This is a genomic window from Corallococcus macrosporus (assembly GCF_017302985.1).
Lineage (GTDB): Bacteria > Myxococcota > Myxococcia > Myxococcales > Myxococcaceae > Corallococcus > Corallococcus macrosporus_A.
This window is the reverse complement of record NZ_JAFIMU010000015.1, coordinates 57,255-114,206: the sequence shown is the minus strand read 5'-3', so window position 1 is coordinate 114,206 and position 56,952 is coordinate 57,255. Positions and strand designations below refer to the sequence as shown.

General features: G+C 70.0%; 47 protein-coding genes (2 of these 47 running past the window's edge). 20 read left to right on the top strand and 27 right to left on the bottom strand.

Features of this window, described 5'->3' with window-relative positions; all coding sequences use genetic code 11:
- The 3 genes in view from JYK02_RS36170 to JYK02_RS36160 are tightly spaced (at most 18 nt apart) and all read left to right on the top strand, a layout consistent with a single transcriptional unit that may run on beyond the window.
- Positions 1–1,296, top strand: partial view of a tetratricopeptide repeat protein gene (locus JYK02_RS36170; RefSeq protein ID WP_207057521.1) — the 3' portion only. It extends 21 nt beyond the left edge of the window; 1,296 of the gene's 1,317 nt are visible here — the last part of the coding sequence; the start codon falls outside the window, past its left edge; the stop codon is at positions 1,294–1,296.
- An 18-nt stretch (positions 1,297–1,314) separates the two neighbouring features.
- The gene (dnaK, locus tag JYK02_RS36165) at positions 1,315–3,162 is read left to right on the top strand and encodes a molecular chaperone DnaK (RefSeq protein WP_207057520.1); all 1,848 of its coding nucleotides are present in this window, start codon (positions 1,315–1,317) and stop codon (positions 3,160–3,162) included.
- Between the two features lie 3 nt (positions 3,163–3,165).
- Positions 3,166–3,948: a tetratricopeptide repeat protein gene (locus JYK02_RS36160; protein ID WP_207057519.1), complete on the top strand. Its 783-nt coding sequence runs from the start codon at positions 3,166–3,168 to the stop codon at positions 3,946–3,948.
- Positions 3,949–3,966: 18 nt separating this feature from the next.
- Here JYK02_RS36160 and JYK02_RS36155 read toward each other — a convergent pair whose 3' ends face one another.
- The 6 genes from JYK02_RS36155 to JYK02_RS36130 all read right to left on the bottom strand — a co-directional run bounded on the left by JYK02_RS36155 (position 3,967) and on the right by JYK02_RS36130 (position 12,625).
- A complete protein-coding gene (locus JYK02_RS36155) occupies positions 3,967–4,449 on the bottom strand; it encodes an FAS1-like dehydratase domain-containing protein (protein ID WP_207057518.1) in 483 nt (160 codons plus the stop codon).
- Positions 4,450–4,451: 2 nt separating this feature from the next.
- Positions 4,452–4,847, bottom strand: a complete 396-nt coding sequence (locus tag JYK02_RS36150; RefSeq protein ID WP_171413492.1) for a MaoC family dehydratase — start codon at positions 4,845–4,847, stop codon at positions 4,452–4,454.
- 99 nt (positions 4,848–4,946) lie between these two features.
- The gene (locus tag JYK02_RS36145; RefSeq protein WP_207057517.1) at positions 4,947–9,809 is read right to left on the bottom strand and encodes a myxosortase-dependent M36 family metallopeptidase; all 4,863 of its coding nucleotides are present in this window, start codon (positions 9,807–9,809) and stop codon (positions 4,947–4,949) included.
- A 543-nt stretch (positions 9,810–10,352) separates the two neighbouring features.
- On the bottom strand, positions 10,353–11,519 hold the full coding sequence (locus JYK02_RS36140) for an SDR family oxidoreductase (RefSeq protein WP_207057516.1): 1,167 nt from the start codon (positions 11,517–11,519) through the stop codon (positions 10,353–10,355).
- Between the two features lie 23 nt (positions 11,520–11,542).
- Positions 11,543–12,139: a dephospho-CoA kinase gene (gene coaE, locus JYK02_RS36135; protein ID WP_207057515.1), complete on the bottom strand. Its 597-nt coding sequence runs from the start codon at positions 12,137–12,139 to the stop codon at positions 11,543–11,545.
- Between the two features lie 3 nt (positions 12,140–12,142).
- Positions 12,143–12,625, bottom strand: coding sequence for a hypothetical protein (locus JYK02_RS36130; RefSeq protein WP_207057514.1), 483 nt, complete (start codon positions 12,623–12,625; stop codon positions 12,143–12,145).
- A 135-nt stretch (positions 12,626–12,760) separates the two neighbouring features.
- On the opposite strand from JYK02_RS36130, the gene JYK02_RS36125 reads away from it, so the two are divergent.
- The 5 genes from JYK02_RS36125 to JYK02_RS36105 all read left to right on the top strand — a co-directional run bounded on the left by JYK02_RS36125 (position 12,761) and on the right by JYK02_RS36105 (position 18,251).
- Positions 12,761–13,276, top strand: coding sequence for a multiheme c-type cytochrome (locus JYK02_RS36125; RefSeq protein ID WP_207057513.1), 516 nt, complete (start codon positions 12,761–12,763; stop codon positions 13,274–13,276).
- An 11-nt stretch (positions 13,277–13,287) separates the two neighbouring features.
- Positions 13,288–13,908 (top strand): ribosome biogenesis GTP-binding protein YihA/YsxC, encoded by a 621-nt coding sequence (yihA, locus tag JYK02_RS36120; protein WP_207057512.1) that lies wholly within the window; start codon positions 13,288–13,290, stop codon positions 13,906–13,908.
- Positions 13,909–13,947: 39 nt separating this feature from the next.
- Positions 13,948–15,609, top strand: coding sequence for a DUF6178 family protein (locus JYK02_RS36115; protein WP_207057511.1), 1,662 nt, complete (start codon positions 13,948–13,950; stop codon positions 15,607–15,609).
- Positions 15,610–15,823: 214 nt separating this feature from the next.
- Positions 15,824–17,107: an O-antigen ligase family protein gene (locus JYK02_RS36110; protein ID WP_207057510.1), complete on the top strand. Its 1,284-nt coding sequence runs from the start codon at positions 15,824–15,826 to the stop codon at positions 17,105–17,107.
- Positions 17,097–18,251, top strand: coding sequence for a glycosyltransferase (locus JYK02_RS36105; protein ID WP_207057509.1), 1,155 nt, complete (start codon positions 17,097–17,099; stop codon positions 18,249–18,251). The genes JYK02_RS36110 and JYK02_RS36105 overlap by 11 nt, the downstream gene beginning before the upstream one ends.
- Positions 18,252–18,814: 563 nt before the next feature.
- On the opposite strand, the gene JYK02_RS36100 is transcribed toward JYK02_RS36105, so the two are convergent.
- A complete protein-coding gene (locus JYK02_RS36100) occupies positions 18,815–19,720 on the bottom strand; it encodes a LysR family transcriptional regulator (RefSeq protein WP_207057508.1) in 906 nt (301 codons plus the stop codon).
- A gap of 71 nt (positions 19,721–19,791) precedes the next feature.
- On the opposite strand from JYK02_RS36100, the gene JYK02_RS36095 reads away from it, so the two are divergent.
- The gene (locus JYK02_RS36095; RefSeq protein WP_207057507.1) at positions 19,792–20,616 is read left to right on the top strand and encodes an SDR family oxidoreductase; all 825 of its coding nucleotides are present in this window, start codon (positions 19,792–19,794) and stop codon (positions 20,614–20,616) included.
- Between the two features lie 41 nt (positions 20,617–20,657).
- Here the strand turns inward: JYK02_RS36095 and JYK02_RS36090 are convergent, their stop codons facing one another.
- The 4 genes from JYK02_RS36090 to JYK02_RS36075 all read right to left on the bottom strand — a co-directional run bounded on the left by JYK02_RS36090 (position 20,658) and on the right by JYK02_RS36075 (position 26,605).
- The gene (locus tag JYK02_RS36090; RefSeq protein WP_207057506.1) at positions 20,658–21,620 is read right to left on the bottom strand and encodes an ornithine cyclodeaminase family protein; all 963 of its coding nucleotides are present in this window, start codon (positions 21,618–21,620) and stop codon (positions 20,658–20,660) included.
- Positions 21,621–21,731: 111 nt separating this feature from the next.
- Complete coding sequence (locus tag JYK02_RS36085; RefSeq protein ID WP_207057505.1) at positions 21,732–22,748, bottom strand: alcohol dehydrogenase; 1,017 nt, start codon at positions 22,746–22,748, stop codon at positions 21,732–21,734.
- 111 nt (positions 22,749–22,859) lie between these two features.
- Positions 22,860–24,257, bottom strand: coding sequence for a DUF1552 domain-containing protein (locus tag JYK02_RS36080; RefSeq protein ID WP_207057504.1), 1,398 nt, complete (start codon positions 24,255–24,257; stop codon positions 22,860–22,862).
- A gap of 5 nt (positions 24,258–24,262) precedes the next feature.
- Positions 24,263–26,605, bottom strand: coding sequence for a DUF1588 domain-containing protein (locus tag JYK02_RS36075; RefSeq protein WP_207057503.1), 2,343 nt, complete (start codon positions 26,603–26,605; stop codon positions 24,263–24,265).
- A gap of 95 nt (positions 26,606–26,700) precedes the next feature.
- Between JYK02_RS36075 and JYK02_RS36070 the strand changes: the two genes are divergently transcribed.
- Positions 26,701–29,613: a serine/threonine-protein kinase gene (locus tag JYK02_RS36070; RefSeq protein ID WP_207057502.1), complete on the top strand. Its 2,913-nt coding sequence runs from the start codon at positions 26,701–26,703 to the stop codon at positions 29,611–29,613.
- A gap of 12 nt (positions 29,614–29,625) precedes the next feature.
- Positions 29,626–29,760: a hypothetical protein gene (locus JYK02_RS40640; RefSeq protein ID WP_277991507.1), complete on the top strand. Its 135-nt coding sequence runs from the start codon at positions 29,626–29,628 to the stop codon at positions 29,758–29,760.
- Here JYK02_RS40640 and JYK02_RS36065 read toward each other — a convergent pair.
- The 7 genes from JYK02_RS36065 to JYK02_RS36035 form a co-directional block, all read right to left on the bottom strand.
- Complete coding sequence (locus tag JYK02_RS36065) at positions 29,738–30,898, bottom strand: serine/threonine protein kinase (RefSeq protein WP_207057501.1); 1,161 nt, start codon at positions 30,896–30,898, stop codon at positions 29,738–29,740. The two genes, JYK02_RS40640 and JYK02_RS36065, sit on opposite strands and share 23 nt — an antisense overlap.
- Positions 30,899–30,951: 53 nt before the next feature.
- Positions 30,952–31,455: a hypothetical protein gene (locus JYK02_RS36060; protein ID WP_207057500.1), complete on the bottom strand. Its 504-nt coding sequence runs from the start codon at positions 31,453–31,455 to the stop codon at positions 30,952–30,954.
- A 236-nt stretch (positions 31,456–31,691) separates the two neighbouring features.
- The gene (locus JYK02_RS36055; protein ID WP_207057499.1) at positions 31,692–33,305 is read right to left on the bottom strand and encodes a hypothetical protein; all 1,614 of its coding nucleotides are present in this window, start codon (positions 33,303–33,305) and stop codon (positions 31,692–31,694) included.
- Between the two features lie 107 nt (positions 33,306–33,412).
- The gene (locus JYK02_RS36050) at positions 33,413–34,510 is read right to left on the bottom strand and encodes a quinone-dependent dihydroorotate dehydrogenase (RefSeq protein ID WP_207057498.1); all 1,098 of its coding nucleotides are present in this window, start codon (positions 34,508–34,510) and stop codon (positions 33,413–33,415) included.
- Between the two features lie 3 nt (positions 34,511–34,513).
- Positions 34,514–35,506: an adenosine deaminase gene (add, locus tag JYK02_RS36045; RefSeq protein WP_207057497.1), complete on the bottom strand. Its 993-nt coding sequence runs from the start codon at positions 35,504–35,506 to the stop codon at positions 34,514–34,516.
- Between the two features lie 36 nt (positions 35,507–35,542).
- Positions 35,543–36,250 (bottom strand): Smr/MutS family protein, encoded by a 708-nt coding sequence (locus tag JYK02_RS36040; protein WP_207057496.1) that lies wholly within the window; start codon positions 36,248–36,250, stop codon positions 35,543–35,545.
- A 24-nt stretch (positions 36,251–36,274) separates the two neighbouring features.
- A complete protein-coding gene (locus tag JYK02_RS36035) occupies positions 36,275–37,072 on the bottom strand; it encodes a TerB family tellurite resistance protein (protein ID WP_347402660.1) in 798 nt (265 codons plus the stop codon).
- Positions 37,073–37,162: 90 nt separating this feature from the next.
- On the opposite strand from JYK02_RS36035, the gene folD reads away from it, so the two are divergent.
- Positions 37,163–38,014, top strand: a complete 852-nt coding sequence (folD, locus tag JYK02_RS36030; RefSeq protein ID WP_207057494.1) for a bifunctional methylenetetrahydrofolate dehydrogenase/methenyltetrahydrofolate cyclohydrolase FolD — start codon at positions 37,163–37,165, stop codon at positions 38,012–38,014.
- Positions 38,015–38,071: 57 nt separating this feature from the next.
- Here folD and JYK02_RS36025 read toward each other — a convergent pair whose 3' ends face one another.
- Positions 38,072–38,542 (bottom strand): hypothetical protein, encoded by a 471-nt coding sequence (locus JYK02_RS36025; protein ID WP_207057493.1) that lies wholly within the window; start codon positions 38,540–38,542, stop codon positions 38,072–38,074.
- 87 nt (positions 38,543–38,629) lie between these two features.
- Between JYK02_RS36025 and JYK02_RS36020 the strand changes: the two genes are divergently transcribed.
- Positions 38,630–39,937, top strand: coding sequence for a hypothetical protein (locus JYK02_RS36020; protein ID WP_207057492.1), 1,308 nt, complete (start codon positions 38,630–38,632; stop codon positions 39,935–39,937).
- Positions 39,938–40,122: 185 nt separating this feature from the next.
- The gene (locus tag JYK02_RS36015) at positions 40,123–41,055 is read left to right on the top strand and encodes a hypothetical protein (protein ID WP_207057491.1); all 933 of its coding nucleotides are present in this window, start codon (positions 40,123–40,125) and stop codon (positions 41,053–41,055) included.
- Positions 41,056–41,154: 99 nt separating this feature from the next.
- Here the strand turns inward: JYK02_RS36015 and JYK02_RS40955 are convergent, their stop codons facing one another.
- Together JYK02_RS40955 and JYK02_RS40950 are read right to left on the bottom strand one after the other, a co-directional pair.
- Positions 41,155–41,421: a hypothetical protein gene (locus tag JYK02_RS40955; RefSeq protein ID WP_431603522.1), complete on the bottom strand. Its 267-nt coding sequence runs from the start codon at positions 41,419–41,421 to the stop codon at positions 41,155–41,157.
- Between the two features lie 20 nt (positions 41,422–41,441).
- The gene (locus JYK02_RS40950) at positions 41,442–41,714 is read right to left on the bottom strand and encodes a transposase (RefSeq protein WP_207057489.1); all 273 of its coding nucleotides are present in this window, start codon (positions 41,712–41,714) and stop codon (positions 41,442–41,444) included.
- A gap of 184 nt (positions 41,715–41,898) precedes the next feature.
- On the opposite strand from JYK02_RS40950, the gene JYK02_RS36000 reads away from it, so the two are divergent.
- A complete protein-coding gene (locus JYK02_RS36000) occupies positions 41,899–43,434 on the top strand; it encodes an OmpA family protein (protein WP_207057487.1) in 1,536 nt (511 codons plus the stop codon).
- 62 nt (positions 43,435–43,496) lie between these two features.
- Positions 43,497–44,432, top strand: a complete 936-nt coding sequence (locus JYK02_RS35995; protein WP_207057486.1) for an ADP-ribosylglycohydrolase family protein — start codon at positions 43,497–43,499, stop codon at positions 44,430–44,432.
- Between the two features lie 5 nt (positions 44,433–44,437).
- On the opposite strand, the gene JYK02_RS35990 is transcribed toward JYK02_RS35995, so the two are convergent.
- The 3 genes from JYK02_RS35990 to metF are packed head-to-tail and all read right to left on the bottom strand — an operon-like array spanning position 44,438 to position 46,781.
- Positions 44,438–45,493 carry a hypothetical protein gene (locus tag JYK02_RS35990; RefSeq protein ID WP_207057485.1) on the bottom strand — a complete coding sequence of 352 codons (1,056 nt, stop codon included), beginning with the start codon at positions 45,491–45,493 and terminating at the stop codon, positions 44,438–44,440.
- Positions 45,490–45,912, bottom strand: coding sequence for a hypothetical protein (locus JYK02_RS35985; protein ID WP_207057484.1), 423 nt, complete (start codon positions 45,910–45,912; stop codon positions 45,490–45,492). Before JYK02_RS35985 ends, JYK02_RS35990 begins: the two co-directional genes overlap by 4 nt.
- Positions 45,909–46,781 carry a methylenetetrahydrofolate reductase [NAD(P)H] gene (gene metF, locus JYK02_RS35980; RefSeq protein ID WP_207057483.1) on the bottom strand — a complete coding sequence of 291 codons (873 nt, stop codon included), beginning with the start codon at positions 46,779–46,781 and terminating at the stop codon, positions 45,909–45,911. The genes JYK02_RS35985 and metF overlap by 4 nt, the downstream gene beginning before the upstream one ends.
- Before the next feature lie 106 nt (positions 46,782–46,887).
- On the opposite strand from metF, the gene gcvT reads away from it, so the two are divergent.
- The 3 genes from gcvT (at position 46,888) to gcvP (ending at position 51,413) form a co-directional block, all read left to right on the top strand.
- Positions 46,888–47,973 carry a glycine cleavage system aminomethyltransferase GcvT gene (gene gcvT / locus JYK02_RS35975; protein ID WP_207057482.1) on the top strand — a complete coding sequence of 362 codons (1,086 nt, stop codon included), beginning with the start codon at positions 46,888–46,890 and terminating at the stop codon, positions 47,971–47,973.
- 38 nt (positions 47,974–48,011) lie between these two features.
- On the top strand, positions 48,012–48,395 hold the full coding sequence (gene gcvH, locus JYK02_RS35970) for a glycine cleavage system protein GcvH (RefSeq protein ID WP_207057481.1): 384 nt from the start codon (positions 48,012–48,014) through the stop codon (positions 48,393–48,395).
- A gap of 114 nt (positions 48,396–48,509) precedes the next feature.
- Positions 48,510–51,413, top strand: coding sequence for an aminomethyl-transferring glycine dehydrogenase (gene gcvP, locus JYK02_RS35965; protein WP_207057480.1), 2,904 nt, complete (start codon positions 48,510–48,512; stop codon positions 51,411–51,413).
- A gap of 68 nt (positions 51,414–51,481) precedes the next feature.
- Here the strand turns inward: gcvP and JYK02_RS35960 are convergent, their stop codons facing one another.
- The 3 genes from JYK02_RS35960 to JYK02_RS35950 form a co-directional block, all read right to left on the bottom strand.
- Positions 51,482–52,381, bottom strand: a complete 900-nt coding sequence (locus JYK02_RS35960) for a cation diffusion facilitator family transporter (protein ID WP_207057478.1) — start codon at positions 52,379–52,381, stop codon at positions 51,482–51,484.
- 51 nt (positions 52,382–52,432) lie between these two features.
- Positions 52,433–53,677, bottom strand: coding sequence for a TonB family protein (locus JYK02_RS35955; RefSeq protein WP_207057477.1), 1,245 nt, complete (start codon positions 53,675–53,677; stop codon positions 52,433–52,435).
- A gap of 119 nt (positions 53,678–53,796) precedes the next feature.
- A complete protein-coding gene (locus JYK02_RS35950) occupies positions 53,797–55,665 on the bottom strand; it encodes a SpoIID/LytB domain-containing protein (protein ID WP_242589588.1) in 1,869 nt (622 codons plus the stop codon).
- Here JYK02_RS35950 and JYK02_RS35945 point away from each other — a divergent pair.
- On the top strand, positions 55,664–56,952 hold the 5' portion of the coding sequence (locus JYK02_RS35945; RefSeq protein ID WP_207057475.1) for a right-handed parallel beta-helix repeat-containing protein. It continues 394 nt past the right edge of the window; 1,289 of the gene's 1,683 nt are visible here — the first part of the coding sequence; the start codon lies at positions 55,664–55,666; its stop codon lies off the right edge, out of view. The two genes, JYK02_RS35950 and JYK02_RS35945, sit on opposite strands and share 2 nt — an antisense overlap.

Here is a 56,952-nt window from a genome sequence, read left to right as displayed (position 1 = left end):
GTCGGCCTGGGGGGCAGGACCGACCACATCGCGACGGTGCCCCAACTGGACCCGGCCCGACTCCAGCTCAGCCCGGAGGAGGGCTCGGTGCTGGCACTGGTGGGCCGCGTCGAGCGCATCGACGCCGTCCTGTCCCGCTCCTCTCTTGGCGAGGCCCGCACCATCGCCGTGCTGCTGTCGCTGCGCGCCAAGGGGGCCATCGTGCCCGCCCGGGTGGTGCAGCGCGCCCCTCCCGCCGCCCCCACGGTGGACGCCGCCATGGCGGAGGAGGTGGACCTGGATCCCGAGCAGAAGCGCGACATCATCGAGATGGAGCGCTCGCTGGACGGGATGGACCACCACGCGGTGCTGGGCGTGGCCCGGGGCGCCAGCCCCCAGGAGGTGAAGCAGGCCTATTACAACGCCTCCCGCCGCTTCCACCCGGACCGCTACTTCGGCAAGAACCTGGGCAGCTTCCGCGCCCGGCTGGAGCGCATCTTCAAGCGCCTCACGGACGCCCACAACGCCCTCAGCCGCCAGGAGCCGCCGCGCGCGCCCGCCGCGCCCCCGGCCCCGGCCGCACGCGCTCCGGCCACGCCGCCTCCTGCCGCCCCGCGCGCGCCGTCCGGCACCTTCGCGGCGGTGACTCCGCCTGCGCCTTCGGGCGCGCGTCCGCCGTCGGGGGCCTTCGCCGCGGTGCCGCCTCCGGCCGCCGCGCCCGCGGACGATCCGGAGTCCGAGGCCCGCCGCGCCGAGCGCCAGGCCCGCCTCGCGCGCCACCCGTACATGGCGCGCAGCCACAAGCTCACGGAACTCATCGCCCGGGGCAAGGCGGCCACCGCGCGCGGGGACTTCGAGCGGGCCTACCAGGACTTCAACCACGTGCTGGGCCTGGATCCGAAGAACCGCGAGGTCGCGCAGCTGCTGGTGGAGGCGCGCCGCAAGCACGACCTGCACCGCGCGCAGGCGGAGGTGACGCGCGGTCAGGAGCTGGAGATGCGCGGCGACTTCGCCGGCGCGCAGGCGGCGTACCGGCTGGCCGTGTCGCTCAACGCGGACAATCCGGAGGCGGCCTTCCAGGCGGCGCGCGTGGGGCGGGAGCTGACGCAGGATCCGCAGGAGGTGCTGAAGCTCGCGCAGCGCGCGGTGGAGCTGAAGCCGGGGCGCGCGGACTACCAGCTGCTGCTGGGCCAGCTGCTCCTGGTGGCGGGGCAGAAGAAGCAGGCCAAGCACCACTTCGAGGAGGTCGTGCGCCTGGATCCGGACAACGCCGACGCTCGCGCCGCCCTCAAGAAGCTGCGCTGGACGTTCACGTGATGAGGTGCAGGCATCCCCATGGCTGCTGAGCCCGAACCGCTGATTGGCATCGACCTGGGGACGACGAACAGCCTCGTCGCCACGGTGCAGGACGGTCAGCCCATCATCATCAAGAACCGCACCGGCCAGCCTCTCACCCCGTCCGTGGTGGCGGTGTCGAAGAACGGCAAGCGGCTGGTGGGCGGCATCGCCAAGCGGCAGGCCATCACCAACCCGCAGGAGACGGTGTCCGCGGCGAAGCGCCTCATCGGCCGCAAGTTCTCCTCGCACCCGGTGCAGGACGCGATGCGCGCGCTCACGTACCAGGTGGTGTGCGGCGCGCACGACGACGTGCGCATCCGGCTGGCGGGCCGCGACCTCGCCGTGCCGGAGGTCAGCGCCATGATTCTGGCGGAGCTGAAGGCGGACGCGGAGGCGCACTTCGGTCGGCCCGTCACCCAGGCCGTCATCACCGTGCCGGCCTACTTCAACGACGGCCAGCGCCAGGCCACCAAGGACGCGGGCCGCATCGCCGGGCTGGAAGTCCTGCGCATCATCAACGAGCCCACCGCGGCGGCGCTGGCCTACGGCTTCGGGCGCACGGTGAACGGGAAGATCGCCGTGCTGGACCTGGGCGGCGGCACCTTCGACGTGTCGGTGCTGGAGATCAACAACGGCATCTTCGACGTGGTGGCCACCGGCGGTGACACCTTCCTCGGCGGCGAGGACTGGGACCACCGCATCATCGAGTGGATGGTGTTCGGCTTCGCCAAGGAGCACGGCATCGACCTGCGCAAGGACCGCATGGCGCTGCAGCGGCTGAAGGACGCCGCGGAGAAGGCGAAGGTGGAGCTGTCGTCGGTGAAGGAGACGCAGCTGCACCTGCCCTTCATCTGCACGCCGCCGGGCGGAGGCGCCGCGCTGCACCTGCAGTCCACGCTCACGCGCGAGAAGCTGGAGGAGCTCACCGCGGACCTGGGCGAGCGCCTGGTGGGCATCACCTCGGAGGTGCTGGGCGAGGCGAAGGTGCGCCCCTCGGAGCTCAAGGAGGTCATCCTCGTGGGGGGCATGTCGCGCATGCCCCGCATCATCGAACAGGTGCGCCAGTACTTCCGCCGCGAGCCCTGCAAGGGCGTGCACGCGGAGGAGGTCGTCGCCCTGGGCGCCGCCATCCAGGCGCACGCGCTGGTGGGGCAGCAGAGCGAGCTGCTCCTGCTGGACGTCACGCCGCAGAGCATGGGCGTGGCCATCGCGGGCGGCTACGTGCGCAGGCTCATTCCGCGCAACACCACCGTGCCCACGTCCGCCACGGAGGTGTTCGCCACCTCCAAGGACTTCCAGCGCACGGTGAAGATCATGGTGCTCCAGGGCGAGCACGAGCTGGCCCACCACAACGAGCTGCTGGGCGAGTTCCTCCTCACCGGCCTGCGCGAGGCGCCGCGCGGACAGGTGGAGATTGAAGTGACGTTCGACATCAACGCGGAGGGCATCGTGTCGGTGTCCGCGCGCGACCGCGACACGGGGCTGCGCCAGTCCATCACCGTCACCGCCTCCAGCGGCCTCACCGAGGACGAGCTGCGCCGCATCATGGACGAGCAGCGCGACTGGCTGGTGGCGGCGCGCAACACGGAGGAGCTGAAGTCCAAGCGCGTGGAGCTGGACACCCTGGCGCGCGACCTGGTGGACGCGCTCTCCCGCGTGCGGCTCATGCCCGGGGCCGGAGGGCTGTCGCCGGACGTCATCGCCCGCGCGGAGGCCGCCCTGGACCATGCGCGTCAGGCGCGCGGCACGGAGGACGTGGGCGCGCTCACGCGGGCCTGCGAGGCCCTGGCCCAGAGCCTGCCGCTGTTGCGCTCGGCCGGCTTGCGCGGGACGCCGGGGAGGTAGCCCATGAACGCGATCCGGGCCAAGGCGTTGGTCGAAGCCGGGTTGCTGTTGCGGCTGAGTGGCGACATGGCCGGCGCGGAGAAGCTGTTCGCGCGGGCGCTGGAGCTGGACCCCGGCAACGTGCGCGCGCGCCGGCTGCTGGGCCGCGACGGTCCGGCGGAGCAGGGCGGCAGCGGGGACACCGGCTGGAACCTGGCGAGCCCCGATCAGGAGGTGGACTGGGGCGCCTGGGCCGGTCCCTCCACGCCGGGCCCGGTGGCCGCGCCCCTGCGCGAGTCCGTGAGCCTGCCCGAGGGCACGGGCATGCGCGGCGACGCGCTGGACCTCATCGCGGAGGCGCACCGCACGCAGGAGTTCGGGCTGCCGGACACCTTCACCCCGGCGGGGGGATTGCCGGAGGGGTCGGAGGTGGAGAGCCTGCTGCGCGGCGCGGAGGACCTGCTGGCGCTGGATGACCACTCCGGCGCGGTGGAGCTGCTGCGCCGGGCGCAGTCGCTGGCGCCGGAGAACCCGCGCGTGGAGGCGCTGCGCGACCGCAGCGAGCGCATCCTGGTGTCCATGCTGGAGGCCCGGCTGGGAGACCTGAACCGCATGCCGCGCGTGCGGTTGCAACCGGATGACATCATCTGGCTCAACCTGGACCACCGCGCGGGCTTCGTGCTGGCGCAGATTGACGGCGCGGTGAGCTTCGACGACCTCTTCGCGCTGTCGGGCATGTCGCGCCTGGACACCGCGCGCATCCTCGCGCAGCTGCTCGACGAGGGCATCATCGCCCCCGGCGAGTAGGCCGCCGCGCTTCTTGCGTCACGCGGGGCGGATGACGGCCGTCCAGACGCCGCGCACCACGGGCTCGCCCTTCGCGTTGCGCGTCTCCGTGGTGACGACGAGGAAGTCCATCCCGGCCTTGCGGTACAGCTCCGTGATGGAGCCGGTGGTGGTGAGCACGTCCCCGGGGCGCATGACGCCCAGGAACTCCAGCTCCTGCTCCCCGTGCACCAGCCGCACGCGGTCCACGCCCAGCTCCGGGTCCGCGATGGCGGCGCTGAAGGGGCGGATGGCGAACACCACCGCGAAGCTGGGGAAGGCGATGACGTCGCCGTAGGGGCCCGCCTGGGCCGCCTCCTGCGAGTAGAGCAGGGGGCTCACGTGCTCCGGCGGCTCGCCGAAGGTGCCCGCGGACGGCACGGCGCCGCCCAGGATGAGGGAGAACTCGCGCAGCTTCTCCCGGCCGATTTCGTAGGTGAAGGGGCCGTACGCACGGCCGACGAACTTGGGGTCCAGGGCCATGGCTATCCGAGCGAGGTTTCGACGACGGCGCCCCGGAGGACGGGCTCGCCGCGCTGGTTGGTGGCGGTGACTTCCGTCGTCAGCCGGCCGTCCGCGACGGCGGTGACGCGGCCCTGGAAGGTGACGGTGTCTTCAGGGAGCACCGGCCGGGAGAAGCGCACCTTCACGCGGCGCACCCGGCCCGGGTCGCCCACGAAGACGGCCACGGCCTCCACGGCCCAGCCCAGCGTGCAGAGCCCCTGGAGGATGACGCCGTTGAAGCCGGCGAGCTTCCCCACCTCCGGGTCGATGTGGATGGGGTTGTAGTCCCCGGAAGCGCCCGCGTAATACACCGGCCGCAGCCGGTCGCACTGGCGGACGTGGGTGAAGGTGTCTCCCACCTGGAACGTGCGTGCCATGAGGCGCGGAAGCCTACCGCAGGAAACGAAGAAGGGGCGGCCCCCACTCGCGTGAGGACCGCCCCCGGTCACTTCAGGGCTTCAGGACGAAGCGCCGGCTTACGCCTTGCGACGGCGCGCCAGCGCCATCGCCGCGAACAGCGCCATCAGCGGCGCCATGCCGCCCGCGGAGCCGCCCGTGGACGAGCAGCCACCGCCCTTGTTCTTCACCTTCACCGTGTAGGTCGCAGGGCCCGCGGAAGCACCGTGGGTGTCCGTGACCGTGAGGCTGAAGGTGAGGTCCGTGTCGGCCTTCACGCTCGGCGCGGTGAACTCCAGCTTGGCCGTGTTGGCGCCCGTGAGGGTCACGGACGGGCCGCCCGTCTGGGTCCACGCGTAGGTGAGGGCGTCACCGTCCGGATCCTTGGCGTTGGTGGTGATGCTCACCTTGTCGCCCTCGGTCGCGGTGCTGGTGGTGCCGGACACCGTCGGCGCGCGGTTGTCCACGCTGACCTTCACGTTGACCAGGTCGGAGGCGGACTCGCCACCGGCCGTCACGGTGAGGCGGAACGACAGCTCCTCGTCCGCGGCCACGTTGGGGGCGGTGAACTTCGCGGTGGCCGTGTCGGCACCGGACAGCGTCACCGACGTGCCGCTCACCTGGGTCCAGGCGTAGGTGATGGCGTCACCCTCGGCGTCCGAGGCGGTGCCGGACAGCGTCACCTCCGCACGGGCCGCCACTTCCTGATCCGCGCCAGCGTCCACCACCGGCGGACGGTTGACGTTCTTCACCGTCACCGCCACCGACTGCTTGGTGGAGGCCGCGCCGTCGGACACCGTGACCGTGAAGGTCAGCTGCGTGTCCTCCGTCACTTCCGGAGCCGTGAACGTGGCCTTGGCCGTGTTGGCGTTGGTCAGCGTCGCCTTCACGTCGCCGGCCGTCTGCGCCCAGGCGTAGGTCAGCGCCTGGCCGTCCGGATCCGTGGAGCCGGAAGCGTCCAGCTCCGCCGTGCCGCCCTCGTTCACCGTCTCCGTCGCGGTGGCGACGACGACCGGCGCGCGGTTGACGTTGTTCACGCCGATGTCGACCGTCTTCGGGAGGCTCGTCTTGCCCTTGGCGTCCGTCACCACCAGCTGGAATGTGAGGTACTGGGTGAAGGCGACGTCCGTCACGAAGGTCGGCGTGGCGGTGTCCGCGCCGGTCAGCGTCACCGGAGCCTGGCCGCCCACCTGCGTCCACTGGTACGTGAGCACGTCACCCGACGCGGCGTCCGGATCGAAGCTGCCCGTGCCGTTGAGGGTCACCGTGGTGCGCTGCTGCTGGCCGTTCACGGTCGTGAACTCGGACACCACCTGCGGGACGCCGGCGTTCGCCACCGGACGCTGGTTGCACTCGCCCGCGGCCGCCGGCTGATCCACCTGCGACGAGAACACCGGGGTCACGCCCTCGAGCGTGGGCTCCGCGATGTCGATGCCGTACGCACCCTGGCCCGCGTCCGCACCCACGCGGAAGCGCAGCTTGACGCGCATGATGCCCTGCTTCTGGAAGTAGTCCTTGAAGTCGAACTCCTCCACGTTGAAGCCCGGGAACCCGGCGGACGCGCGGGCGTAGGCGCGCTGCCCCTCGATGGGGTTGCCGCCGCCCGTGGAGATGGCGACCGTGTGGTACTTCGGCGCGACGGTCGGCAGCTTCGCGGTGAGCGTGTTCAGGTTCGCCCACGACACGCCGTTGGTGCTGTACTCCACCGTGGCACCGTCGAACGGGGTCGCGGCCGCCGTGTAGTCAGACTCGAAGGAGTGGCGGAAGTAGTAGGCGAAGTAGAAGCCTTCCGTGGCGCTCAGCGACAGCCAGGGGCTCGTGAGGGTCATCTCGCCCGGAGCGTTGGCGTCGTCAGCGTGCGCGATGCTGTCGGTGCCCAGCTGGATGACCTTCCAGTCACCGCCCGCGGTGTAGTTCTCCGACACCGTCCACGCGCTCAGGCCGTTCTTGAAGAACTCCGTCGTGCCGGACGTCGGCACGTCGTCGTAGTTGACGCGCGGATCGAACGACACCGTCTTCACCGCCGCCGGCAGGCTGGCCTCGTCGAAGACGATCTTCAGCTTGGCGGTGGCACCGGCCCCGGACACGGCGGTCAGGGACACCGGCACGGTGATCTTCGCCTCCGCGCCGCGCGCCAGCGCCGGCACGGACACGGTCGCGGTCGGGCTGCCCGAGAAGGCCAGCGTCGCGGTGGTGCTGCTGGTGCTGACGGTGCCCGTGAAGGCCCCGATCGCGCCGCCGCCCACGTTGCGCACGGTCAGGTGCAGCAGGCCTTCCTCGCCCACGTCGAGCACGCCGTCCTTGTCGCAGCCCGACTTGCTGTCATCCAGGCTCAGGCCGGTGACCTCGATCGTGTTGCCGGTGACCTTGCTCTCCACCACGCCGAAGTGGTCCCACGAGTTGCGGTCCGGCACCTTGGCGCCGAAGCCCGCGCCGCGCTTGGCGAAGGCCGCCACGAAGCGGCTGTAGTCGGCCGGGTCGTTGGCCGCCGCCACCGCGAGGAGGGCGTCGCGCGCCTCCAGGAAGGTGGGCGCGTTCGGCGTCGCCTTGTACGCGGCGACGATGTAGCGCTTCATCCGGTCCTGGGCCTCCGCGAACGGGTAGGCGTTGAGGAGGCTCGCGTAGGACTCCCACAGCATGGACGCCCAGATTTCACCGGCGTTGTGGACCTCGCTGTTGCTGGCGCCGGTCAGCGCGGACGTGTTCGCGTTGGCGGGCAGCGCGGTGCCGTTGGCGATGTGCCGCAGCGACAGGCCGTTCTTGGTCAGGTCCGTCGTGTAGGGCAGCCGGCGCAGGCCGTAGTAGTAGCCCTGGTTCTTGCCGCCGCTGCTGACCCAGCCCGCGTCGCCGTAGACGCCCTGGAACTGGTTGTTGCCGGCCTTGTTGCGGTCCTCCTCACGCACCTGCATCAGCATGGCGGTGAAGTCGCCCCAGCCCTCGCCCATGGAGCGGCCCTGGTTGTTCGACAGGCCGGCCGCGTTGCCGATGAGGCGGTTGGAGATGTAGTGGCCCCACTCGTGCGCGATGACCGCGTTGTCCAGCGTGCCGTCGCGGTCCTCCTTGGGGGACTTGCGCAGCGTCACGTTGACCTCGCCGTTCGCCAGCTGCGCCCGCCAGGCCGCGGCCGCTGCCTGGGTGATCATCAGCGACGGCGTCGTGACGAACGCGTCGTCCACGCCGTTGCCGCCCATGGCGATGGGGCTGCCCGTGGTGTTGTTGCCGATGATGGTGGCGAGCGCGCCCGCTGCCTCGGCGTTGCGCGACTTCACGACGAAGTTGCACGTGCCGCGGTCGATGAGGGCGATCTTCCCCTTGAAGGTGTCCGCGGGGAAGGGGTCGCAGCCGAGCTTGTTGGTGTCGTCCGCGGCAGGACTCTTGATGTCACCCGTGACGTCGTAGCTCGCGGGGCCATAGCTGGCCGAGGACGCCTCGTAGACGCCCGCGATGGCCGCCGGGGACTTCACGGACAGCTCCGGCGTGCCCGTGAAGAGGTACATCTGCATGCGCGGCGAGGCACCGTCGGACGGGGTGCTCATGTTCGCGTTGTTGCGGCCGCCGACGTCCAGGCCCTGCGCCTGGATGGGGTCTCCCTCCACGCCGCCACGGCCGTAGTTGACGGACTGGGCGTTGCCCGAGGCCTCGTCGAAGCCGGCGTCGTAGAACCAGTCGTGCAGGAAGTTGTTGACGTAGAAGAGGTTGACCACCGCCGCCTTGGCCTGCGTGGTGTTCGCGTCCGGGGCCAGGGAGGTGTCGTAGACGTACCCGAAGGTCCGCTCCGAGGTGACGGTCGGCCGGATGTCCCCCGAGTTGGGCTGGTAGCCGTCCGGCAGCTCCAGGTCCGCGTACGCGTCCACGTTGTTGCCCGTGGTCGCCGTGGCGTTGTTCGGCAGCCACGGGTCGTTGTGCGTGAACGGGATGTTCGTGATCGAGATGTCCTTCGCCGCGCGGCCCAGCGGAGCCTGCGAGCCGTCCGGGAGGCCCGTGGGGTGGGGCGTCATGTCATTGCCCTGGGGACCGTCCTCGGGAATGTACGGCGCCGCCGCGTCCGCGTAGACCTTGTACGTGAAGGGCTCGGCGGCCACGTCCACGGTCAGGTTGTTGCGGAAGAGCACCTGGCCGGTGGTCGCGGAGATGACGTAGCCGAAGTAGTCGCTGGAGCGCGCGGCCTTGGGGCCGGCGTTGACCTCCACGTACCAGGCGGGCTCCAGCCCGTCCGCCATCGTGAAGAACACCTGGCGGGCGCGGGCCGGGGAGACCAGGTCCTGCGGCAGTGCGGCCTTCGCGGCAGGGTTCAGCGCGAAGAAGGTGTGGTCCCCCTTCGTGCCGGCGTTGACGAACGACGCCGCCGGCGCGCTGGTGCCCGTCATGTCCTTGAACGCGGAGGCGACCGCGTCCGCGGCACCCAGGCTGAAGGCGCCGGTGCGGGACTTGGCGCGCGCGGCCTGCGTGAGCTCGGACGGGGCCAGGTAGCCGCTCACGGCCACCAGGCGCTGGTCCTGGCCCATGATGACCTTGACCTCGTTGCGGAAGACCGGGATGCCGTTCACCGTCTGGTGGAACGTGGCGACGACCGCGCCCTTGCCCGTGTCATGCAGCGAGCGCAGCGTGGCGCCCGCGACGTCCGTGCGCGACAGCCGGTAGCTGTCCGCCACGTTCTGCAGGTGCGCGCGCGCCGCGGCTTCCGCCGTCATGCCGGAGCGGATGACCGACTTGGACTGCGCACCGTCCTGGGCCGCCCACGCGAACGTGGGCACGCCGAGCCGCTGCTCGGTCTGCTCGATGCGGAGACCGCGCGACGCCGCCGCCGCGGAATCCACGGACAGCGGGCGGGACTCCCGCTGCTCCAGGAACGCGTCGAAGTTCGACCGCTCCTTGGCCCACGCACTGGTACCCGCGACGGGCACCAGCAGCAGGCTGGTCAACAGCTTTTCCCTGAGACGCATGCGCCTTCCTTCTTGGGGGTAATGAACTGCCGGACGAGGGGACTGCGAGACGACGACTGCGATGAGGAGAGGACCGCCGGGGGCGGCGGGCCTCGCCCTACGGATTGCGGGCCGCGGAGGAACAACAGCCCGATAGGGAACGCTTCCCAACGCCAGAGGTCGCATGCACGACGCGACGGCGGGGACCCGCGTGGAATGGCTTGACGTGAAACACGAACAGGATGGGCGCGGAGCGCTTCGACGGGCCGGACAGCGGGGCCGCGACACCCGAACCCGGGGCGGCCCACTTGAATCCACTGTCAACGGTCACCGGCAAGCGCTGCTCTCCAACCCACTCTCGCAGGCGCGGTTGTGTTCACCGCGCCAGGTTCAGTGGGAGCGCATGCTAACCAGGACACTGTTTCGTTGAAAAGAGGGGGGCCCTGCAACTCTGCGTTAGCAATCCAGTAACAATTGTCAGTCTGGAATAAGCCGTAGCAGCCGGGCGGTCGTGAGCGTGAACCGGGCGCCGCGCCGCACCTTGCGCCCGGGCGCAAACCCTGCTCAGCGCCGCGAGCGCGGCGCCGGCGCTTCGTCGTGCGAGGGCAGCGGTCCGTGGTCGAGCGGATCCTCCACCTCCGCGCCTTCCTTGCGCTGCTTGTACTGCTCACGCACGTAGGCGACGAGCTGATCCAGATACGACGACAGCGGCGGGCAGCGCACGCCGGTGCCGTCGAGCAGCTCCAGCGTGTTGTGGCAGTTGTAGATGGCCAGGTGGTTCACGTAGCTGATGGCGGCGCGCTGCGGCCGCGCCAGCTTCTCCAGCACGGGCAGCCGCAGCATCACGTCCGCGGCGCGCGCGGACAGGTTGAAGCGCGGCAGCCGCTTGTGGGCCTTCTCCGCGATGAGCTCGTACACGCGCCGCGCGCTCATGGGGTTGGGGTCCACCAGGTGGAAGGTGCGCCCCTGGGCCCGCGCGTCGCGCGACAGCCGCCACACGGCCTGCACCACGAAGTCCACCGGCACGACGTTGAGCGGCGCGACGCCGTTGCCCGGCAAGGGCAGCGGCACCACCAGCGGGGACGTGACGAGCAGGATGCCCAGGTAGTAGGGGCCCTCGAAGCGATCGATTTCGCCCGTGCGCGAGTCACCCACCACGCTGGACGGCCGGAAGATGGTGACGGGGAGGGTGGCCGCCGCGCGCTGCACCAGCCGCTCCGCCTGGAACTTCGTCTCCTCGTAGGCGTTGCGGAAGGACTGGCCCCGGTCCAGCTCGTCCTCGGCGATGACGCCCACGCGGTCGCCGGACACGTAGCAGGTGGAGAAGTAGTTGAAGCGCGAGAGGTTCTCGCAGTCGCGCGCCAGCTCCAGCAGGTTGCGCGTGCCGTCCACGTTGACGCGCCACGCGGTCTCCTTGGGCACGCCCAGCTGCGAGACGGCGGCCAGGTGGAAGATGTCCGTCACCTGTTCGCACAGGCGCTGGTACTCCTCGCCGGACAGGCCCAGGTGCATGTCCACCGCGTCACCGGTGAGCAGCTCCACGCGCGCGCCCTCCACCTTCGCGGCGAGCGCCTGCGCCTCCTTGAAGGCCTTGGGCTGCACCAGCGCGTAGATGTGCCCTGCCGGGTCCTCCCGCGCGATGTGCTCCACCAGCCGCTTGCCGATGAACCCCGGGTAGCCGGTGATGAAGTAGGTGCCAGGCTTGTTCCGCGTCGTGGACGTCTCGCTCATGCGCGGCGCAGCATAACCGCCCGTCAGCCGTGCGCGAGCATCGCCCGCCACACCGCCGCTACCTGGGGACGGGTGGACTCAGGGGTTCCGCTGTTGTCGATGACCCACGTCGCGTGCGCGCGCTTGTCGTCCAGCGCCATCTGCGCCTGGAGCCGCGCCTCCGCCTGGGCCGCGTCCAGGCCGTCGCGCGCCATCAGCCGCGCCTTCTGCACGTCGCGCGGCACCCACACCACGGCCACGCCCGCCATCGCCTGGTGCAGCCCCGTTTCAATCAGGAGCGGTACGTCGTAGACGGCGTGGGTGATGCCTTCGGCCTCCAGCGCCTGGAGCTTTTGGAGGAAGAGGGCGCGCACCTCCGGGTGCACGATGGCGTTGAGGGCGGCCCGCTCCTCGGCGTTCGCGAAGATGTGCGCGCCCAGCTTCACCCGGTCCAGGCGGCCGTCGGGGCCCACCACGCCGGGGAAGCGCTCCGCGATGCGCTGGAGGCCGGGCGTGCCGGGCTCCACCACTTCCCGGGCGAGCACGTCCGCGTCCAGCACGCGCGCGCCCAGCTCCCGCAGCATCCGGCTCACGGTGCTCTTGCCGGAGGCGATGCCGCCCGTCAGGCCGAAGACGTGCACGGGCTACTTCGCGGCCTTGGGCGTGGTGAAGACGAAGGACTGCACCGTCTTGCCGTCCTCGTTGAAGAAGATGGCCACGCCCAGCTTCACGTAGAGGAAGTAGGTGCGGAAGTCGTCCGTGAGCTTGCGCAGGTAGCAGGGCGTGGCGGGCATGGCGCCAGCCGGGCAGGCGGGGCCGTAGCTGTTCTCGATGGTGTCCTTCTCGATGACGGGCGCGGGGAACACGTCGATGCGCTCCACCAACTGGGTGGCCGGGTCCACCTTGAACTGGGCCTGGGTGGTGCCCTTGATGGCTTCCTTGGCGAAGTAGGCCAGGATCTCCTTGCCCTCCTGGCTCATGGTCCGGGACGGCTCCCCGAACTTCTTCACCACGTCCTCCTTCTTGGAGGACCCGGGCTCGATGCCCTGCCACGGCTTGGCGGAAGCAGGCAGGGAGACGGCAAGGACGGCAACGGCGAACAGGACGGCAATCACGGGGGTCCGCATCTCGACTCCTCCCTAGCGGATCAGGCAGGCGCGCCTCAAGGTCCGTTACCTCAAGCCACGCACCTGTCCACCCGGTATTCAATCACGAACGAGACGCCTTGCCCCCTCCAGGGGCCTCTGCTACGTGCTCAAGGCATGTCTTCTCGTGCCTTCCGGGTCTTTTCCGCCCTCCTGCTCGCCGTGTGGGGTGGCATCGCTGGCGCCGCGGACTTCACGGGTCCCGACAGCTGCAAGGGCTGCCACCCGGAGGCGTACGACGCGTGGATGAAGTCCAAGCACGCCCGTGCGACGGAGACGCTGGCGGAGGGGCAGAAGAAGGACGCGCGCTGCCTGTCCTGCCACGCGCCGGACCAGGCCGAGCAGCAGCTGGCGGCCGTCACCTGTGAGACGTGCCACGGCGGCGGGCAGTACTACTCGCCGTCCTACGTCATGAAGGACCCGGAGCTGGCGCGGCTGGTGGGGCTGGTGGACCCCTCCGAGAAGCAGTGCCGCACCTGCCATGACGCCTCGTCGCCGTCCCTGCGCCCGTTCGACTTCAAGGAAGCGCTGAAGGCCATCGACCACTGGTCCGCCGAGCGCGCCCGCAAGCAGACCCGCGCGGACGCCACCCCTGCACCCACGACGCCGGCTCCCGCCACGGCGAAGAAGTAAGTGACCTCCGCTTGATCAAGATCCTCGACGCCCGCTTCATCACCACCGCCGTGGAGCTCAAGGGGCTGCCCACGGACCACGGCGCGGAGGTGGCCTTCGTCGGCCGCTCCAACGTCGGCAAGTCGTCCATGATCAACGCCCTGACGAACCGGCGGAAGCTGGTGCGCGTGTCCAACACGCCGGGGCGCACCCGCACGCTCAACTTCTTCGACGTGGACCTGGACCGCGACGGCGTGCGCCACACGGTGCGCCTGGCGGACCTGCCCGGCTACGGCTTCGCCAAGGCGAGCAAGGCGGACAAGGCCCAGTGGCAGGAGATGATCACCACCTACCTCAAGAACCGGCACCGGCTGGAGGTGGTGGTGAGCATCATCGACGCGGAGGTGGGGCCCACGCCGGAGGACATGCAGACGCTGGACTACCTCCAGGAGCACAACCGCCGCATCCTCGTCGTGGCCACCAAGGTGGACCGGCTGACGAAGGCGCAGCGCAAGCCCCGGCTGCACAAGCTGGCGGACCAGCTGGAGCTGCCCCGCGAGGCGGTCATCCCGTTCTCCTCCACGGAGAAGCTGGGCGTGGAGGAGGTCTGGGGCACGCTGCTGGACACCTTCGGCAAGGCCACCCGCGTCTGAGGCTGCCGGGGCCGGGCGGGCTGTGGTAGCACCCGCGGCGTGTCCCAGAACGGCAAGACGAACGGTGGTGTTTCGCCCCTCGCGCCCCGCGAGGAGCGTCAGCGGTTGATGCGGCTGTCCCCGCGCCAGCGGGTGGCGGCGCTCTTCGACGCGGAGGACACGGCCGCGCTGGTGCGCTCGCTGCCGGCGGAGGACCTCTACGTCACCATCCAAGAGGTGGGGCTGGCGGACACGACGGAGCTCGTGCAGCTGGCCTCCCCCGCGCAGTTCCGCACCTTCGTGGACCTGGGTGGCTGGGCGAAGGACAAGCTGGAGCCGCACGCCGTCCTCACCTGGCTGCGCGCCGCCCGCGGCGACGAGCAGGAGGACTTCCTGCGCAAGGTGCACGCGGTGGACCTGGAGGTGGTGGAGACGCTCCTCAAGGAGTTCACCGTCGTCCACGACCTGGAGGAGAACCCGGACGTCAACCCGCAGGGCGTGACGCTGGAGACCCCGGAGGGCCGCTACCTGGTGGAGCTGAAGGTGGAGGGCGTGGAGATGTCCGCCATGCGCGCGCTCCTCAACGACCTCATCGCGGAGAACCCCTTCGAGGCGGTGCGCCTCTTCGAAGCGGTGCGCTGGGAGATTCCCTCCGAACTGGAGGAGACCGCGTTCCAGTTCCGCCGCGCGCGCCTGTCCGACCTGGGCTTCCCCTCGCTGGAGGAGGCCCTGTCCCTCTTCAGCCGCGTGGACGTGCCGCCGCGCCCCACGGGCACCGGGACGCCCGCGCTCACCGCCCCGGGCCACCACGTGGACTACCTGGAGGCGGCCTTCCGGGACCTGTCCGACGTGGAGCGGATGAACGCGGAGGACGAGCTGCGCGAGGTGGCCAACGCGGTGCTCGTCGCGGAGCTGGGGGACCCGGGCGACCTGGACGCCGTGCGCCGCGTGGGTGAATGGGTGCGCGACTACCTGTCGCTGGGCCTGGAGCACCTGACGGGCGCCGACCCCGCGAAGGCGCCGGAGGTGCTGCGCGACACGCCCCTGCGCCGCGTCTTCCAGGTGGGCTTCACGCTGACGCTCCAGCTCAAGTACCGCGCGGACCGCCTCTTCAAGGCGCCCTTCGTGAAGCTGGACGACGTGCCGCTGGTGCTCCCGGAGGAGGCCGCCGCGCTGGAGGCCCTGCGCCGCAAGCGTCCCCGCCGGGCCCTGCGCGTCCCCGGCGCGGAGGCCGTGCCGTTCCGCTCGCTGCGGGAGGTGGCCGCCTCGGAGGTGCTGCTCGCGCGCGCGGAAGCGCAGGTGGCGGCGCTGGGCGCGCTTTTGGGGGGCAACGAGGACGCGGCGCGCACGGTGCTGGCGCGCTTCGGCGTGTCGCTGGACGTGCTGGGCGTGGAGCGGCTGTGGGCGGCGGGCGTGTCCATGGCCGTGCTGGAGGAGCGCGTGGACGTGCGGCCCGTGCCGCTGGGGCGCACGGTGGAGCTGGGGCAGCGCCTCTTCGAGGGCACCCCGGAGTCCCCGCGCCTGAGGGCGAGCGCGGCGGAGCGCGCGGTGGCGGCGCTGGCGCCCTCGGTGCCGGAGGCGGCGCGCGAGGAGCTGCGTCGGGTGGTGAACGTCACGCTGGCGCGGCTGCTGTCGGAGCTGGGCCCGGCGTGGCTGCGCGAGGGGCGCCTGGATGTGATCGCCTCCGCGGTGCTACCGATGGAGAGCGCGCCGGTCCCGTAGCTTTTTCAGCCTTGCCCGGCCCGGCGGTCCGGGGTGATCCCGCAACCGCCCGAAGACACGGGCCTTCTTCGCTGCCATCCCCTGGCACGCGCGCTGCTTTGCCCCTTGCCCGCTAGCTGTATGCCGTTTGCGAACCGCAAACGGCCGGGATTCGACGACGGCCAGGGGCACGCGTGTGACGGGACGAGCGACCGACAGCGAAGGAGTGGGGTACATGGGACCGGGCGCGGAGGGGCAGCGTCGCGACGTACTGGCGTTCTACATGCTCGCGGGGTTCGCGGCGGTGATGTACGCGGTGCCGGGTGAGTGGATCCCCGCGCTGGAGCCGCTGCGGCTCGCGCTGCTGACGTCAGGGCTGGGCGCGGGTTTGATGGTGATGCGCCGCATTGGCAAGGCGGAGCCCATCTTCTTCGACGGCGCGCGGGGCATCGCGCTGCTGGCGTTCTCGTCGCTGGCGTTCTGCTCGGTGGCGTGGAGCGTGAACCCGGAGGTGACGCGCTTCCAGGGCGTGGAGCTGTTGAAGCTGACGGCCATCTACCTGACGCTCGTCAACGTCATCACCAGCGCGAAGCGGCTGGCGGTGGTGTGCGGCGCCATGGTGCTGGGCGCCATCGTGACGTCCATTGGCGTCATCAACTGGTACCTCGTCGGTGAGAACATGGTGGAGGGCTTCCGCTCGCGCTGGGTCGGCGTGTACGCGGACCCCAACCACATGGCCATGAACATGGTGCTGGTGGTGCCGCTCGCGGTGGCGTTCCTCGCGCGCAAGAGCACCCCGTGGCTGTTCCGCGTGCTGTGCGCGGTGTCCGCGGTGCTGGCGGTGGTGGCCATCGTGCTGTCGCACTCGCGCGGCGGCTTCATCGGTCTGTCGGTGGCGATGGCCATGTGGGCCATCCGCGAGAAGCGCCGCATGCAGGCCATCGTGCTGGGCACCGTGTTCGTGCTGGGCCTGGCGGTGTTCGCGCCCAAGAGCTTCTGGCAGCGCAATGAGACGGTGACGACGTTCCACGAGGACGCGTCCGCCATGGGCCGCGTCTACGCGTGGCAGGTGGCCAGCCGCATGAGCCTGGACAAGCCGCTGCTGGGCGTGGGCGCGGGCGGCTTCCGCTACGCCTGGTTCCAGTACGCGCCGCCGGAGGCGCACCGCGCCTACGTGGCGCACAACATCTTCCTCGACGTCATCGGGGAGCTCGGGTGGATTGGCCTCCTGTGCTTCCTGGTGTTCTCGGGCGGGGCCGTGGGCGGGGCGGTGGCCGCGTCGGCGGACTCGGAAATGGGGTGGCTCGCCAGAGCGCTCTCCGCGGCGGTGGCGGGCTACCTCATCTGTGACTTGTTCTCGGGCTACATCCTGTCCGCGCACTGCTACGTGCTCTTCGGCCTGGCCGCGAGCGCGCACCGCATCGCGCAGGCACGGGAGCGCGCCCTGGCGGTGGGGAGGCAGCCGGCGATGAGTCCCGCGCCGGTGGCCACGTGGGAGGGGTCTGGGCATGCGGCGTGAGGATGCGCGGATGGGGCAGGAGCCCCTCCGCCTGGTGCAGTTCACCCGGTCGTTCCACATTGGCGGCACCGAGGTCCAGGTGCTGGAGCTGCTGCGAGGCCTGCCCTCCAGCTACCAGTTGCAGGTGTCGGTGCTGGAGAGCGAAGGGCCGCTGATGGAGTCGGTCTGGAAGCTGGGCCACGCGCCGGAGGTGTTCTCCCTCGAGGGGTCCCTGCTGAAGGCCAACACGCTGCTGCAGATCCACCGGATGTCCCGCTGGTTCAAGGCCAACCGCGTGCAGCTGGTGCACGTGCACGACTTCTACTCCAGCATCCTCGCGGTGCCGGCCGCGAAGCTCGCGGGCGCGAAGGTCATCGTCGGCCGGCTGGACCTGTCCCACTGGCAGGGCAAGGCCCGCCGCATGCTGCACGCGCGGATGACGCGCATGGCGGACCACGTCGTCGCCAACGCGGAGGCCATCCGCCAGCTGCTCATCCAGGAAGAGGGGCTGCCCGCCTCGCGCATCTCCGTCATCCACAACGGCCTGGACCTCCAGCGCTTCGACGCGCGCGCGGCGGAGGGGCTCAAGGACGCGATTCCGGACACGGGGGGCGTGCCCACCGTGATCCACGTCGCCAACATGAACCACCCCGTGAAGCGGCAGGAGGACCTGCTCCTCGCGATTGCCATGCTGCGTCATGAGGGAACGAAGCTGAACGCCTGGCTCGTGGGAGACGGTCCGCGCCGGCCGGAGCTGGAGAAGCTGGCGCAGGAGCTGGGGGTGGCGGACGCGGTGCACTTCCTGGGGCACCGCCGCGACGTCCCGGCCCTCTACGGGCAGGCGACTTTTGGCGTCCTGTGCTCCACCGCGGAGGGCATGTCCAACGCCGTGATGGAGGGCATGGCGGCCGGGCTGCCCATGGTGGTGACGCGGGTGGGCGGCAATCCGGACCTCATCACGGACGGCGAGCGCGGCCTGGTGGTGGAGCCGGAGCGGCCCGCCCAGCTGGCCCAGGCCTTCCGCCGGCTGCTGGCCAACCCCCAGGAGGCCCGGAAGATGGGCAAGGCCGCCCGGGGCTTCGTCGCCCGGGAGCTGTCCCTGGAGAAGCTGGTGCGGCGGCATGATGCGCTGTACCGCCAGGTGGCAGGGCTGCCGCCCCTCTGAAACCCGCCCTCCAGGGCCGGGAAATGTCAGACCGATCCGGATAATGCACGCCCGTCCTCAAGCAATTGGGGGCGGGCGCGTTCGTAGGAAGGGGGAGGCGGTTCCCTCGCAGGGACCTGCGTGTGCGCAGGTTATAGATGGGAATAGCACGATTTTCGTGGAGATTGGTGAGCGGGGTGTGGTAATGGCGCCTCGGGCGTTGCCGGTGACACGGCGAGTGCCCACCCTGGTGGTGGCGGATCAGGCGGGTGCAGGAATCACCGCGGGTGCGCAGGGGTTTTGAGGGAAACGGACGTCGAGCGCGGGGCCCGGAACAAGGGACGCGGGGCGGACGGCAGGAAACATGAAGGTGGCGTGGGGCCAGGCTTTCAATCCGCTCCGCATCCGCCCGCGACTTTACGAGGCCCTGCCAGTCGGCACGCGGCCCGGGGCGCTCGCCGGTAAAACTCCAAGGTGCCGGCGAGCGCTCTCTTTTTTGCCACACAGCTACAGCTGCACACCCGGGCGTCCTGACGGGTCTCCTCTGTGCGGAGGACGCACCGGGTGGGACATCCGTAGGTGCCTCATCCGCCTGCCCGTGACTCCTTGAGCACGCTGACGAAGGCGCGCAGGGCCGGGGGCACCTGCCGGTGCCCCGGGTAGTAGAGGGCGAGCCCGGAGACCTGGGGCAGCCAGGCGCCGAGCACCACGACGAGCCTCCCTTCCTGGATGTCGCGCTGCGCGAACGGCTCTGCGACGTACGCGATGCCGTGTCCGGCGACCGCGGCCTGCACCATCAGGTCGTCGTCGTTGAGCGTGAGCGGTCCGTTCACGTCGATGGAGAGGGCCTGTCCCCGGCGCTCGAACTCCCAGCGGTAGAGCTTGCCGCTCTTGAACCGGTAGCGGATGCACTCGTGCTTCAAGAGGTCGTGAGGGGTCCGGGGGGCCGGGTGGCGCTCCAGGTACTTCGGGGACGCGACCGCGACGAACCGGGTGTCCCCTCCAAAGCTCACGGCGACCATGTCCCGGGGAATGGCCTCTCTCAGCCGGACCCCGGCGTCGAATCCCTGGGCCACGATGTCCACGAGGCGGCCCTCGATGACCAGGTCGACATGGACGTCCGGGCAGCGCGTGCGGAACACCGGGACCACGTCACGCAGCAGGACCCGGGCTCCGACGATGTTCGTGTTGATCCGCAGTGAGCCGCGCGGTGGACCGCCCCCTTCGGAGACCTCCGCGAGCGCACCCCGGAGGCCCTGAAGCAGGGGAAGCACCCGCTCCAGCAGGGCTTCGCCAGCCTCCGTGGGGGCGACACTCCGCGTGGTGCGGTTGAGCAGGCGGACCCCCATGCGCTCCTCGAGCCTGCGGACCCCATGGCTCAGGGTCGACGGCGAAACCCGGAGCTCGTCCGCCGCCTTCCGGAAGCTGCGGAGGCTGGCGACCGTCGTGAAGAAGGTCAGTTCGGCGACGTCGGGGCGGGGTTCATTCATGGCGACTCTTCACGAGCCTATGCGGAACCGTGCGCTTCTGTTCACCAATCGCGGGGGCTACCTATGGGCACATGAAAACCTGGTTCATCACGGGCGCGTCCTCGGGCATTGGCCGGATCCTCACGGAACAACTCCTCGCGCAGGGCCACCGCGTGGCCGCGACGCTCCGGCGGACGGAGGTGCTCGACGCCTTGAAGGCGAAGCATGGCGAACGGCTCTGGGTTGCCCGGCTCGACGTGACGGACGCGGCGCAGGTCGAGGCCGTCGTCGGCAGGGCGTTCACGGAGCTGGGGCGGGTTGACGTGGTGGTCAGCAACGCGGGCTACGGCGTGTTTGGCGCGGCGGAGGAGACGGAGGACGCGCAGCTGCGCCGGGTGCTGGACACAAACCTGCTCGGCTCCATCCACCTGATCCGCGCCTTCATCCCGCGCCTGCGGGAGCAGGGGGGCGGCCACATCCTCCAGGTCTCCTCGGAGGGCGGGCAGATGGCCTACCCGGCCTTCAGCGCCTATCACGCGTCGAAGTGGGGCATCGAAGGGTACGTCGAGTCCGTCGCGCAGGAGGTCGCGCCGTTCGGGATTGCCCTCACCCTGGTGGAGCCTGGACCGACGCGGACGAACTTCGGCGACAACCTGGTGAGGACCCGGGAGCTGGCCGTCTACGCACCGACACCGGTCGGAGCGGTGCGCGCGGCCCTGGCGAACGGCTCCTTCGAGATCAACGGGGATGCCGACAAGACCGCGCGGGCCATCATCGACGTGGCCGAGGAGACTCCGGCGCCACGGCGACGGACGCTCGGGAGCACGGCCTACCACTCGGTCCAGCGTGCGTTGCGGCAGCGGCTGGACGAACTGGAGTCGCAGCGCGAGGTCGCGCTGTCCACCGACTGTGACTGACAGCCTGGCCGCGCCGTGGAGGCGCGGCCAGGAGCCGTGCTTCAGGCGTCTTCGACCAGGTCGAACTTCTGGCCCACGCCCTTCGCGAGGGCGACGTCGTAGAGCGCGCGGGCCAGGGCCACGTCCTGCACGGCGAGGCCGGTGGAGTCGAAGACGGTGACCTCGTTGCCGGTGCGGCCGGGCTTGCGGCCGGCGACAACCTCTCCCAGGGTGCCGGCGAGCTGCCCGGCCTGGATGAGGCCGTCGTGCAGCGGAACGTTCACCTCGCCGGAGTGGAGGGCCTGCTCCGCGTCGTCGATGAAGACGCGCCCGTCCACGAGCAGGCGCGGATCCAGCTCCTGCTTGCCGGGGGCGTCCGCGCCCATGGCGTTGATGTGGGCGCCGGCCTGGACCCACTCGCGGCGGACCACCGGGGCGCGCGCGGGCGTGGCGGAGCAGACGATGTCCGCGCCGGAGGCCTCCTGGAGGCTCACCACGCGGCCGCCCTTCTCCTTCTGCAGAGCCTCGGCGGCCTGGGCGGACACGTCCGCCATGAGCAGCTCCAGCTCCCCGAAGAGGGCGCGGTGCGCGTCGATGAGGACTCGCGCCTGCACGCCGCAGCCGACGAGGCCCAGCGTGCGGGGCTTCTTCCGGGCCAGGTACTTGGACGCGATGCCGCCCGCGGCGCCGGTGCGCCACGCCGTCAGCAGCGTGCCGTCCAGGATGGCCAGCGGGGACGCGGTGTCGGGGTCGCTGAGGACGTAGACGGCGCGCACCGTGGGCAGGCCGTGCTTGCGCGGGTTGTGGGGATGGGCGTTGACCCACTTCACGCCGGCCGCGCCGTCGAGGAACGCGGGCATGGCGCGGAAGTCGCCTTCGTACTTCGGCAGGGACAGGTACACCTTGGGGGGCATGAGCGCGTCGCCGCGGCCATGGGCCAGGAACGCACGCTCGACGGCTTCCAGACCGAGCTCGACGGTGTAGAGGCCGCGCAGGTCCTTCGCGCTGAGGAGGAGGGTGGGCATGCGCGCCGCTATACCCAAGAACGCAATGCCACCCAAGGACTGTCACTGCCCAAGTGCCCGCCGCAGGCACTTCGCTCGGCGGGCAGGCATGTCTGTGATTGAAGGCGCGCTTCAGCGCATCTTCAGCACCACGCGGAAGCGGGCATGGTTGCTCATCATCCGCTCGAAGGCCTCCGCCGCGCGCTCCAGGGGAAAGACCTCGTTGCGCGAGCGCACGCCGGCCAGCGCGCTGAAGTCCATGGTGTCCTGGGAGTCCTGCGGGATGCCGCTGGGCCAGCCCTGGACCCGCTGCCGCTTCGAGATGAGCTGGAGGCTGGTGACGGGGATGGGCTCCGCGCCCGCGCCCAACAGGAGCAGGACGCCGTCACGGCCCAGGCCGCCGATGAGCTCTCCCGCGAGGCTGCTGCTCGACGCGGTCATCATGACGACGCGCGCGCCGCCCATGGCCTGGAGCGCCTTGGCCGCGGGGCCCTTCTCCGTGTCGATGTACTCGTGCGCGCCCAGCTCCATCGCGAGCTGCCGCTTGTCCCCGCCGCGCGAGATGGCCACGGTGCGGTAGCCCAGCTTGCGCGCGAACTGGATGGCCAGGTGCCCCAGGCCGCCGATGCCCTGGACCGCGACCAGATCCCCCGGCTTCGCGCCCATGTTCCGCAGCGAGTTGAAGGTCGTCACGCCCGCGCACAGCAGCGGGGCGGCGTCCTCGGAGCTCATGCCCTCCGGGACGCGGGCGAGCGCCTCCTGGGGCGCCAGCATGAACTCCGCGTAGCCGCCGTCGTAGCTGATGCCGCAGATCTGCTGGAAGTCGCAGGTGACGAAGTCGCCCACGCGGCACGCGGGGCACTGTCCGCAGTGGCCGCCATGCCAACCCACCCCGACGTGCTGGCCCGCCTTCCACGCCGTCACCCCGGGCCCCACCTTGTCGATGCGGCCCACCACCTCGTGGCCAGGAACCCGGGGGTACTTCACGGGCATCCAGCCCTCCTTGGTGATGGCATCGCTATGACAGACGCCGCAGGCGTCCACGGCGATGAGCACCTGCCCCGGGCCGGGCTCGGGGACGTCCCGCTCGACGGTCTCGAGCGGTCCCCGGGCCTGCTTCACCTGCACTGCCTTCATCTTCCTGGCCATCGCGCTTCCTCGTGGGTGTGAAGGAACGCGGGTGAATATGGGCAGGCCTCCGGGTGAGGCTTGCGGGGCCCGGCCGGCTGGAGGGCAGGCGGGCAGTTGACCGCAGCCGTGTCAGCCGTACAGCTCGCTCAGCGGTCCCGGCGCGATGCGCGTGCTGCCCTCCTGCCCGAAGGTGTTGAAGTCCGCGTCTCCGAACGCGTGGCCGAGCGTGTTGAAGAGGTTGGAGACCTGCCGGTTCCGGGCCGCGTCGTACTTCGGGTACACGACCGTGCGCCCGTCGGTCTTCAGGCCCAGCGCGTTGCCGCCCACCACCAGCTTCGGCCACTCCCGCGAGGTGGAGTGGTGCTGCTCGCCGTTGTCGGACATGAAGACGATCGCGGTGTGATCCAGCATCGAGCCGCTCGCGCCAACCTCGGGCGTGGCGGCCAGCGTCCTCGCCAGCTTCGCCACCAGTTGCACGTGGCGGCGGGTGACCTCGGCGACCTTCTCCCAGTTCTGCCCCGCATCCAGGCCGTGCTGCAGGTTGTGTCGCGCGACGTCGCTCACGTCCGGGCCATAGGCCACGTCGAAGCCCGAGGTGCCCGTCGCCAGCACGACCGTGTTCGTCAGCCCGCCCAGGAGGGACGCCGTGGCGATCTGGAACTGCGCCTCGAACCACTTCAGCGAGTCGGGCGGTGAGCCCGCCGAGGTGAGCAGCGGGTTGTCCTTCGGCGCTGGCGGCAGGTAGGGCCGCACGCGGTCCGCCATGCCCGTGAGCTGATCCTCCCGCGTGCGCAGGGACTCGAGCGAGGAGACGTAGCGCTCCAGCTTCAGCCGCTCGTTGGAGTTGCCGCTGAACTCCGCCAGCGCCTTGCGCGAGTCGGCCAGCGCGAAGTCGAAGAGCATCTTGCGATCGCGCCCATTCGTCGAGCCGCCGAGCAGCGAGCCGAAGGTGCTGTCGAACGCGAGCGACGGGTTGACGATGATGCCCGCGGGCTTGCGGGGGCCGAGCGCGCAGGTTTCGTACACGATGGATACGCGCGCGGAGCTGGTGCCCAGGCGAAGCACGTCGAACGGTGCACCCCGGCGCAGGCGCGGTGCGATGACCGAGTCGAAGGTCGCGCCCGCGCCGTTCACCGCGCAGCTCAGCCCGCCCGTCCCGCTGGAGTGCCCGCCGCCCGCGATGAGGTTGGAGAGCCCCAGCAGCACGGCGGAGCGGTTCACCAGGTCGATGTTGCCGGTGGACGCCGCCAGCGGCCCGAGGCTGATCGCGCTGGCGAGGTTGTCGCCCTGACGCACCAGCGGCGTGTCCTTGTACGCGTCCCAGAAGATGCGCTCGGAGCTGTTGGCGGCGCCACCCAGCGCCGCGCGGGTGCCCGCGCTCAGGAGCGCGCGGGGGTAGACGCCATTGCACTCGAGGACCAGCACCAGGCGCGCTGGCAACTTGGACGACTGGGCGTAGACGTCGCGGAAGTAGGGCGCGAAGAGGCCGGCGGCCATGCCCTTCAGGACGGTTCGTCGCGAGAACATGGCAGTCACTCTCCAGCCTGCGGCACGCGCCGCGTCTTCCAGGTGTCGCTGGTCATCAGCGTGGTCAGCATCTTGGAGAACGAGCCCTTGTTCTGATCATAGGCCTGCTCCATCCGCGTCAGCGTGCAGGCGTCGGTCAGGTTCTCCGGGCGGCCCATGAAGTAGCGGAACGCCTGTCGCACGAAGCAGCGCTTCACGTGCCCCGAGGCCGCCAGCCGCTCGCTCAGCTCCACCGCGTCGCGCACCGGGCCGTCCAGCGCGGGGTCCGGCATCGACGTGAGCGTCGAGCTGCCGTCCGGCGTGGTCCAGCCTCCGCTGGGCGAGTGATCCTGCGCGCGCAGGAAGCCCGCGTGGTTGTAGATCTCGAAGGGCAGGCCGAGCGGTTCCATCAGACGGTGACAGCCCTGACACTGCGCTCCGGCGGTGGCCTCCTGCAGGCGGCGGCGCGCGTTCTTGTCGGCGGCGTGAGCGCCGACCTGGGCCGCCACCTGCACGCTGCTGAGCGGCGGGACGAAGCCGCACAGCAGCTTCTCGCGCACCCACTTGCCGCGGTGGACGATGGACGGATCGTCCTCGAAGTTGCCGCCATGCGCGGCCAGCCACACCGGGTGGGTCAGCACGCCCGCGCGCTCCGTGGCAGGCAGCGTCTTCCAGCGGCCCGCGACGGTCGCCGGGAGGATCTCGCTGACGTTGTAGGGGAACGAGAGGCCCTTGTGCGAGTCGTACGCCGCGTTCTGCATGGAGGGCACGTAGAACGTGCGCGTGGTGAGCAGGTTCGCCAGCACGTCCTGATCCTCGACGACCACCCGCGCGATCAGATCGTCGAACTGCTGGATGAAGGTCGGCTCCAGCGGATGGAAGTTGGTGAGCAGGTTGTCGTACGAAACCGAGCTGATGTAGCCGAGCCCCTCGAGCTCGAAGCGCGAGGTCGCCGCCGGAGACTCCTTGAACACCGCGGACACGTGCCCGTAGCCGAGCCACTCGCGGAAGAAGCCCGCGACGCCGTCACCCAGCCAGTACTGCCCGCGCTTGGAGCGCTGGTCCTCGTTGTAGTCCTGCACCAGATCGAAGCGCGGTGTCCCGTTCTCCTGGGTGTCGACGCCGCCCAGGTGCTTCTTGATCAAGGCGGCGGTCGTCGCATCCTGCGTGAGCGAGCCATCCTTCGCGGCAAGGGCCACGTCCGCCAGATGGCCCTCCAGGGGCGCGGAGTAGTACGGATACACGAAGCTCGGTGTGGCCGAGGGCGCGCGACCTCCCAGCGCGTAGGCCAGCTGCGAGCCCAGCTCCAGGCTGCTCAGCTCCACGCGACCGTCGGCTGGCTTGCCACCCATCTCGCGGCGGAACATGGCGCCGGTCATCATCCACGCGGCGTTGGAGATCCGCGTGATGGAGTCCGCGCGGATCTGCGCGGAGTAGCTCGGTTCCTGCGCGATGACCGCGGTGGCGAAGGCGGTGAGGCGGGTGAGCTCATCCTCGGTGGGCGGCCGGAAGAAGACGCCGAACTCGAGCATCTGGCCCAGGTGGAAGCGCTTGCAGGTGTCGCTCGGGTTCGCGTCGTTGAACATGCAGCTGAAGCGGCGGTCGGTATAGACGCGCTCCATCCGGTTGCCGTCCGGGTAGTTCATCGTCCACGGCGCGGCGGCCGCGCCGACCACCGGCAGGAAGAGCTCCACCGTGGCCTCGTCCAGCGTCTCGTCCGAGGCCCAGGAGCTGTACTGCTCGATGGCGCTGGGATCGAGCGGGTTGTCGTAGAAGCTGAACCCTGTCCAGCTGCGCTCGACCGAGCCACCGACGTTGCGGGTGAACTCGCGCCGGTTCATGCGGCGGATGCGCGTCGGCGCATCCGAGCGCACGCCTTCGGTGCAGGAGAAGAGCGCGGACTGATCGAGCAGGTTGGGCTCGGCCACCACGGTCACGGGCGGGCCGTCCGTGCCACTGCAGAGGGGCATCCCCTCCTTGATCCAGGTCTCGAGCGCGGTGCGCTCGGCCGAGCTCGCGCGCTCATGCGGGGCCGGCGGCATCGGAGACGTGTCGTCGCGCATGCGGATGAGCGCGCGCTGGGCGTTGCTGAGCTTCCCATCCACCGCCGAGCTCACCCGCATGTCGTGCAGGGTGCGCAGCGGCATCGTCGCCCCCTGTGTCGGCATCGCGCCGTGACAACTGGCGCAACGGTTGGCGAGCGCGGACTGCACCACGCACGCGGCGGCCTGGTTTCCCCCGGGCTCAACGGGCTCCCCGGGGTTGTTGGGGCCTCCGTCGTTGGGGCCTCCGTTGTTGGTGCTTGGCCCGATGTTGCCCTTGCACGCGACGAGGCTCACCAGTGCGGCCAGAAGTAGGACGCGATTCATCCGGCCAGTGTGACACGGACGGCAGGTTGAATAGCAAGCAGGCTCCGCCAAACTGGGTTAGATGGGAATAACCGGGAAGCGATAGGCTGGCGGGGATGAAGACCTCCCGGCCCTCACAAGACACCGCCTCCCAGGCGCCGAACACCGGGCACCCGACGGGTGACTCCAGCGGACCGGAGCGTCCGCTCCATGCGACGCGCGTGGGCCGCTACGTGCTGCTGGCGCGGCTGGGACGCGGCGGCATGGGCGAGGTCTTCGAGGCGTTCGACCCGGAGCTGCGTCGCACCGTCGCCATCAAGCTGCTGAACGAGCGGCGCCTGCCGGACGAGGAGGAGAACGCCCGCGCGCTGCGGCTGGTGCGCGAGGCCCAGGCGATGGCGCGCCTGTCGCATCCAAACGTGCTCACGGTGCATGACGTGGGCACGCACGAGGGGCGGGTGTTCATCGCCATGGCCCGCGTGGAGGGCGGCACGCTGCGGCAGTGGCTGCGCGAGGGGCCGCATCCCCAGCGCCAGGTGCTGGCCGTGTGCCGCGCGATGGGACAGGGACTGGCGGCGGCGCACGCGGCGGGGCTCGTCCACCGCGACTTCAAGCCAGACAACGTGCTCCTGGGCCGCGACGGTGGTGTCTGGGTGACGGACTTCGGCATCGCGTCCGACGCGGGCGTGAGCACGGAGGCCGGAGCCGCGGTGCCGCCGGCGGCGCTGCTGGAGGGGCCGCTGGACACGCGGCTCACGGCGACGGGAGCGCTGGTGGGAACGCCCGCGTACATGGCGCCGGAGCAGTACGCCGGACGGGGCCCGGACGCGCGCGCGGATCAGTTCAGCTATTGCGTGTCCGTCTACGAGGCGCTCACCGGTCAGCGCCCCTTCGAGGAGGGGACGCTGCGGCGCATGGCGGTGACGCTGCTGGACTCGCAGCGGGCCCCACAGGGCGCGGTGGTGCCCCGGGTGGAGCTGGAGCCGCCCGCGCATCCGGCCGTCCCGGGCTGGGTGCACCGCGTGCTCGCGCAGGGCCTGTCCGTCGCGCCGGAGCAGCGCTTCGCCTCCATGGAGGCGCTGCTGGCGGCGCTGGAGAACGACCCGGAGGCTGGACGGAAGAAGCTCGCGGGACGTTCGCTCGCGGTGGTGGCCGGGCTCTTCCTCGGCGTGGGTGTGGCGTGGGTGAGGCCCACGCCGTGCAGCGGCTCGCCCAAGTTGTTCGCGCGCGTGTGGGGCCCCGAGCAGAAGGCGGCGGTGGCGGAGGCCTTCGAGAAGAGCGGCGCGAAGGACGCGGACGGCGCCTTCGACCGCGTGGAGCGCGCGCTGGATGCGTACGCGACGGAGTGGAGCCGCATGCACCGCCAGGCCTGCGAGGCCACGCGCGTGACGGGCGAGCAGCCGGAGGCGCACCTGGCGCTGCGCATGGCGTGCCTGGACCGGCGCCTGCGGGCGGTGGACGCGCTGGGGGCGGAGCTGGCCCACGCGGACGTGGCGCTGGTGCAGCGCAGCGCGGAGGCGGTGGATGCACTGCGAGGCGTGTCGGGCTGCGCGAACGTGGAGGCGCTCTCCGCCGCGGTGCCCCCGCCGGAGGACGCGGCGGCCCGTGCCCGCGTGGAGGCCGTGCGCCAGGACGTGACGCATGCGCAGGCGCTGCTCGACACGGGCCGCTACGCGCAGGCGGTGCCCGTGGCCCAGGCGGCGGTGGAGGCCGCGCACGCGACGCACTACCGGCCCGTGGAGGCGGAGGCGCTCCACGTCCTGGGCTGGGCCCACCACCGCATGAACCAGTCGCGCGACGCGCGCGCCACGTGGCACGAGGCCATGGCCGCGGCCACGGCGGGACGGCATGACGAGGTGGCGCTCCAGGTGGCCACGGAGCTGGTGCTCGGCCTGAGCAACGAGCCCGAGTGGTTCCCCGAGGCCCACCTGTGGATCGCACAGGCGCACGCGCTCATCGAACGGCTGGGCTCCGCGCCGGACCTGGAAGGTCGGCTCGCCAACCACGAGGGCATCCTCGCGATGAACGAGGGCGGGCTCGACGCCGCGCTGGGGCACTACACGCGGGCCCTGGCGCTGCGCGAGCGCACCCTGGGGCCCACGCACGTGGACACGGGGAAGGTCTTCAACAACCTGGGCATGGTGATGCTGCGCCAGGGCAAGAAGGCGGAGGCCACCGCGCTGTACCAGAAGGCGCTCGCCATCTACGAGGAGCGGCTGGGGCCGGAGCATCCGCTGCTCGCGGGCACGCTCACCAACCTGGGCTTCGCGGAGCAGGAGGCGGGGAACCTGCCCAAGGCGCTGGAGTGGCTGCAACGCGCCTACACGCTGCGGCAGCAGACCCTGGGGCCGCTCAATTCCCAGACATTGTTGCTGCTGCATGACCTCGCGCTGGTGCAGGAGTCGTTGGGCGCGCCGGACCGGGCGCTCGCGCTGCATCGGCAGGCGCTGGAGGGCATGCGTCAGGGATTCGGCGCGGAGAGCCGTGAGGCCATTGATTCGCTGAAGGCCCTGGCGGGCGCGGAGGAGCGGCTGGAGCGGGACGCGGACGCGCTAACGCACTTCCAGGAAGGGCTGGCGCTCCAGCGCAAGGTGTTGCCGCCGGAGGAGTTCGCGGTCGACACGCTGGAGGAGGACGTCGGACGGCTGATGGTGGCGCAGGGGCGGCCGAAGGAGGCGGTGCCGCTGCTGCGCGCGGCGCTGGAGTCCAAGTCGCGCGCGCTGGGCGCGGAGCATGCGCGCACCATCCACAGCCGCACGGCGCTGGGGCTCGCGTACTTTCAACTGGGGCAGGGCGACAGCGCGCGAGAACTACTGGAGACGTCCGAGCGGGTGCTGGCGCCATTGGGCTGGAATCCGGTGGACGCGGCGATGACACACTTCGCGCTCGCGCAGGCGCTCTGGAGTCAGCCGGCGGAGCACGCGCGGGCGATGACGCTGGCGAAGCAGGCGGAGCAAGGCTTTACCCAGGGCGGCCCCATGACCCGGCGCGAGCTGGCGGCGGTGAAGCAATGGATTGCCAGCCGTTGATTGCCACTGCGTTTGGATTTGACCGTTTACGACAAGCCGGGCACCCTCATCGAGCAGTCCAGCTACCGCGTGTGCTTCGACGCGGCGGGCAACTACACGCACACGGAATATCAATATCAGTCAGTCAACGGCGCCTGCGGCTGCTGATCAGCTCCACCACCCACTTGAACCACGGAGCACGCGAGGACGGTGCCGGCTCGGAAGGCCGGAACCGCTTCGCGGGCGAAGCGGGCCTCAGCGCCTGGGTCGGCGCCTCCGAGCGGAGCGGGGGCGCGGGCTCCAGGGGCAGGGTGGGCGGCACCTCCGGCTTCATCACCTCCGTGGGCTCGACGGGCGACGGCTGCTCCGGCATCGCCGGGCGCAGCCTCCGGGGCTTCTTCTCGGGAACGCCCGTGGGCGGCTCCATCAGCCGGGACGGGAAGAGGGGTGACTCGCCCAGGCGGGCCAGCTCCGCGCGCAGCTCCTTCGCCACGGCGGTGGCCTCCGTGGGCCGGGCCTTGCGGTCCTTGGCGAGCAGCGCTTCCACCAGGGACACCAGCGACGCCGGGATGCCCGGACGCTGTGACGGCAGCGGCGGCGGGGCGTCATACAGCACCGACTCCATCACCGCGCGGCCCCGCTGGATGGGAAACGGCCGCCGTCCGGCCAGCAGCTCATAAAGACAGACACCCAGCGAGTACAGGTCCGCCCGCGCGTCCAGCACCTCGTCGCGGATCTGCTCCGGGGACATGTACGCCAGCTTCCCCATCACCACGCCGGACGTGGTCTGCGTGCCCTCGGACGTCTTCACGATGCCGAAGTCGGCGATCTTCACCGTGCCCGTGAAGGACAGCAGCAGGTTGTCCAGCGACACATCGCGGTGGATCAACTCCATCCACTTGCCCGACTCCGGGTTGACGAAGCGGTGCACGTACGCGAGCCCGTCACAGGCCTGCGCGATGGCATCCAGGATGGGCCCCAGGGGCAGCAGCTCCGGCCGGCTCGCCGCGTGGACGTGCGCGAGGCTGGAGCCCGCGACGTACTCCATGGACAGGTACACCTGGTCGTCGATGACGCCCGTCTCCAGCACCCGCACCACGTTGAGGTGGTGCAGCCCGGCGGCGACCTCGGCCTCGCGCAGCAGCCGGCGGCGGAAGCGGGCGTCGGCGGCGTGCTCGGAGTGGATGCGCTTGAGGACGACCGGCTCTTCCCAGCCCTCGCGCTCCGCGAGCGAGACGCGCCCCATGCCGCCTTCGCCGATGTCCCGCAGCACGCGGTACGGCCCGAATCGCTGGACGTCGTTCATTCCGGGGCAAGCCTACCGTCACTCGCGCCCGGAGCGCAGGAACGGGCCGCGGCTCAGCGCGCGGACCGGGCCGTGGAGGCGCCGGCCTGGAGTTCCTCCTCGACGCCAATGCGGCCCTGGCCACTGCCGGAGTGCGAGGACCCCGAGGTCCGGCTGCTGTCGCCCGTCGCCACGCGGCCCGGAGAGTGGGCGACCGGCGCGTCCCCGAACAGCCGCTTGAACAGGTCGCGGAGCTTCTCCGCCAGCTTCTCGAACGGCTTCGGCTGGGTTTTCCCAGACGCGGAGCCGTCCGGGGGGACGAAGCTGCACGAGACGTTGCCGGAGTGCCCGCCGCCGCCGCCCCTCACGCTGGAGCCGGAGGCGCAGGGCCGCGCACCGCCGTCGCGGTGATGGAAGTGGTCATCCTGGGGGCCCGGCGGAGACTTGCAGCCCTGGGCGCTGGTGCTGCTGCCCCGGCCACCGCCGAGGATGCTCTGTCCGGAGGCACGGTGGACGGCCGGAGGCGGGGTGGGCTGCTCGGGCTTCGGGGGGCTCGACAGCGGACGGTGGAGCTTCACGAAGCACCTCGGGCGGCGGAGTTCCTGGAACCATCATCGGCCCCAGCCCGCTCCGAGTTTCCTCAGATTCCAGGAAACCCGAAGTGGCGTCTGTAATGCAGCGCGTCACCGTCCAAAGGCAGACACCCCGCCGTTCCCGACTGGCCGCTACTCGCCACCGGGGAGGTCGCGCGGGGCCTTGTGGAGAACGGCGGGGTTCAACGTCCCCTTGGGCCAGCGGCCAGCGGGATGGATGCTCAAGGCCTCGTAGCGGGAACGGCCCACAGCGAGAAGCCAGGGGCGCCGGGGAGGGCGCGGAAGAAGATGTCTTCCCCCACGCGGGTGAAGGCAGCCGCCTCCATCGGAGACTTGTTCGCGGTCAGCGAATCCACCGCGCGGGTGCCCTGGACCGTTCCGTCCGTGACCCAGACATTGCCCTTCGCGGAGAACAGCAGACCGCCGGAGTCCAGCGCGATGAGCGGCGAATGAAACACATCCGGCCGGGTGAGACCGGAGGACAGACGCCGTGTGCCGCCCGCCGTGCCATCCGTCACCCACAGCTCCACGTCCCGAGGCGTCTGGACGCGGGCGCCCAGCGTCTGGGCGAAGTAGATGCGATGGCCCACCGTCACCGCGTTGCGCAGGCCCGGCACCGCCTTCGGATCATCCGCGTAGGGATTGGAGAGGACCGTGACGCCCTGCTTGAGGCCTCCGGCCAGCGGCAGCCGCCACAGCTTCAGGTAACGCGCGTCGTCGGTGAGCGTGAGCACCGTGACGGAGGAATCCACGACACCCAGCAGCCGGCCGTCCCGGCCGAACGCGTCCAGCCGCGCCGTGCCGGCCTCCGTCCCGTCCGTCTTCCAGACCTCCAGGCTGGGGCCGGCGTCGGTGAGGGTGAAGACCACCGTGCCGTCCACGACCTGGGGGACGCCCATGGACACGTCCCAGGACGCATCCAGCCGCTTCAACATCCGCGTCCCCGCGACGGTGCCGTCCGTCCGCCACAGCCGCGTGCCGTTCTCCGCGTCGCGGAGGACGAACAGCATCGAGTCCCCCACCTGCCGGGTCCACACGACCGTGCCCGTGTACAGCCCCGGGATGCCGAAGTCCTTGAGCTGGAACGTCCCGGCCGCCGTGCCGTCCGTGCGCCACAGCCGCACGGTCTCCTCGAAGTCCTCGGTGAGGAACACGCGGAGGCCGGAGGAGGGGAGCACCTCACCGGAGGTGCTGGTGAAGCGGCCAAAGTCCCGCAGCATGACCGTGCCGGCCGCGGTGCCATCCGAGCGCCACAGCTGCGTGAAGCCCTGGCCGTAGGGCGCGTGCCGGAAGAAGGACAGCGCGCCGTTGAGCTGCGTGAAATTGAACAGGTTCGAGTCCGCGGGCCCCGCCGCCAGGTCCTCGACGGGCCGGGTGCCCTCGGGGGTGCCATCGCTCACCCAGAGCTCCCAGCCCAGCTCCGGCTCGTACAGGTGGAAGAACAGCCGCGAACCCAGCGGCGTCATGCCGGTGATGCGCAGGCCCCCCAGCAGCGCGTTCGTCGGCTTGAACGCCTTCACCACGACGGTGCCCCCGGGTGTCCCGTCGCTCTTCCACAGCGCGATGCGCTGATCCTCCTCCTGCACCACGAAGTAGAGCGTGCCCGCGACGTTCGTCAGGAGGTCGGGACGGGGCTCCTTGTCCAGCTGCGTCCCCGGAGTCCGGCCGTCAGGGAGCACCTGTTTCACCTCCCGCGTGCCCCACGCGGCGTCCATCCGCGCCTGGACCTCCGCCACCTCCGGAGTCCTCCCGGAGTCCCCGGCCTCCGGTCCGGCACCGCACCCCATCAAGCTGCCCGCCGCCGCCACCGCGCACCACCACGACCTCGTCCGCATGTCCGCCTCCCTGCCCCCAGATGCGAGGAAGGTGCTGCGAGGTGGACACGCGTGAAGCTGCCCCGCGGGACAGGTCTGGTGCTCGAAAGCCGACGGAGAGCCGCTGGCTACGCGGGGACGGCGGGCGTGCCCGTGTGGGCATCCACGCCAATCACGTCCCGCACGGATGCGAAGCCGTCCCGGGTGAGCAGCGCGCCCAGCTCCGGGAGGATGCGGTCCACCATGCCCGGGCCCTCGTAGATGAAGCCCGTGTACACCTGCACCACGGTGGCGCCCGCGCGCAGCTTCTCGTAGACGTCCTGCGCGGTGAACACGCCGCCCACGCCGATGAGGGGCAGGGCGCCCCGGCTGCGCTGATAGGCGCGGCGGATGACGGCGTTGGCCAGCTCCCGCACGGGGGCGCCGGACAGGCCGCCGGCCTCCTTCGCGTGCTCGTGCTCGAAGGGGCGGGTGAGGGTGGTGTTGGTGGCGATGAGCCCGGACAGGCCGCGCTCCATGGCCACGTCCACCACTTCATCCACGGCCTCGGGCGTAAGGTCCGGGGCGATCTTCAGGAACAGCGGCGTGCCCGGAGCCACGGCCTCCATGCGCTCGCGCACCGCGAGCAGCAGCGCGGAGAGCTGCTCCGGCTCCTGGAGCTTGCGCAGGCCCGGCGTGTTGGGCGACGACGCGTTGACGACGACGTAGTCCCCCAGCGGCGCGAGCGCGTCCACGCACGCCACGTAGTCATCCACCGCGCGCTCCAGCGGCGTGTCCTTGTTCTTGCCGATGTTCACGCCCAGCGGGCCGGGCTTCCACGTGCGGCCCTTGAGGCGCTCCGCCGCGGTGGCCGCGCCGTGGTTGTTGAAGCCCATGCGGTTGATGACCGCGCGGTGCTCCGGCAGCCGGAACAGGCGCGGCTTCGGGTTGCCGGGCTGGGGCTTCGGCGTGACGGTGCCAATCTCCACCGCGGAGAAGCCGCAGGCGAACAGCCCGTCCACGGCCTCCGCGTCCTTGTCCAGCCCGGCGGCGAGCGCCACCGGGTGGGCGAACTTCAGCCCCGCCAGCTCCACGGACAGGTCCATGGGAGCGCGGCGCAGCGTGTGCTCGCGCATGGCGCGGCAGCGGGCGTTCCACTTCCCCAGGGCCGCGAGCCCCGTCATGCCCAGCCGGTGCGCGGGCTCCGGGGCCAGGCTGAACAGCAATGCGCGAGTCAGGCCGTACATGCGTCAGGCCGGGATGAAGGACGCCTCACGCGCCCACGCCAGCGCCTGGTCCACCTGCTCGGTGGAGAGCAGGCCGTTGGACTCGACGATTTCAATCTCCCGCCGCATGTCCGTCTCCAGCAGGTAGGGGCCGTCCGTGTTGATGGTGAACTTCACCTTGCGGTCCCAGAACGTCTGCATGATGTGCTTGAGCTCCTGCAGGTCCGACACCGCCTTGGTGTGGATGTTGGAGGTCGGGCACAGCTCCAGCGTGATGTTGTTCTCGCGCAGGACCTTCATCGCGGACTCGTCGTACGCGGCGCGGATGCCGTGGCCGATGCGGTGGGGCTTGAGCTTCTCCACCGCCGACATCAGGCCATTGGCGCCCGTGCCAGCCGTCTCGCCGGTGTGCACGGTGCACTTGAGCCCCGCCTTGCGCGCGCGGGCGTAGAGGTCCTCGTACTCCGACAGCGAGGCCTTGTGCTCCATCGCATCGCGCTCCGTGCCGGCCAGGTCGATGCCGTACACGCCGCGCGAGCGGTACTTGATGGCCTTCTCCACGATGATGCTGTTGAGCCGGTGGTCGAACTCGCGGGCCAGGCAGAAGATGAGCCCCACCTTCACGCCGTACTCCAGCGTCGCGCGGTCCATGCCCCGCAGCGCCGCGTGGATGATGTGGTCCAGGTCCAGCTCGCTGGAGAGGTTGCGCTTCATCGGGTTGAAGCGCAGTTCAATCTGAGTGACGCGGCTGCCCCGGTACTCCTTGCCAATCACCTCGTAGACGGAGCGCTCGATGGCGCTGGGAGAGGATTGGATCTTCTCCGTCCAGGTGTGGAGGATCTTCAGGTAGTCGTCGAGGCTGCCCACCTTGCCCGGACGGGAGGTGATGAGCTCGACGAAGTCGAAGTAGTTCTTGACGGGGAGCTTGAAGCCCTGCTGGTGGGCAATGGACCACAGGATGTGCGGGGCCACCGCGCCACCCACGTGGATGTGGAGGTCAATGAGGTCGCGAACCATGGCGGCATGTATGCACAGCCACGGCCACGCGTAAAGCTATCGGCGCAGCAGCACGTAGACGGCGCCGGCTCCGCCGTCCTGCGGGCGTGCGGTGGAGAACGCCAGCACCATCCGCTCCAGCCGCTTCTGCGACAGCAGGTCCCTGACCGCGTCCTTGAGCACCGGGATCTGGTCCTTGGAATTCAAACCGCGCCCGTGGACGATGAGCACGCAGCGGCGCTTGGCCCGGCGGCTGTCGGACAGGAAGCGCTCCACGGTGGCCTGGGCCTCCTTCTGCGTCTTGCCGTGGAGGTCCAGCCGGTCCTGCACGGAGAAGTCACCCCGGCGCAGCGAACGCAGCAGGTTGGGGTCGGTGCCGGGGGAGGCGCCCTCGAAGGACGTGTCCGAGCCGGTGAAGGACAGGGGCCCGTCCACCGCGACCAGGTCGGAGAGCTGCGCGAGCGCCTCCGCGTTGTCGTCGATGATTTCCGGCAGGCGCGGGTTCGTCTTGGGGGCCTCACCGCGGTTCGTGATCTGCTGCACGCCGTCCATGGCGGAGAAGAAGAGGCCCACGTCGTCGTCCTCCGGCCGGGCCTTGGGGGCCTTCGTGGGCTTCTGCACGGCGGCCTTCTTCTTCGCGGTCTCCGCGGCGGCGGCGGCAGCCGCCTTCTCCTGCTTCTCCTGGTCCTGGAGCGTCTTGATGGCGGACTTGAACGGGTTGTTCTGGAACTCCGCTTCCTTCTTCTTCGGGGGACGCTGGCTCATGGGATTCCTGTCTTCTAACCCGGGCTACAGGCCGCGCAGCCTGCGGATTTCCTCGTAGGCGTCGCGGACGGCCTGGAACCGGCGTGCGGCCTGCTCGGCGGCCTTGGGTGCGAGGTGGCTGGCCTTGTCCGGGTGGAAGCGGGCGGCGAGCTTGCGGTAGGCGCTCTTCACCTCCGCGTCGGTGGCGTCCGGCGGCAGGCCCAGGGTGGCGTAGTGGGCGGTGGCGTCGCCCAGGTGTTGTTCGGCCAGGGACTGGACCTTGGCGTCCGGGACGTCCAGGCCCTCGGCCATGCGCTTCAGGGCCTCTCGCTCCGAGCGCTGGAGGGGCCCGTCCGCGAGCGCCATCTCATAGAGCGCGTCGAGCAGGCGGAGCCGTTCGGCTGAAGGCAGGGAGTCCAGGCAGGAGGCGAGGGCAGCGGGGGCGTCCAGGGTGGCGGGGCGGCTGAGGAAGTCCTTGAGGTAGCCGCGCACGCACTGGACGGTGTGGGCGTCGGCGCGGAGGACCTCCTCGAAGTAGCGGCGGACCTCGCGGACCTCCTCTCTGCGCATGTCGCCGTCGGCGCGGGCCACGTCCACGAAGAGGGCGGTGATGTCGCGGTCGAGCGGGTCCTCGTCCGGGGTCTGGACGATGGGGAACTCGCCCGGGCCCTGGGCGAGGGGAGCCTGCCGGGGCGGCGGTTCGAAGGAGGCCGGGAAGTCGCTGAAGATTTCGGGGAAGTCCGGGGGCGCGGCGTGCTGTTCGTCGAAGTAATGGCCCACGGCCGTGCCCGCGATGAGCGCGAGCACGATGGCCCAGGGCCCGCCGATGAGGAGGCCGGCCATGAGACCCAACATCGCCCCGAGAACTTTTCCCGCGCCCATGCCTTCGCTTCGCTCCCTTGTGCCGGGCCAGTCTTGCATAAGGTGGCGCTCATGACGGCTCAGTTGATTGACGGCAAGGCAGTGGCGGCGCGCGTGCGGGCGGAGATCAAGGAGGAGGTGGTGCGCCTGAAGGCGGAGCGCGGCATCACCCCGGGGCTCGCCGTGGTGCGCGTGGGAGAGGACCCGGCGTCGAAGATCTACGTGACGGGGAAGAAGAAGGCCGCCGAGGAGGTGGGCTTCAACTCCTGGGAGCACCACCCGGACGAGACCATCACCCAAGAGGAGCTGCTGGCGCTGGTGCACCGGCTGAACGAGGACCCGGCCGTGCACGGCATCCTGGTGCAGCTGCCCCTGCCCAAGCACATCGACGCGGACACCATCATCGCGGCGGTGAAGCCGGAGAAGGACGCGGACGGCTTCCACCCGATGAACGCGGGCAACCTGCTCCTGGGCCGCCCGGCGACGCGCGCGTGCACGCCGTACGGAGTGATGCGGCTGCTGGAAGAGGTCGGGTGCAATCCGGCCGGCAAGCGCGCGGTGGTGGTGGGCCGCAGCAACATCGTGGGCAAGCCGCAGGCGCTGATGCTGCTCCAGAAGGACGCGACGGTGACGGTGTGTCACCGCAAGAGCGACCTGCCGTCGGAGGTGGCCCAGGCGGACATCCTGGTGGTGGCGGTGGGCGTGCCGGAGCTGGTGAAGGGCGCGTGGATCAAGCCCGGCGCGGTGGTGATTGACGTGGGCATGAACCGCAAGGCCGACGGCAAGCTGGTGGGTGACGTGGAGTTCGCCGCCGCGGCGGAGCGCGCGTCGTTCATCACACCGGTGCCCGGTGGCGTGGGCCCGATGACCATCGCGATGCTGATGAAGAACACGCTGGAAGCGGCTCAGCGCGCTGGGAAGTAGGCCGGAACTCCGGGCCTCCCTGTCTCATGTGAAGACAGGGAGGTGGAGAGGGTGCCGCTAGTTGCCGAGTGCGGCGACGAGCGCGATGACGGCCGGGATGCCGAGGCAACTGAGCACCAGGACGGCCGCGACGGTGATCACCGCAACCTTGGTGAGGCTCGTCTTGCCCAGGCGCTTGTGGGCCTCGTTGATCTGGAGCTTGCGCAGGTCTGCCTCGGGCCGCAGGCGCGCGAGCTCCGCGAGGAACTGCTGGAAGCTGGCGGTCCGAACCGCGACCATCCAGACCTCGGTGCGTCGCTTCCCGTCGGGAGTGCGCCACGAGAACAGGAACTGATCGGGTTGACTCTTCACCACACCGGTCAGTGACTTGACGTCGTACGCGACCGCATAGAAACCATCGATGCTGGCGACTGGGAACGACTCGTCAATCCCGGGTCCGACCCGGCCCTTGCTCTGCCTGCGCAGCGTGGTTTCCGTCAGCGTGTAGAGCGGTCCGATGTTTCCGTCGCGTTCATCGTGCTGGACCATGAGTTGTCTCGTTCTTCTCCTGGATGAGGGCGCCGTGTATACGCGAACGCCGCGTCCACCCTCCACACGTTCTCAAGGTTTCCTCCGATGACGGGCCATCTGCTGACCTGGGCTGTTCTTCCTTTGAACTCAAAGGTAGGACTCGAGGCTGTCGCCGCGGCACTCGCTGACTTCAATCCAAGACTTGAAGGTCAGACCCTCCGCATCTCTGATTTCTTCCATGTCCGGGTCGCTGCCACGCAGGTTCCCAGCCGGTTGGATTGGAGCTACGCGTCGAGCACGGCGCCCATTGGCACGACGAGCGTGGAGATCCTCGCACCCCACGAGGGCTGGCTTGGCCGGAACACTTCGCCGGAACTCATGTCTGCGATGGGCTTCAAGGGGTTGAGCGCATCCATCACGGCGGATCGCTATCTCCAGCTCACCGCGATGGTGTGCAAGCTCGCCGCGCTTGTGACCGCCGTAATCCAGCCCCTGGCCGGCTACATGGCTTTCCCCATCGGCGCCTTCGTTGCCGATGCAAAAGACTACATCGCGAAATTGAACCCCGGACCCCTCTGGACGTATCATCTGGGTCGTGCTTCCGGGTGGATTGAAAGCTCAGGCCTTGTTGGTTTCGGGTTACCTGAGATTGCGATGCCCATGGACCCGTCGCGACAGGAACTCTTTGAGTCAACTGCCTACGCGGTCATGCAGGCGATGATTTCGAATGGACCGTTGCCTTTGGGCACGGTGTTCGGGTCGCAGGCCGGCGAGTTCCGGGTCGAGGCGGAGCTGTCTGGCGCGGTTTGGCTCCAGCCCACGAAACCCGTGCCCGGGCTGGAGGCGGCCGCTCATGCCCGGGCGTGCGTGGGGCGAAAGCGCGCGCTGGCTGCGCTGATCGGCCCGCATAGTCACTACCATCTTGCCCGCGGCGCGCAGCACGGCGCGCAGGAGCATTTCTTCCTTAACGGTGAGTGCTACGCGATGACCAACGGCGTGAGTGATGTTGCTCAGCCGGGTGGAAGCCCAGAAGACCAGAACACCCACGTCGAGCTGGTGGTGCACGCGGGGCGGTTGGGGGCCTGGGCAGGCAATGTGCTCGCATGGGCAGGTCAGAGCTTCCACGCCCACGACGGTGCTCGGCCGTTCCGTGCGTTCGACCGGTTTGTCCTGCCCGCACCGATGCAAGGGATTGCCGCGGTCATGTTCTGGCCGTTCGGCCACCTGCAGCCGGAACCCACCCGCCGTGTCGAGCTTTGGGTATTGCTCCCACTGACCACGGAAGAGCTGCGGCAGTTCCGCGCGAACCCAGAATCCCAGGGCCAATGGATTGAAGATCGTGAGACCCGACGAGACATTCATCTTGTCGAGCAGCGATGGGATGCCCTGGCCACGAACGAGGGCAGGAAATAGATCAAGGGGGCTGGGCGAAACGCAATTGACCCGACCCTGCGGCGAATCTACGCTGGCATCCGCAAAGTACTGGGGGATTGGAGCTTCGCCTCAAACTCCAGACATCGGCGCTGAAGGAGTCCGCAATGAAGTGTGCCCTTCACAACTTGGACCGCTGCTTGTTCTGCGTCTGGTTGGCGCCGAAGTTGAACCAGCAGGTCGAGTTCGTGGAGGAGCCGCCCCGGGAAGGCGGCTATGACGATGACGAAGACGAGGAGGAGGTCCCCGAGTCTGGGGGCGGCTTCGTCCTGCAGCCCTTCGTCAAACGTCCCCGCCGACGCCAGCCGCGCCCCATCAGCCATGGCGGCGAAGGGCTCATCCAAGCGACGCTGGCTGCAAAGTACGGCACGGAGGGCAATCTCAAGGAAAAGCTCGACCCCGGCACGCGGGACAAGATCGCGGGAGATCTTGTGGAGGAGGCCTTGCTGCCGGGCGTCTCGGAGGCAGTCGAGCGGGTCTTCGGCCGGTGGGTGAGTTCGACCTGTACCATCTACACGAACGTTGAGGTCTACCCTGTCAATGCCGGCAGCATCCTCCTGGGCGGCAACCTCGCCGAGCTGGACTTCATGGTGGTGGACAACAGGCGGCGCGTCAGGGCGCTGGTCAGCGCGAAGCTGAATTCGGCCCAATGCAACTTCGCGACGGACCGGGAGCACCTGAGAAAGATCGCGGAAGGGATACGCCATCGCTCCATCAGCTCCTTGACCCAGAAACAGCAAGCGGAACTCACCGCGAGCCTGTTCGAAAACCGGGAGGTCCCTCCAACGCTCGCGGGCTTTCGGGCCATCTTCCAGCGCCCTCAAAAAGTACGTCCCATCACCCAGGATCTGGAGATTGATTTGGACGTCCGCGGGCTCAATCCCGATTTGATACCTGTCTGGAAGGGCTCGGCGCGTGAGCCCTACTGCCCCTGCATGGCGTGCCGAGGCCCACGGCGACTGGTCAACGTCGGGACCAGCAAGGACGGCAGGCTTCCACCCGTGCACATCATGATAACAGACACGGCTGAGACGATCCGTAAGCGGAGTGACAAAGCCTACGAGGCGTTCAAGAAAGCCAAAGAGAATGGGAAGCGGTGACGTGTCCGGAAGCACCGTGCCGGTGGTGCGCTCGTAGGCCGTGAGGTCCTTCTCCGCCAGCTCCACTCGCACCGCATCCAGGATGACCCTGTTGAGTGCTCAAGAAAGGCCTGTGCGAGGACGGCGCAACTGGTTCTTCCAAGCCAGCGTGCGTTCCACGACCCAGCGATAGCGCCCCAGTCGCTCCTTGGACTCGACGCCTGGACGCGCGATGCGAGCGACGATGCCTCGCAGGCGCAGCCCCTGCCGTTTCTTTCCGGAGGCATAGGCTTTGTCGGCGTGCAGCTTGGTGGGGCGCAGTCTTCGCTGTCCCGAAGGCATCCTCACCGCAGGCACGGAGTCGATGAGTGGGAAGAGTTCGTGCATGTCGTGGACGTTGGCGGCCGTCACGGACTCGGTGAGCGGCAGTCCTGAAGCTGTTGCCACACGCCGGCCCGGGTCCATTCCTCCAACCTGCGCCAGGCTGTCATGCCCGACAGGCCGAACTGCTTGCGAGGCAGCATCTCCCAAGGGATGCCGCTCCTCAGCACGAAGACGATGGCCTCCAGCGCCGCCGGTCGTCCGCACGAGGGCGGCCCATCTTCTCTCTTGGGCCGAGGCGGAGGCCGCAGCGGCGCCACGCGCTGCCAGAAGGCGTCGGGGACGAGTTCACGGACCATGTCCCCCAAGCGGAGGACGCCCCTGCTAACGGCCAGCCCAGCCATGACTTTCGTTAGGTGCTGTTGGAGTCCTATTTGGCAGTGCACTTGAGCGCGTTGCACTGCGCTGACGAGCAAACGGCAGTCCACCATCTTCCTTCGCCTTGGGACGGACCTGACGGAAGATGCGGGCATGGGTCCGGCCTTGCACCGATGCGCAGTGGGCGGGGCCGCGCTGGGACTGCTGCTGCTCGCGTCCTCCGCGCGTGCCCAGGACGCCACGCCCCTGCCCACGTTCTCCCTGGAGCGGCTGGATCCGAACCCGGGCCTGGGGCCGTTGGCGCTCGGGAACGGTGAACTGCTGGCGCCTGGGGCGGTGCGCGTCTCCCTGATGGCGCACTACCAGCGGTCGCCGCTGCGGATCCCGAACGGATTGCTGGAACCCTCGCTCGTCCTGTCCCGGACCACCGGAGTGGTGTCGTTAGCCGTCGGCGTGCTGTCCTGGCTGGAGCTTCAGGCCCAGCTTCCTGGGGTCATTCACCAGAGCGGTGCGGACCTGAGCACCTCGCTGTCCATCGCCTCGCCTTCACGCAGCGGGCTGGGGGCGCCGCGGATCGCGGCCCGACTGGGATTGCTGGGGACCTCCGCCCCCGAGGCCTTCCACCTGGCCCTCGACCTGGACGTCCGGTTGCCCGTGGGTGGTTCGGGCGCGCTCGCTCGTGACCAGGGTGTTCGCGGCCAGGGGCGGCTCATGATGGGCAAGCGTTGGGGCCTCGTGGCACCGGCGCTGGAACTGGGTGTGCTCCTGCGTCGCGCGGTGTCGGGCTCCGACGTGGAGCGCATCAACGGCGTGGGCAATGAGCTGCGGGCCGGGATAGGGCTCACGGTGGGTTACGCCCTGCGCGCGGAGGTGTCCGCGCTCGGCGCGTATTCCTGGCGACAGCAACGCGTCAGCGGCGAGTTGCTGGGCGGCCTTCGCTATGCACCCGTCCGGCCCTGGGAGTTCTTCGCCCTGGGCGGGGCGGGTCTGGGCTCGGAGCCGGGGTCGCCTCGCTTCCGGGTGCTCGCGGGATTGGCTTTGCTCTTCGACAAGCCGCCGCCTCCGCCACCAGAGGACATCGTCTACGAGATCGTCCAGGGCCTGCCTCGTGCTCCCGCCGAACCGCAGCTCGAGCCTGAACCCACGCCCTCCGAACCCCCGCCTCCCGAGCCTGCGAGGGACGTGTCAGTCACCGAAACCGACACGGATGGAGACGGTGTCGTGGACGTGCTGAACGCCTGCATCCATGAGCAGGGAACCCGGGAGCACGGCGGCTGCCCCGAGTCCAGCGACCCGCTCGTCACGCTGACCCGCGAGCGCCTTGTCCTCCACGGCCAGGTCTTCTTCGAGGTCGGCGCGACGACGCTGCCGGGCCGTTCACGCGTGCTGGATGAGGTGGCGCGCGTGCTCCTGGAACATCCGGAAGTAGAGCGCGTCGTCATCGAAGGGCACACGGACGCCGAAGGCTCCTCCACCTCCAATCAGCGCCTGTCCCTGGCCCGCGCGGAAGCCGTACGCGACTACCTCCTGCGAAAGGGCGTCCCGGCCCACCGGCTGGATGCCCGAGGCCTCGGTGCGCGCCGGCCCGCGAGCTCCAATGGAACGCAGTCAGGCCGAGGCGAGAACCGCCGCGCGGAGCTGCTGTTGATCCTGGGTGCTCCCGCTTCGGACCGCTCCATCCCCGCGACTCCGCCTCAGTAATAACGCCAAGACACGGCTATAGTGTCCGCAGTACACTATGGCCGGACGCGGGAGGCCGGGATATGGTGAGTCGCGAGGAGCGCATCGCTGGAGGACTGTATGGGTTGCTCATCGGAGACGCGCTTGGGGTGCCCTATGAGTTCCACCGGCCGGAGGTGATTCCGTCTCCAGAGGTCATCGAATACGGCCCACCGCCGGGCTTCGACCGCGCGCATGATCGCGTCCCACCGGGGACGTGGTCGGACGACGGCGCGCATGCGCTGTGCCTGCTGGATTCGCTGACACATCAGAAGCGGCTGGATTGCGAAGACCTGGGCCGGCGGCTGGTGAACTGGCAGGACTGGGGCTACCTCGCCGTGGAGGGTGACGTGTTCGACGTGGGCATCCAGACCAGCACGGCCCTGCGCCGGCTGCGCGAGGGCACGCCCGCGATGCTCGCGGGTCCCAATGGCACCATGGACAACGGCAATGGCTCACTGATGCGTGTCCTGCCATTGGCCCTCTGGCATCAGGGCAAGGATGCCGCTCTTGTCTCGGACGCCATGGCGCAGTCGCGCGTGACGCACGGTCACGTGCGCGCCCAGGTGTGCTGCGCGCTGTACTGCCTCTGGGCCCGCCGCATCCTGGAGGGCGCTGCGGATCCCTGGGCCGAAGCCGTGGCCACCTTCCGAGGCCTGTACGCGGAGGGCTCTCCAGCGCGGGAGGAATTGGAAGCCCACATCCGCCCGGACGACCCGGCACCCGGAACGGGCGGAGGCTACGTCGTGGACTGCCTGCGCTCCGCTCGTGCCTGCGTGGCGAACGGCAAGTCCTACGAAGAGGTCGTCAAATCCGCCATCCGGCTGGGCCACGACACGGACACCACGGCTTGCGTGGCGGGCGGCATCGCGGGCCTCATCCACGGCCTGAACGGCATTCCGCACCGCTGGCGCTCACAACTGCGCGGACAGGAGCTGGTGGAGCCGCTGCTGGAGCGGCTCATGAAGTCCCTGGGCTGAAGTCCTCAGTCCGGGAAGATTTCGAGCACGTCCTTCAACATCGCCGCGCCCGTGCCCCGGGCGCCCTGCTCACCGTTGATGACGGTGTTCACGCCGTGCAGGTCGCTGCGGAACACCGCGCCCATCTCCATCGCGCCCAGCCGGGCCAGGGGATGGGACGCGTCCACGGCGGTGGGCCGCACGCTCCACTCCCACCGGTCCGCGCCCAGGGGCTCGCCGCGTGCCAGCAGCAGCACCTGGCCGCCCCTCGCCTTCGCCGCGTCCAGCTGTGCGCGCGTCACGCCGCGCATGCCCGTCACGGACACGTCCTTCAGCGCCGTGGGCACGCGCATCACCGCGTTGGCCAGGATGACCAGCTTGCCCGCCGAGTCCCAGCCGTCCACGTCCAGCGTGGGGTCCGTCTCCGCGATGCCCAGCGCCTGCGCCTCCGCCAGCGCGGCCTCGTACGTCTTGCCCTCCGCCATGCGGCACAGCAGCAGGTGGCTGGTGCTGTTGAGCACGCCCTCGAACCGGCCCAGCTTCCCGAGCGCCAGATCCCGGCGGCCCACGTTCACCAGCGGCATGGACGCGCCCACCGCGGCGCTGAAGCGCAGGGGAGGGCGGCCCGGCGACTCCAGGTCGCTCAGGCCCGCCAGCTCCTGGAACCCCAGCACCAGCGGTCCCTTGCTCGCGAGCACCGCCGCCATGCCTCTCGACAAGGCATCCCGCGTGATGTCCAGGCCAGGCTGTCCGTCCTTGAAGCTCGTGGGCGTGGCCTCCAGCAAGAGGTCCGCCTTCACCTCGCGCACCAACTGGCACCCGCTCATCCCCGGGCGGCCCACCACCGGCAGCGATGCCACCGAGTGCTTCGCCCGCTTCACCGCCAGCACCGCCGCCACGTCCAGCCCGTTCGGCGACACCGCCGCGCCGCCCGAGTCCGCCAGGCCCACCGGCAACAGCTCCAGCCGGTAGCGCTCCATCAGGAGCGACGCGCGCGACTGGAGGATCTCCAGCAGCGGCACGCCCACGTTGCCCAGGCCCGTGAGCACGAAGCGCACCGTGCGGACGGCGCGCGGGTTCATGGTGCGAAGGCCTCGCGCACGCCGTCGCGGCGCAGCGTGAAGAGCATCCACACCGCCACCGGCACGCCGATGAAACACCCCGGCGTCAGCGTGTACATCGCGCAGATGGCGCCCACCGTCGCCAGGCCGTAGCCCTTGAGGTTCATCGCGTTCCACGCGCCCCAGATGGCCAGCAGCCCGCAGAGGATGCCGCCCAGGATGGCCAGCGAGAAACCCGTCGTGAACTCCAGCGTCACCGGCGCCTGTCCCGGCGTCCCGAAGGGCGAGGCCACCTTCAGCGCCGCCAGCGTCGCGCCCAGCAGGCTGAACGCGACGTGCAGCACGCCGACGATGAGCAGGAAGAAGGCCGGGAAGCGCACGATCTGGAAGATCTTGAGGCGCGGATCGCCCGGCGACAGCTGCGGACCCGGGCCGCTCATGACCGCCCCTTCAGCGCGCCCACGATCATCCGCGTCGCGGGGGACTTGTTCAGCGTGTAGAAGTGGATGCCCGGCACGCCGCGCGACAACAGCTCCATGCACTGCACCGTGGCGTGCGCCACGCCCAGTTGCACGACGGCGTCCGGCTGGTCCTTCACGCGCTCCATCTGGAGCGCCAGCCGCATGGGCACCGTCGCGCCGCACATGCGCGTGAAGCGCTGCACCTGCTCGTAGTTGGTGATGGGCATGATGCCGGGGACGATGGGGACGTTGATGCCCACCCGCCGCGCCCGCTCCACGAAGTCGAAGTAGAAGGCGTTGTCGAAGAAGAGCTGCGTCACCACGAAGTCCATCCCCGCATCCACCTTGGCCTTCAGGTGTTTGAGGTCGTCCTCGCGAGACGCCGTCTCCACGTGGCCCTCCGGATAGCACGCACCCCCGATGCAGAAGTTGAAATCCTCTTCTCGGACGAATCGGACCAGCTCCTCCGCGTAGCGGAAGCCCCCGGGCACCGGCTCGAACGTCGTCTGGCCCTGCGGCGGGTCCCCGCGAAGCAGGAGCACGTTCTCGATGCCTGCCGCGTCGAGCCGGCGCAGCACGTCACGAAGCTCGTCGCGGGTGTGCCCCACGCAGGTCAGGTGCGCCATCGCCTCGATGCCGGTCTGCTGCTTGATGTGCGTGACCAACTCCACCGTCCGGTCGCGCGTGCTCCCGCCCGCCCCGTACGTCACCGACACGAACCCCGGCTCCAGCGGCGCAAGCTCCTCCACCGTGCGCAGGAGCGAGGCCACGCCCGCGTCCGTCTTGGGAGGAAAAAACTCGAAGGAGAAGCTTGGCCGGGAGGGATTGAGGCAATTGCGAATCTTCATGTCGGGAGGAGTTTAGTCCCTTCCGCGTCGGCCTTGATCGGAGAAGGTGCGCCGCTATAGTCCGCGCCGTTTCGCCACCCCCCTTTCCCTGCCCATGGAGAAGTCAATGACCCGGCGTACGCCCCTCAACGAGGCCCACCGCAAGCTTGGGGCCCGCATGGTCGACTTCGTGGGTTGGGACATGCCGGTGCAGTACTCGTCCGTCATCGCCGAGCACGAGGCCGTGCGCAACGCCGTCGGCCTGTTCGACGTCTCCCACATGGGGGAGATCGAGTTCAACGGCCCCGGCGCGCTGGAGACCGTGAACCGGCTCATCTCCAACGACCTGGCCCGCTGCCAGGACGGCCAGGCCGTCTACGCGGGCCTGCTCAACGACCTGGGCGGCTTCGTGGACGACGTCGTCGCCTACCGCTTCAGCCCCGAGCGCATCCTCATCTGCGTCAACTCCAGCAACCGCGAGAAGGACTTCGCCTGGATGAAGGCGCGCGCGGAAGGCGTCACCCCCGTGGACCGCGGGGACGAGTACGCGCAGATCGCCGTCCAGGGCCCCAAGGCCGTGGGGCTGGTGCAGCGCCTGACGAAGGCGGACCTGTCCCAGGTGGGCACCTACCGCTTCACGGAAGGGGAGGTGGCCGGTGTGAAGTCCATCATCTCCCGCACGGGCTACACCGGTGAGGACGGCTTCGAGCTGTATTGCGCCACCGGCGACGCCGTGAAGCTCTGGGACGCGCTCCTGGAGGCCGGGCAGCCGGACGGGGTGAAGCCCTGTGGCCTGGGCGCCCGCGACTCGCTGCGCACGGAGATGAAGTACGCGCTCTACGGCAACGACATCGACGACGCGCACACCGCCCTGGAGGCGGGCCTGGGCTGGATCGTCAAGCTGGACAAGGCGGGCGGCTTCATCGGCAAGGACGCGCTCGTGGCGCAGAAGGCCGCGGGCATCCCGCGCAAGCTCGTGGGCTTCGAGCTCACCGGCGCCGGCATCCCGCGCCACGGCTACCCCATCCTCAAGGACGGCGTGCGCGTGGGTGAAGTCACCAGCGGCACGCAGGGCCCCTCGGTGAAGAAGCCCATCGGCATGGGTTACGTGCCCACGAACCTGGCCACCGAAGGCTCCACCTTCGACGTGGAGATCCGCGGCCGCGCCGTGCCCGCGGTCGTCGTGAAGACCCCCTTCCTCAAGAAGTCCTGATTCCCTCCCGTTCGCACCCGTTGCGAGGAGCCGCCTCCATGTCTGACAACATCCCGCAGGACCTGAAGTACACGAAGGAGCACGAGTGGGCCCGCACCACGGGCAAGACCATCGTGGTCGGTGTCACGGCCCACGCCCAGGAGTCGCTGGGTGACGTGGTCTACGTGGAGCTGCCCAAGCTGGGCGCCACCATCACCGAGGGCAAGAACTTCGGCGTCATCGAGTCCACCAAGGCCGTGTCGGACCTCTTCGCGCCCATCACCGGCACGGTGGTGAAGGTGAACGACGAGCTGACGAACAACCCCTCCCTCATCAACTCCGACCCGTACGGGCAGGGGTGGATCGTGGAGGTCGAGCCCTCGGACGCCGGGCAGGTAGGCAAGCTGCTGGACGCCGCCGCCTATGGGGCGCTGCTGAAGTAGCCACCCCGCGAACGCAAGAAGTCGCGCGTCCCGGTTGTTAGAGACGCTCCATGGGGCGCCGAGCCCGCTCGGACGCCGACCTTCTTGACGCACCTCACGCGAGCCCTTCCGACCATGTCCCTCAACTGGAAGTACCAGGAGTCCTTCGCCGGCCGGCACATCGGCCCTGAGACGCCTGAAGTGAAGCAGATGCTGTCCACGCTGGGCGTCACCTCGCTCGATGCCTTCATCGAGAGCGCCGTGCCCCCCGCCATCCGCTCCCAGGAGCCCCTGCGCCTGCCCGCCGGCCGCGGCGAGAACGAGGTGCTGGCGCAGCTGGAGGCCATCGCGGCGAAGAACCAGGTGTTCCGGTCCTTCATCGGCATGGGCTACAGCGACACCCACGTCCCCAACGTCATCCTGCGCAACATCTTCCAGAACCCGGGCTGGTACACCCAGTACACGCCCTACCAGGCGGAGATCGCCCAGGGCCGGCTGGAAGCGCTGCTCAACTTCCAGACGATGGTGACGGACCTCACCGGCATGGAGGTGGCGAACGCCTCCCTGCTGGACGAGGGCACCGCCGCGGCGGAGGCCATGGCGCTGGCCATGCACGCCAAGGGCGACGGCACCGGCGGCGCGTTCTTCGTCTCCGACGCCTGCCACCCGCAGACGGTGGACGTGGTGCGCACGCGCGCCATCCCCCTGGGCGTGGAGGTCGTCGTGGGCGACCACCGCACGGTGGACCTGTCCGCGAAGAAGTTCTTTGGCGCGCTGGTGCAGTACCCGGCCACGGACGGCGTGGTGCACGACTACCGCGCCTTCGGTGAGAAGGTGCACGCGGCGGGCGGCCTGTTCGTCGTCGCGGCGGACCTGCTGGGCCTCACGCTGCTCACGCCCCCGGGCGAGTTCGGCGCGGACGCGGTGGTGGGCAGCGCGCAGCGCTTCGGCGTGCCGCTGGGCTACGGCGGCCCGCACGCCGCCTTCTTCGCCACGAAGAACGCCTACACCCGCGTGATGCCGGGCCGCCTCATCGGCGTGTCCGAGGACTCGCAGGGCCGGCCCGCGCTGCGCATGGCGCTGCAGACGCGCGAGCAGCACATCCGCCGTGAGAAGGCCACGAGCAACATCTGCACCGCGCAGGTGCTACTGGCCGTGATGGCCGGCATGTACGCCGTCTACCACGGGCCGGAAGGGCTCAAGGCCATCGCGGAGCGCGTGCACGGGCTCACGGTGGTGCTGTCGCGGGGCCTGGCGAAGCTGGGCTTCAAGCCCAAGCACGACCAGTTCTTCGACACGCTGCGCGTGGAGCTGACGCCGCCGCAGGTGCGCGGGGTGCTGGCCGCCGCGGAAGCCGCGAAGATGAACTTCCGTCGCATCGACGAGAAGACGCTGGGCCTGGCGCTGGACGAGACGACGCGCCCGAGCGACGTGCAGGACATCCTCGCGGCCTTCATCCAGGGCGCGAACAAGTCCGCGGCCCCGGTGAACCTGGACGAGGTCGCCGAGGGGCTGGAGAGCCCGCTCGCCCCCGAGCTGCGCCGCACGAGCGCGTACCTCACGCACCCGGTCTTCAACCGCTACCACTCCGAGACGGAGATGCTGCGGTACGTGCGCCGGCTGGAGGCGAAGGACCTGTCCCTCACGCACTCCATGATTCCGCTGGGCAGCTGCACCATGAAGCTCAACGCCACCGCGGAGATGATCCCGGTGACGTGGCCCCAGTTCAGCAAGCTGCACCCGTTCGCGCCCACGTCGCAGGCGGCCGGCTACAAGGTCGTCTTCGAGCAGTTGGAGAACGCCCTGTCGCAGGTGACGGGCTTCGCCGGGTGCTCGCTGCAGCCCAACGCGGGCAGCCAGGGTGAGTACGCGGGCCTGCTGGTGATTCGCGCCTACCACCAGGCGCGCGGGCAGGGGCACCGCGACGTGTGCCTCATCCCGTCCTCCGCGCACGGCACCAACCCGGCCTCCGCGGTGATGGCGGGCTACCGCGTCGTCGTCACCAAGTGCGACGAGAACGGCAACATCGACCTGGGCGACCTGCGCGCCAAGGCGGACGAGCACAAGGACAAGCTCGCCGCGCTGATGGTGACGTACCCGTCCACGCACGGCGTGTTCGAGGAGGAGATCCGCGAGATCTGCTCCACCATCCACGAGCGCGGCGGCCAGGTGTACATGGACGGCGCCAACCTCAACGCGCAGGTGGGCCTCACCGCGCCGGGCCTCGTCGGCGCGGACGTCTGCCACATCAACCTGCACAAGACGTTCTGCATCCCGCACGGCGGTGGCGGCCCGGGCATGGGCCCCATCTGCGTGGCGCCCCACCTGGTGAAGTTCCTCCCCGGACACCCGGTCATCCAGACGGGCGGCTCGGACGCCATCGGCGCCATCTCCGCGGCGCCGTGGGGCAGCGCCAGCATCCTGCTCATCTCCTGGATGTACGTGCAGATGATGGGCGGCGAGGGCCTGACGCAGGCCACGAAGCTGGCCATCCTCAACGCCAACTACGTCGCGGAGCGGCTCCAGCCGCACTACCCGGTGCTGTACCGGGGCAAGCGCGGCCGGGTGGCCCACGAGTGCATCGTGGACCTGCGCCCGCTCAAGAAGACCGCGGGCGTGGAGGTGGAGGACGTGGCCAAGCGCCTCATGGACTACGGCTTCCACGCGCCCACCGTGTCGTTCCCGGTGGCGGGCACGCTGATGATCGAGCCCACGGAGTCCGAGTCCAAGGCGGAGCTGGACCGCTTCTGCGACGCGATGATCGCCATCCGCCAGGAGATCCGCGACGTGGAGGAGGGCCGCGCGCCCAAGGACAACAACGTCCTGAAGAACGCGCCCCACACCGCGCGCACGCTGACCGCGCCGGAGTGGAACCGCCCGTACACCCGCGAGCAGGCCGTGTTCCCCACGCCGTGGGTGCGCGACAACAAGTTCTGGCCGTCCGTGGGACGCCTGAACAACGTGCTGGGTGACCGCAAGCTCGTGTGCTCGTGCCCTCCCATCGAGGACTACGACACGCCCGAGCAGAAGGTCGCGTAGCGCTCCCAGTCCACGGACGCATCACCGGGGCCGTCTTCCAGTGCATCGGAAGGCGGCCCTCGTGTTTCTCAGCGGGCCTTCGCGGGCTCCACGTGCACCACCACGTCCACCACCTGGGGATAGGCGCCGTGCAGCGTCTCCTCCACCTTGTCCGCGACCTCGTGGGCCTGCGCGGTGGTGAGCTGCGGATCGACTTCAATCTTCAGGTCCACGTAGACGCTCTCCTCCATGCCCCGGCTGCGCACGTCGCGGCACGAGCGCACGCCCGCCACGGCGAGCGTGTGCTGGGAGACCTGCGCCGGGTCCAGGCGCGCGGTGTCGGAGAGGATGCCCACCGCCTGCCGGACGATGCCGTAGGCCACCCGCGCCACGAAGAGCATCACGGCCAGCGCCACCAGCCCGTCCGCGCGCGGGAAGCCCAGCGCGACGAGGCCAATGGAGATGAGCACCGCGATGCTCACGAACACGTCCGACAGCGTGTGCTGCGCGTCCGCGAGCAAGAGCGAGCTCTTGTACTTCTGCCCGTAGTGCCGCTCCACGCGCGTGACGATGAGGTTGATGACGAGCGTGAAGACCATCACCGCCGCCATCGTCAGCGACACCGTGGGGTGCTTGTCGTGCAGGAGCGAGTCGAACGCCATGCGCCCCAGCTCCAGCATGCCCACGCCAATCATCGCGCCGATGCCCAGCGACGCGAGCGCCTCGAACTTGCCGTGGCCGTAGGGGTGGTCCGCGTCCGCTGGCTGCGACGCGACGCCCATGGCGACGAGCCCCAGCACGTTGGAGCTGCCGTCGATGAACGAGTGCAGTCCGTCCGCCGTCACCGACGCGGAGTGGGCCATGAGGCCGAAGACGAGCTTGGCCACGGCCACCACCCAGTTGGCCCCGAGGATGGCCAACAGGACGAAGCGGACCTTCCGGTTGCGCTCCTGGAGCGCGGCGCTGCGGTCGACGAGGGTGGCTTCCACGGCGGGGGAGGGTAGTGCCCCGTGCCGTCCGTCGCGAGGGCTCCGTGGGTCCTACTGTCGGAACAGCCGCATCCGGGGGCCCCCGCCCATCTCCAGGAAGAAGCCGAACTGGAAGCGCACCGTCGCGTCCTGGCTCAAGAGGCCGGACGGCGGGTTGGGGAAGGGCTGCGCGCGCTTGAAGGAGGCCACGGCCTCCATGTCCAGGAAGTCCAGGCCGCTGCTCTTCTCCACCTGGATGTCCTTCACCGCGCCGCGCTCGTCCAGGGTGATGGTGAGCAGCGTCTGGCGGTCGCGCCCGGAGTAGATGTTCCCCGTCGGGTCGCGCATGCGCAGCTGCTCGTTGGGGTTCCAGTGCATGCCCACGCTCTGCTTCACGCGGTTGAAGAAGCTGGCGTACTTCCACTCGCGGGTGTTGAGGAAGGTGCCGTCGCCCTCCTCCTGGTCCTGGAGCATGTCGTTGGGCGCCGCGCCCACCACCTTGTCCATGGCCGCCTGCGACGGCATCAGCGTGGCCAGGCCCGGGGAGCCGGTGCGGCCCGTGGAGCCCTCCTGCTCGCTGTCCTCGCCCTCGCCGGGCTGGATGCGCAGGCGCTTCGCGTTGCCCTGGGTGGCGTCGCTCTCCGACTGGTTCTTCACCGCCATGCCCGGGCCGCGCTCGCGCGGATCCGTCTTCATGGCGATCTCCTGCTTGCGGCGCGTCTCCGGCATCTCGAAGACGGGCTTCTTGCCGCCCTGGGACTGGGGCCGGTCGTCCGCGCCCTGGCCGTTGTTGCCCGACACGCGCGGGGGCTGCACCTGGTCCTGCGCCGCGCCCTCCTGCTTCTGGGGCGCCGTCCGCTGGGGCATGGCGTTGCGGTAGTTGGCCGTCTGCTCCCGCGCGCGGGTTTCCTTCTCCACCGTGTTGTTGTGCTCGGCCAGGTACTTCGCGTCCGGGGACTGCTGATCATTCCCCGGCGCCACGTCCACCACCTGGCCCTGGGGCTTCGTCTCGTCCGGCTTCTTCTCTTCCTTCGGCTCGCGCTTCTCCGTGGGGCGGGGCTTCACCTGCTGCGGAGACACCGACCCCCGGTTCTTCGCCCACTGGTCCGACGTGAGCGGCCTCACCGCCACGGACGTGGGCCGCGCGGGGCGCTTCTCCTGCGGGAGGCTGCCCTGGATGGCGGACACCAGGAGCACGAAGCCCACGAAGGCGGCCTGGGCCAGGAACGCCAGGATGCCCGCCACCAGGTAGCGCAGGGGGGCACGCTGCTTCCGGGCGCGCCGCTGACGCCAGTCTGTCGAGGAACCCGTGCCCACGGCCTGATGATAAACCTCCGGACCGCTTCTTCAGTCCCGAACGTGCGGCCCGTAACACGCGGGACATCTCGGAGATTCACGAGCCCGGCAGTCGGAGCGCACGAATTGTTCCCTGGGCTTCAGTAGATGGGGGCCACCTGCGCCCCGTTGAAGTAGAAGCGCAGGATCTCCGGATAGCTCTGTCCCGCCTCCGCCCGGCCGATGGCGCCTGTCTGACACATGCCCACGCCGTGGCCCCAGCCGCCGCCCCGGAACAGCCATCCGGTGAGCCGGCCCTCGGCGTCCCGCTCGGCCTCCACCGTGGCCATGCTGCTGTTGAGCATCCCGAAGAGGCGCCGGATGTTCAGCTCTCCCCGGACCTGGGTGGCCCCCTGCGTGCCGGACACGGTGAGCAGCCGGGCGCGCCCGGACACCCCGCGCTCGGACAGGACGAGCCCCTGGACCGCTCCCACGCCCAGCTTCTGCGTGAGCGCGTCCACCTGGCCTTGTGTGAAGCGCTTCTCCCACCGGAACTTCGTCGGCTGCGCGAAGCTGGACAGCTTGCACGCGGCGGGCACGTCCGACGTCGCCAGCCACGCCTTGAGGTTTGACGGCCCTGGCACGTCCGGCGCGGACTCCAGCAGGTCCGGGCGGCCGCGCAGGCTGGGGTCGGGCGGGCCGCCCCACACGATGTCGTTGTCCTCGGTGTGGCCGCCGCACACGGCGCTGTAGACGGAGTCCACCAGCCGCCCGTCCTGGCTGAAGAGGGCCTGGCCCCGGGTGGCCTCCACCGCGGCGGTGGTGCTGGCCGCTTCTCCGGTGCGGCCCCGGTACACCGCGCAGTGCTGCTCCGAGCAGAGCAGGTACGGATCCGCCAGGTGCTTGATGCCCACCTTCGCCAGCACCTCGCCCCGGGCGGTGACGGCCTGGGCCTTGAGCGCCTCCGGGTGCGCGCGCGCGAAGATTTCCGACGGCACCAGCCCCTTGAGCAGGTCCTCCAGGCCCACCACGTTCACCACCGCGAGCTTGCCGCTCCGGTCCACGGCAAACTGGAGCGCGCCCCGGAAGCTGCGGTCCTCGAAGGCGTGGAAGTCGTAGCCCACGCCGTACTCCACCTGCCGCACGTCGAAGCCGCTGCCGTCCGGCGTCTCCGCGTCCAGCCGGTCCTGCGCCAGGCCCACCACGGTGTCGTTCTCGTCCTTGAGCTCCAGGATGGCGCTGGCCGGCTTGCGGACCTCCTCGAAGAGGGTGGTGCGCAGGCCGTAGCGGTGCAGCAGCTCCGCCTGCTGCTTCGCCGCGGCCGCGGGCGTCAGCGCTTCGTCTCCAAGGAGGAGGTAGCGCCGGTTGTCGATGACCTTCCCCGCGATGCCGTACACGGAGCCCAGCGTGTGCGTGCGCACCGCGAGCCCCCGCGCGCGCCACGTCTCCTGCGCCTCCGCGAGCCCCGCCTTGTCCGCGAAGCGGAACTCGCCCAGCTGCACGCGCGCGCTCCACTGCGCGGCTTCGCCCTGCGTCACCCGCACCGTCCAGCGCGAGCCCGCGGGCGCGTCCAGCATCTTGTCGCCGGGGCCCCCGAAGCGAAGGCGCATCCGCCCTCGCGGCGAGAACGTCACCACGTCGCGCCCCTCCATGAGCTTGATGGGGAGGCGCGGCTCGCCGTTGCGGAAGTCCAGGCGCTTCAGGTCCTGCGGCCCGGGCAGCCCCGACGTGAGCGGATCCTCCAGGCCACTGGAGGCCGGAGGCTTCACGCCCGCGTCCGCGGCGGCACGCGCGGGGACGGAGACCTCCGGCTCGCCCAGGCCCCGGGTCGCGGGGGCAGGGGAGGACGCCGGCGTGGCGCAGGAGACGAGCAGCAGGGCGGTCAGGAGCAGGACGGCTTTGGACACGGCGGCGGCACCGTAGCCGCCACGGGGCCGAGCGTCACGGTTCTCCCTCCCCGTGCAGCGCGTCTGTCCTCCGATGACCGGCAGTGAATAGAACGGCCGACGCCGTGCGTTGCCCCTGCTCATGCGAATTCTTGGAGGCAACGGATTGAAGACGCGAAACACCCTGGTGGCCTCCCTGGCTGCCTGCACCCTGGCGCTCGGGCTCACCGCTTGTGGCGGCGGCGGTGGCTCTGGCGGAGGCACCGGCGGTTCCTCGAGCGGCGGCGGCACCCAGCCCCCCGCGACGAAGACGGGCGCCACCCCCAAGGTCGAGAAGACCCCCACCGCTCCCGGCAAGGCGCCGCCCATCGGCGTGCAGCCGGTGGAGAACACGCCCGCCGCGCAGATGCCGGCGCACGCGGACCACGCGCCCATCGCGGAGCCCGGTCCCCAGCCCGCCGTCAGCGCGAAGGCCATGACGGAAGCCCCCGCCACCACGCCCGCCCACGAATGGGTCGTGTCGCCCAATGGCGATGACGGCGCCGCGGGCACGGAGGCCGCGCCGCTGCGCACCATCGCCATGGCGGTGGGCAAGGCCGGTCCCGGCGACCGCATCCGCGTGCTCGCGGGCACCTACGCGGAGCGCCTGGTGCTGGGCGAGAACGCCAAGGCCGGCACGGCCGACGCGAAGATCACGCTCCAGGGCGAGGGCCGTCCCAAGCTCACGCCGGGCAGCGGCTCGGGGGCCGCGGTGCAGGTGCGCCGCGCGAACTGGGTCATCGACGGGTTCGACATCGACGTGGAGGCGCAGCCCATCTTCGGCGTCACCTTCGAGGGCGACGTGCAGGGCACGGTGCTGGCCAACTCGGAGCTGCACAACGGCACCGGCGGCGCGGGCATCACCATGTTCAACAACGCCCGCGGGCTCACCATCGAGAACAACAACATCCACGACTTCGTGCGCACCACCGGCAACAAGGACTCGCACGGCATCGTGATGCAGCCCGCGTCCTACGACGTGACGGTGCGCAACAACGACATCCACGACAACTCCGGTGACTCCGTGCAGTGCCTGGGGCCCGAGGGCTTCAGCACCCTGCCGCCCGCCAAGGGCCTGCTGGTGGAGAACAACCACCTGTTCGGCAACCGGGAGAACGCCGTGGACATCAAGACGTGCCACGACGTCACCATCCGCAACAACCGGATGCACAAGTTCCAGGCGACTGACACGGCGAAGGGTGAGGCGCTCGTCATCCACTACTCCGCCAACAACGTGCTGGTGGAGGACAACGAGGTCTACGACGCCGCGAAGGGCATCTCCGTGGGCGGCAACCACGAGGGCCCCGTGCCCCAGGCCATCGTTGTGCGCCGCAACCGCGTGCACGACATGACCGACGCGGGCGGCGGCGAGGGCACCGGCATCCGCCTGGA

What these genes read in the sequence shown, in the direction of transcription:
- JYK02_RS36065 (WP_207057501.1), bottom strand. Translation starts at nt 30,898, where the DNA reads ATGAACGACGTCCAGCGATTCGGGCCGTACCGCGTGCTGCGGGACATC.
- JYK02_RS36095 (WP_207057507.1), top strand. Translation starts at nt 19,792, where the DNA reads ATGAAAACCTGGTTCATCACGGGCGCGTCCTCGGGCATTGGCCGGATC.
- JYK02_RS35990 (WP_207057485.1), bottom strand. Translation starts at nt 45,493, where the DNA reads ATGAACCCGCGCGCCGTCCGCACGGTGCGCTTCGTGCTCACGGGCCTG.
- JYK02_RS35950 (WP_242589588.1), bottom strand. Translation starts at nt 55,665, where the DNA reads ATGAGCAGGGGCAACGCACGGCGTCGGCCGTTCTATTCACTGCCGGTC.
- JYK02_RS36075 (WP_207057503.1), bottom strand. Translation starts at nt 26,605, where the DNA reads ATGAATCGCGTCCTACTTCTGGCCGCACTGGTGAGCCTCGTCGCGTGC.
- JYK02_RS36160 (WP_207057519.1), top strand. Translation starts at nt 3,166, where the DNA reads ATGAACGCGATCCGGGCCAAGGCGTTGGTCGAAGCCGGGTTGCTGTTG.
- JYK02_RS36110 (WP_207057510.1), top strand. Translation starts at nt 15,824, where the DNA reads ATGGGACCGGGCGCGGAGGGGCAGCGTCGCGACGTACTGGCGTTCTAC.
- JYK02_RS36025 (WP_207057493.1), bottom strand. Translation starts at nt 38,542, where the DNA reads ATGGTCCAGCACGATGAACGCGACGGAAACATCGGACCGCTCTACACG.
- JYK02_RS36105 (WP_207057509.1), top strand. Translation starts at nt 17,097, where the DNA reads ATGCGGCGTGAGGATGCGCGGATGGGGCAGGAGCCCCTCCGCCTGGTG.
- JYK02_RS36130 (WP_207057514.1), bottom strand. Translation starts at nt 12,625, where the DNA reads ATGCGGACCCCCGTGATTGCCGTCCTGTTCGCCGTTGCCGTCCTTGCC.
- JYK02_RS35985 (WP_207057484.1), bottom strand. Translation starts at nt 45,912, where the DNA reads ATGAGCGGCCCGGGTCCGCAGCTGTCGCCGGGCGATCCGCGCCTCAAG.
- metF (WP_207057483.1), bottom strand. Translation starts at nt 46,781, where the DNA reads ATGAAGATTCGCAATTGCCTCAATCCCTCCCGGCCAAGCTTCTCCTTC.
- JYK02_RS36040 (WP_207057496.1), bottom strand. Translation starts at nt 36,250, where the DNA reads ATGAGCCAGCGTCCCCCGAAGAAGAAGGAAGCGGAGTTCCAGAACAAC.
- JYK02_RS36080 (WP_207057504.1), bottom strand. Translation starts at nt 24,257, where the DNA reads ATGTTCTCGCGACGAACCGTCCTGAAGGGCATGGCCGCCGGCCTCTTC.
- JYK02_RS36070 (WP_207057502.1), top strand. Translation starts at nt 26,701, where the DNA reads ATGAAGACCTCCCGGCCCTCACAAGACACCGCCTCCCAGGCGCCGAAC.
- dnaK (WP_207057520.1), top strand. Translation starts at nt 1,315, where the DNA reads ATGGCTGCTGAGCCCGAACCGCTGATTGGCATCGACCTGGGGACGACG.
- JYK02_RS36035 (WP_347402660.1), bottom strand. Translation starts at nt 37,072, where the DNA reads ATGGCCGGCCTCCTCATCGGCGGGCCCTGGGCCATCGTGCTCGCGCTC.
- JYK02_RS40950 (WP_207057489.1), bottom strand. Translation starts at nt 41,714, where the DNA reads ATGGTCCGTGAACTCGTCCCCGACGCCTTCTGGCAGCGCGTGGCGCCG.
- JYK02_RS36020 (WP_207057492.1), top strand. Translation starts at nt 38,630, where the DNA reads ATGACGGGCCATCTGCTGACCTGGGCTGTTCTTCCTTTGAACTCAAAG.
- JYK02_RS36150 (WP_171413492.1), bottom strand. Translation starts at nt 4,847, where the DNA reads ATGGCACGCACGTTCCAGGTGGGAGACACCTTCACCCACGTCCGCCAG.
- gcvT (WP_207057482.1), top strand. Translation starts at nt 46,888, where the DNA reads ATGACCCGGCGTACGCCCCTCAACGAGGCCCACCGCAAGCTTGGGGCC.
- add (WP_207057497.1), bottom strand. Translation starts at nt 35,506, where the DNA reads ATGGTTCGCGACCTCATTGACCTCCACATCCACGTGGGTGGCGCGGTG.
- JYK02_RS36090 (WP_207057506.1), bottom strand. Translation starts at nt 21,620, where the DNA reads ATGCCCACCCTCCTCCTCAGCGCGAAGGACCTGCGCGGCCTCTACACC.
- JYK02_RS36085 (WP_207057505.1), bottom strand. Translation starts at nt 22,748, where the DNA reads ATGGCCAGGAAGATGAAGGCAGTGCAGGTGAAGCAGGCCCGGGGACCG.
- folD (WP_207057494.1), top strand. Translation starts at nt 37,163, where the DNA reads ATGACGGCTCAGTTGATTGACGGCAAGGCAGTGGCGGCGCGCGTGCGG.
- JYK02_RS36125 (WP_207057513.1), top strand. Translation starts at nt 12,761, where the DNA reads ATGTCTTCTCGTGCCTTCCGGGTCTTTTCCGCCCTCCTGCTCGCCGTG.
- JYK02_RS36055 (WP_207057499.1), bottom strand. Translation starts at nt 33,305, where the DNA reads ATGCGGACGAGGTCGTGGTGGTGCGCGGTGGCGGCGGCGGGCAGCTTG.
- JYK02_RS36050 (WP_207057498.1), bottom strand. Translation starts at nt 34,510, where the DNA reads ATGTACGGCCTGACTCGCGCATTGCTGTTCAGCCTGGCCCCGGAGCCC.
- gcvP (WP_207057480.1), top strand. Translation starts at nt 48,510, where the DNA reads ATGTCCCTCAACTGGAAGTACCAGGAGTCCTTCGCCGGCCGGCACATC.
- gcvH (WP_207057481.1), top strand. Translation starts at nt 48,012, where the DNA reads ATGTCTGACAACATCCCGCAGGACCTGAAGTACACGAAGGAGCACGAG.
- JYK02_RS36100 (WP_207057508.1), bottom strand. Translation starts at nt 19,720, where the DNA reads ATGAATGAACCCCGCCCCGACGTCGCCGAACTGACCTTCTTCACGACG.
- JYK02_RS36140 (WP_207057516.1), bottom strand. Translation starts at nt 11,519, where the DNA reads ATGAGCGAGACGTCCACGACGCGGAACAAGCCTGGCACCTACTTCATC.
- JYK02_RS35995 (WP_207057486.1), top strand. Translation starts at nt 43,497, where the DNA reads ATGGTGAGTCGCGAGGAGCGCATCGCTGGAGGACTGTATGGGTTGCTC.
- JYK02_RS36155 (WP_207057518.1), bottom strand. Translation starts at nt 4,449, where the DNA reads ATGGCCCTGGACCCCAAGTTCGTCGGCCGTGCGTACGGCCCCTTCACC.
- JYK02_RS40955 (WP_431603522.1), bottom strand. Translation starts at nt 41,421, where the DNA reads ATGCACGAACTCTTCCCACTCATCGACTCCGTGCCTGCGGTGAGGATG.
- JYK02_RS36145 (WP_207057517.1), bottom strand. Translation starts at nt 9,809, where the DNA reads ATGCGTCTCAGGGAAAAGCTGTTGACCAGCCTGCTGCTGGTGCCCGTC.